This window comes from Paenibacillus sp. DP01, from assembly GCF_044784315.1.
Lineage (GTDB): Bacteria > Bacillota > Bacilli > Paenibacillales > Paenibacillaceae > Paenibacillus > Paenibacillus polymyxa.
This window is the reverse complement of record NZ_CP173059.1, coordinates 115,001-172,671: the sequence shown is the minus strand read 5'-3', so window position 1 is coordinate 172,671 and position 57,671 is coordinate 115,001. Positions and strand designations below refer to the sequence as shown.

At 46.9% G+C, this 57,671-nt stretch carries 50 protein-coding genes, 1 tRNA gene, 2 rRNA genes and 1 riboswitch (2 of these 54 running past the window's edge); of the genes, 16 read left to right on the top strand and 37 right to left on the bottom strand.

All coding sequences use genetic code 11. The features are described from left to right. The 7 genes from ACH59B_RS00690 to rpoE form a co-directional block, all read right to left on the bottom strand. Positions 1 to 316: the beginning of a radical SAM protein gene (locus ACH59B_RS00690; protein WP_019685780.1), read on the bottom strand. It extends 956 nt beyond the left edge of the window; the window shows 316 of its 1,272 coding nt (coding positions 1-316); it begins with the start codon at positions 314 to 316; the stop codon falls past the left edge of the window. 93 nt (positions 317 to 409) lie between these two features. Continuing rightward, the gene (rho, locus tag ACH59B_RS00685; RefSeq protein WP_019685779.1) at positions 410 to 1,747 is read right to left on the bottom strand and encodes a transcription termination factor Rho; all 1,338 of its coding nucleotides are present in this window, start codon (positions 1,745 to 1,747) and stop codon (positions 410 to 412) included. Positions 1,748 to 2,006: 259 nt separating this feature from the next. After that, the gene (locus ACH59B_RS00680) at positions 2,007 to 3,260 is read right to left on the bottom strand and encodes a UDP-N-acetylglucosamine 1-carboxyvinyltransferase (protein ID WP_016818575.1); all 1,254 of its coding nucleotides are present in this window, start codon (positions 3,258 to 3,260) and stop codon (positions 2,007 to 2,009) included. Positions 3,261 to 3,485: 225 nt separating this feature from the next. Continuing rightward, positions 3,486 to 4,340, bottom strand: coding sequence for a class II fructose-1,6-bisphosphate aldolase (gene fba, locus ACH59B_RS00675; protein ID WP_123796625.1), 855 nt, complete (start codon positions 4,338 to 4,340; stop codon positions 3,486 to 3,488). A gap of 248 nt (positions 4,341 to 4,588) precedes the next feature. Next, a complete protein-coding gene (locus ACH59B_RS00670) occupies positions 4,589 to 4,957 on the bottom strand; it encodes a response regulator (RefSeq protein ID WP_014599366.1) in 369 nt (122 codons plus the stop codon). A gap of 213 nt (positions 4,958 to 5,170) precedes the next feature. Continuing rightward, entirely contained in the window at positions 5,171 to 6,772 is a 1,602-nt protein-coding gene (locus ACH59B_RS00665) for a CTP synthase (protein WP_016818572.1), read from the bottom strand. A gap of 401 nt (positions 6,773 to 7,173) precedes the next feature. Beyond that, on the bottom strand, positions 7,174 to 7,725 hold the full coding sequence (gene rpoE, locus ACH59B_RS00660) for a DNA-directed RNA polymerase subunit delta (RefSeq protein WP_013368770.1): 552 nt from the start codon (positions 7,723 to 7,725) through the stop codon (positions 7,174 to 7,176). A 405-nt stretch (positions 7,726 to 8,130) separates the two neighbouring features. Here rpoE and ACH59B_RS00655 point away from each other — a divergent pair, with 405 nt between their 5' ends. Beyond that, on the top strand, positions 8,131 to 9,291 hold the full coding sequence (locus ACH59B_RS00655) for a S8 family peptidase (RefSeq protein WP_019685778.1): 1,161 nt from the start codon (positions 8,131 to 8,133) through the stop codon (positions 9,289 to 9,291). 18 nt (positions 9,292 to 9,309) lie between these two features. On the opposite strand, the gene ACH59B_RS00650 is transcribed toward ACH59B_RS00655, so the two are convergent. From ACH59B_RS00650 to ACH59B_RS00635, 4 genes are read right to left on the bottom strand one after another with little or no spacing between them, the layout of a single operon-like run. Further along, on the bottom strand, positions 9,310 to 10,695 hold the full coding sequence (locus ACH59B_RS00650; RefSeq protein ID WP_019685777.1) for an MBL fold metallo-hydrolase: 1,386 nt from the start codon (positions 10,693 to 10,695) through the stop codon (positions 9,310 to 9,312). Beyond that, the gene (locus ACH59B_RS00645; RefSeq protein ID WP_123796623.1) at positions 10,692 to 12,362 is read right to left on the bottom strand and encodes an iron ABC transporter permease; all 1,671 of its coding nucleotides are present in this window, start codon (positions 12,360 to 12,362) and stop codon (positions 10,692 to 10,694) included. Before ACH59B_RS00645 ends, ACH59B_RS00650 begins: the two co-directional genes overlap by 4 nt. A gap of 4 nt (positions 12,363 to 12,366) precedes the next feature. Beyond that, entirely contained in the window at positions 12,367 to 13,440 is a 1,074-nt protein-coding gene (locus ACH59B_RS00640) for an ABC transporter substrate-binding protein (RefSeq protein ID WP_016818567.1), read from the bottom strand. A gap of 19 nt (positions 13,441 to 13,459) precedes the next feature. Continuing rightward, positions 13,460 to 14,458 (bottom strand): ABC transporter ATP-binding protein, encoded by a 999-nt coding sequence (locus ACH59B_RS00635; protein WP_404303089.1) that lies wholly within the window; start codon positions 14,456 to 14,458, stop codon positions 13,460 to 13,462. Positions 14,459 to 14,659: 201 nt separating this feature from the next. On the opposite strand from ACH59B_RS00635, the gene ACH59B_RS00630 reads away from it, so the two are divergent. Beyond that, positions 14,660 to 15,538: a LysR family transcriptional regulator gene (locus ACH59B_RS00630; protein WP_019685773.1), complete on the top strand. Its 879-nt coding sequence runs from the start codon at positions 14,660 to 14,662 to the stop codon at positions 15,536 to 15,538. A 141-nt stretch (positions 15,539 to 15,679) separates the two neighbouring features. Next, positions 15,680 to 16,540: a hypothetical protein gene (locus tag ACH59B_RS00625; protein WP_019685772.1), complete on the top strand. Its 861-nt coding sequence runs from the start codon at positions 15,680 to 15,682 to the stop codon at positions 16,538 to 16,540. 127 nt (positions 16,541 to 16,667) lie between these two features. On the opposite strand, the gene argS is transcribed toward ACH59B_RS00625, so the two are convergent. The 3 genes from argS to ACH59B_RS00610 form a co-directional block, all read right to left on the bottom strand. Beyond that, the gene (gene argS / locus ACH59B_RS00620) at positions 16,668 to 18,347 is read right to left on the bottom strand and encodes an arginine--tRNA ligase (RefSeq protein ID WP_016818563.1); all 1,680 of its coding nucleotides are present in this window, start codon (positions 18,345 to 18,347) and stop codon (positions 16,668 to 16,670) included. After that, a complete protein-coding gene (locus tag ACH59B_RS00615) occupies positions 18,344 to 18,784 on the bottom strand; it encodes a DUF1934 domain-containing protein (RefSeq protein WP_016818562.1) in 441 nt (146 codons plus the stop codon). Before ACH59B_RS00615 ends, argS begins: the two co-directional genes overlap by 4 nt. A gap of 94 nt (positions 18,785 to 18,878) precedes the next feature. Continuing rightward, on the bottom strand, positions 18,879 to 19,769 hold the full coding sequence (locus tag ACH59B_RS00610) for a LysR family transcriptional regulator (RefSeq protein ID WP_016818561.1): 891 nt from the start codon (positions 19,767 to 19,769) through the stop codon (positions 18,879 to 18,881). Positions 19,770 to 19,919: 150 nt separating this feature from the next. Here ACH59B_RS00610 and ACH59B_RS00605 point away from each other — a divergent pair, with 150 nt between their 5' ends. Both ACH59B_RS00605 and ACH59B_RS00600 read left to right on the top strand, forming a co-directional pair. After that, entirely contained in the window at positions 19,920 to 21,671 is a 1,752-nt protein-coding gene (locus ACH59B_RS00605; protein ID WP_019685770.1) for an ABC transporter ATP-binding protein, read from the top strand. Beyond that, a complete protein-coding gene (locus ACH59B_RS00600) occupies positions 21,668 to 23,407 on the top strand; it encodes an ABC transporter ATP-binding protein (RefSeq protein ID WP_017427233.1) in 1,740 nt (579 codons plus the stop codon). The genes ACH59B_RS00605 and ACH59B_RS00600 overlap by 4 nt, the downstream gene beginning before the upstream one ends. 119 nt (positions 23,408 to 23,526) lie before the next feature. Here ACH59B_RS00600 and ACH59B_RS00595 read toward each other — a convergent pair whose 3' ends face one another. After that, the gene (locus ACH59B_RS00595; protein ID WP_016818558.1) at positions 23,527 to 24,819 is read right to left on the bottom strand and encodes an MFS transporter; all 1,293 of its coding nucleotides are present in this window, start codon (positions 24,817 to 24,819) and stop codon (positions 23,527 to 23,529) included. Positions 24,820 to 25,083: 264 nt separating this feature from the next. Continuing rightward, positions 25,084 to 25,911 carry a polyamine aminopropyltransferase gene (gene speE / locus ACH59B_RS00590; RefSeq protein ID WP_017427232.1) on the bottom strand — a complete coding sequence of 276 codons (828 nt, stop codon included), beginning with the start codon at positions 25,909 to 25,911 and terminating at the stop codon, positions 25,084 to 25,086. Between the two features lie 283 nt (positions 25,912 to 26,194). On the opposite strand from speE, the gene ACH59B_RS00585 reads away from it, so the two are divergent. Further along, positions 26,195 to 28,252 carry a transglycosylase domain-containing protein gene (locus ACH59B_RS00585; protein ID WP_102999266.1) on the top strand — a complete coding sequence of 686 codons (2,058 nt, stop codon included), beginning with the start codon at positions 26,195 to 26,197 and terminating at the stop codon, positions 28,250 to 28,252. Positions 28,253 to 28,400: 148 nt separating this feature from the next. On the opposite strand, the gene ACH59B_RS00580 is transcribed toward ACH59B_RS00585, so the two are convergent. Together ACH59B_RS00580 and ACH59B_RS00575 are read right to left on the bottom strand one after the other, a co-directional pair. Next, on the bottom strand, positions 28,401 to 28,865 hold the full coding sequence (locus ACH59B_RS00580; RefSeq protein WP_174821185.1) for a transporter: 465 nt from the start codon (positions 28,863 to 28,865) through the stop codon (positions 28,401 to 28,403). Between the two features lie 135 nt (positions 28,866 to 29,000). Next, entirely contained in the window at positions 29,001 to 30,050 is a 1,050-nt protein-coding gene (locus ACH59B_RS00575; protein ID WP_102999265.1) for a hypothetical protein, read from the bottom strand. Between the two features lie 122 nt (positions 30,051 to 30,172). Here ACH59B_RS00575 and ACH59B_RS00570 point away from each other — a divergent pair, with 122 nt between their 5' ends. Together ACH59B_RS00570 and ACH59B_RS00565 are read left to right on the top strand one after the other, a co-directional pair. After that, positions 30,173 to 30,565 carry a VOC family protein gene (locus tag ACH59B_RS00570; protein ID WP_016818553.1) on the top strand — a complete coding sequence of 131 codons (393 nt, stop codon included), beginning with the start codon at positions 30,173 to 30,175 and terminating at the stop codon, positions 30,563 to 30,565. Positions 30,566 to 30,654: 89 nt separating this feature from the next. Further along, complete coding sequence (locus ACH59B_RS00565; protein ID WP_016818552.1) at positions 30,655 to 31,467, top strand: pentapeptide repeat-containing protein; 813 nt, start codon at positions 30,655 to 30,657, stop codon at positions 31,465 to 31,467. A 367-nt stretch (positions 31,468 to 31,834) separates the two neighbouring features. Here the strand turns inward: ACH59B_RS00565 and ACH59B_RS00560 are convergent, their stop codons facing one another. The 3 genes from ACH59B_RS00560 to ACH59B_RS00550 form a co-directional block, all read right to left on the bottom strand. After that, positions 31,835 to 32,185: a hypothetical protein gene (locus ACH59B_RS00560; RefSeq protein ID WP_016818551.1), complete on the bottom strand. Its 351-nt coding sequence runs from the start codon at positions 32,183 to 32,185 to the stop codon at positions 31,835 to 31,837. Positions 32,186 to 32,350: 165 nt separating this feature from the next. Further along, positions 32,351 to 32,857, bottom strand: a complete 507-nt coding sequence (locus tag ACH59B_RS00555) for a PTS glucose transporter subunit IIA (RefSeq protein WP_016818550.1) — start codon at positions 32,855 to 32,857, stop codon at positions 32,351 to 32,353. Positions 32,858 to 33,205: 348 nt separating this feature from the next. Next, positions 33,206 to 33,712 carry a YwhD family protein gene (locus ACH59B_RS00550; protein ID WP_016818549.1) on the bottom strand — a complete coding sequence of 169 codons (507 nt, stop codon included), beginning with the start codon at positions 33,710 to 33,712 and terminating at the stop codon, positions 33,206 to 33,208. A 124-nt stretch (positions 33,713 to 33,836) separates the two neighbouring features. On the opposite strand from ACH59B_RS00550, the gene ACH59B_RS00545 reads away from it, so the two are divergent. The 4 genes from ACH59B_RS00545 to ACH59B_RS00530 all read left to right on the top strand — a co-directional run bounded on the left by ACH59B_RS00545 (position 33,837) and on the right by ACH59B_RS00530 (position 38,418). Next, positions 33,837 to 35,849: a M1 family metallopeptidase gene (locus tag ACH59B_RS00545; protein ID WP_025363672.1), complete on the top strand. Its 2,013-nt coding sequence runs from the start codon at positions 33,837 to 33,839 to the stop codon at positions 35,847 to 35,849. Positions 35,850 to 35,860: 11 nt separating this feature from the next. Then, positions 35,861 to 36,688 carry a hypothetical protein gene (locus ACH59B_RS00540; protein WP_017427227.1) on the top strand — a complete coding sequence of 276 codons (828 nt, stop codon included), beginning with the start codon at positions 35,861 to 35,863 and terminating at the stop codon, positions 36,686 to 36,688. Positions 36,689 to 36,964: 276 nt separating this feature from the next. After that, positions 36,965 to 37,102: riboswitch (cyclic di-AMP (ydaO/yuaA leader) on the top strand. A gap of 5 nt (positions 37,103 to 37,107) precedes the next feature. Continuing rightward, complete coding sequence (locus tag ACH59B_RS00535) at positions 37,108 to 37,608, top strand: C40 family peptidase (protein WP_016818546.1); 501 nt, start codon at positions 37,108 to 37,110, stop codon at positions 37,606 to 37,608. Between the two features lie 303 nt (positions 37,609 to 37,911). Beyond that, on the top strand, positions 37,912 to 38,418 hold the full coding sequence (locus tag ACH59B_RS00530) for a GNAT family N-acetyltransferase (RefSeq protein ID WP_016818545.1): 507 nt from the start codon (positions 37,912 to 37,914) through the stop codon (positions 38,416 to 38,418). Positions 38,419 to 38,496: 78 nt separating this feature from the next. Here the strand turns inward: ACH59B_RS00530 and ACH59B_RS00525 are convergent, their stop codons facing one another. Together ACH59B_RS00525 and ACH59B_RS00520 are read right to left on the bottom strand one after the other, a co-directional pair. After that, a complete protein-coding gene (locus tag ACH59B_RS00525; protein ID WP_007428083.1) occupies positions 38,497 to 38,796 on the bottom strand; it encodes a 4a-hydroxytetrahydrobiopterin dehydratase in 300 nt (99 codons plus the stop codon). Between the two features lie 117 nt (positions 38,797 to 38,913). Beyond that, complete coding sequence (locus ACH59B_RS00520) at positions 38,914 to 39,207, bottom strand: hypothetical protein (RefSeq protein ID WP_016818544.1); 294 nt, start codon at positions 39,205 to 39,207, stop codon at positions 38,914 to 38,916. Between the two features lie 187 nt (positions 39,208 to 39,394). Here ACH59B_RS00520 and motA point away from each other — a divergent pair, with 187 nt between their 5' ends. Beyond that, positions 39,395 to 40,189 carry a flagellar motor stator protein MotA gene (gene motA / locus ACH59B_RS00515; protein WP_013368736.1) on the top strand — a complete coding sequence of 265 codons (795 nt, stop codon included), beginning with the start codon at positions 39,395 to 39,397 and terminating at the stop codon, positions 40,187 to 40,189. After that, the gene (gene motB, locus ACH59B_RS00510) at positions 40,182 to 41,009 is read left to right on the top strand and encodes a flagellar motor protein MotB (RefSeq protein ID WP_016818543.1); all 828 of its coding nucleotides are present in this window, start codon (positions 40,182 to 40,184) and stop codon (positions 41,007 to 41,009) included. Before motA ends, motB begins: the two co-directional genes overlap by 8 nt. Positions 41,010 to 41,145: 136 nt before the next feature. Here the strand turns inward: motB and rluF are convergent, their stop codons facing one another. Then, positions 41,146 to 41,847, bottom strand: a complete 702-nt coding sequence (gene rluF, locus ACH59B_RS00505) for a 23S rRNA pseudouridine(2604) synthase RluF (protein WP_044788225.1) — start codon at positions 41,845 to 41,847, stop codon at positions 41,146 to 41,148. Between the two features lie 50 nt (positions 41,848 to 41,897). Beyond that, positions 41,898 to 44,174 (bottom strand): PAS domain S-box protein, encoded by a 2,277-nt coding sequence (locus ACH59B_RS00500; protein ID WP_025363668.1) that lies wholly within the window; start codon positions 44,172 to 44,174, stop codon positions 41,898 to 41,900. Between the two features lie 328 nt (positions 44,175 to 44,502). Between ACH59B_RS00500 and tadA the strand changes: the two genes are divergently transcribed. Both tadA and ACH59B_RS00490 read left to right on the top strand, forming a co-directional pair. Beyond that, complete coding sequence (gene tadA, locus ACH59B_RS00495) at positions 44,503 to 45,003, top strand: tRNA adenosine(34) deaminase TadA (protein ID WP_017427224.1); 501 nt, start codon at positions 44,503 to 44,505, stop codon at positions 45,001 to 45,003. Between the two features lie 59 nt (positions 45,004 to 45,062). Next, positions 45,063 to 45,620: a GNAT family N-acetyltransferase gene (locus ACH59B_RS00490; protein ID WP_017427223.1), complete on the top strand. Its 558-nt coding sequence runs from the start codon at positions 45,063 to 45,065 to the stop codon at positions 45,618 to 45,620. 123 nt (positions 45,621 to 45,743) lie between these two features. Here the strand turns inward: ACH59B_RS00490 and ACH59B_RS00485 are convergent, their stop codons facing one another. From ACH59B_RS00485 to ACH59B_RS00430, 12 genes are all read right to left on the bottom strand, one after another. Beyond that, positions 45,744 to 46,820: a hypothetical protein gene (locus ACH59B_RS00485; protein ID WP_031462570.1), complete on the bottom strand. Its 1,077-nt coding sequence runs from the start codon at positions 46,818 to 46,820 to the stop codon at positions 45,744 to 45,746. Between the two features lie 197 nt (positions 46,821 to 47,017). Then, positions 47,018 to 47,173, bottom strand: coding sequence for a small acid-soluble spore protein P (locus ACH59B_RS00480; protein ID WP_102999264.1), 156 nt, complete (start codon positions 47,171 to 47,173; stop codon positions 47,018 to 47,020). Between the two features lie 72 nt (positions 47,174 to 47,245). After that, positions 47,246 to 47,416 (bottom strand): hypothetical protein, encoded by a 171-nt coding sequence (locus ACH59B_RS00475; RefSeq protein WP_017427220.1) that lies wholly within the window; start codon positions 47,414 to 47,416, stop codon positions 47,246 to 47,248. Positions 47,417 to 47,443: 27 nt separating this feature from the next. After that, positions 47,444 to 47,785, bottom strand: a complete 342-nt coding sequence (locus ACH59B_RS00470; protein WP_017427219.1) for a hypothetical protein — start codon at positions 47,783 to 47,785, stop codon at positions 47,444 to 47,446. A gap of 145 nt (positions 47,786 to 47,930) precedes the next feature. Beyond that, positions 47,931 to 48,019, bottom strand: a tRNA-Ser gene (locus ACH59B_RS00465). Positions 48,020 to 48,109: 90 nt separating this feature from the next. Continuing rightward, complete coding sequence (serS, locus tag ACH59B_RS00460; protein ID WP_013368725.1) at positions 48,110 to 49,393, bottom strand: serine--tRNA ligase; 1,284 nt, start codon at positions 49,391 to 49,393, stop codon at positions 48,110 to 48,112. Between the two features lie 36 nt (positions 49,394 to 49,429). Continuing rightward, positions 49,430 to 49,996, bottom strand: a complete 567-nt coding sequence (gene pdxT / locus ACH59B_RS00455; protein WP_017427217.1) for a pyridoxal 5'-phosphate synthase glutaminase subunit PdxT — start codon at positions 49,994 to 49,996, stop codon at positions 49,430 to 49,432. Positions 49,997 to 50,012: 16 nt separating this feature from the next. Further along, the gene (gene pdxS / locus ACH59B_RS00450; protein ID WP_013368723.1) at positions 50,013 to 50,894 is read right to left on the bottom strand and encodes a pyridoxal 5'-phosphate synthase lyase subunit PdxS; all 882 of its coding nucleotides are present in this window, start codon (positions 50,892 to 50,894) and stop codon (positions 50,013 to 50,015) included. 132 nt (positions 50,895 to 51,026) lie between these two features. Continuing rightward, entirely contained in the window at positions 51,027 to 52,415 is a 1,389-nt protein-coding gene (locus ACH59B_RS00445; RefSeq protein WP_016818537.1) for a D-alanyl-D-alanine carboxypeptidase family protein, read from the bottom strand. Positions 52,416 to 52,746: 331 nt separating this feature from the next. Further along, a complete protein-coding gene (gene guaB, locus ACH59B_RS00440; RefSeq protein WP_017427215.1) occupies positions 52,747 to 54,204 on the bottom strand; it encodes an IMP dehydrogenase in 1,458 nt (485 codons plus the stop codon). Positions 54,205 to 54,547: 343 nt separating this feature from the next. Beyond that, positions 54,548 to 54,664, bottom strand: a 5S ribosomal RNA gene (gene rrf / locus ACH59B_RS00435). A 151-nt stretch (positions 54,665 to 54,815) separates the two neighbouring features. Next, positions 54,816 to 57,671: ribosomal RNA gene (locus ACH59B_RS00430) — 23S ribosomal RNA — on the bottom strand; it runs 70 nt beyond the window's last position.

Below are 57,671 nucleotides of genomic sequence, written 5' to 3'. Positions count from 1 at the left end.
CGGCTGAATAACCGAACAAGGGGAGTTTATACTCCTTGTCCGTCTTCACATATCCCGGCAGACACAGGCGTGTAAAGCCTTGCGGTAACAAAGCCCCTACTGCCTGCATATTTCCCGGAAGAGAGACCATTTCCCCTGTTTCAGGGTTCATACCGACCGGGCGGGTGCTGGGCAGGCTTACCAGTGTGGCTCCTTCCGGCAACGGAATAAGCTCATCCTCCATGATTTCAACAATCATGTCTGCACTACGGGCAAGCCCATACAAAGAAGCATGATCATATACATTGCCTTTTTCGTCGGCATACACCAAATACATTATGGAGCTCCTTTCGTTCCATTAAACGCGCCATTAACAAATGAATAGTAATGGCTGTCTACTTACGGAACAGATAAAATACATGGTTTGGGTTTAATTGGTTGTGGCGGGAACCGACGCTGTGGTAGAACGCGTAGTTCTTCGTTGTTGGCCACCAGAGCTACCTTGCGAGCCGCTGGAAGAAGGTGCTGTCAAATCAAACGAGGCTAAAAACTCAGCGTTAGTTTTGCTGTTACGCAGTTTTTTGAGGAAGCCTTCCACAAAGTCATGGCTTTCCGTCATATTTTTACGAATAGCCCAGATCGTATCTAATTCTTCCTTGTTCAACAGCACTTCCTCACGACGTGTACCGGAACGACGAATATCAATCGCAGGAAAGATACGACGTTCTGCCAGTTTGCGGTCCAAATGCAGCTCCATGTTGCCTGTACCTTTGAACTCTTCGTAAATAATATCGTCCATACGAGATCCTGTATCAATCAGCGCTGTGGCAAGAATCGTCAAGCTACCGCCTTCCTCCACATTCCGAGCTGCGCCAAAAAAGCGTTTTGGACGGTGAAATGCTGCCGGATCAATACCCCCACTCAAAGTACGACCAGAAGGAGGGATGACGAGATTGTACGCACGAGCCAACCGTGTAATGCTATCCAACAGGATGACAACATCCTTTTTATGTTCTACGAGACGCAGTGCACGCTCCAACACCAGTTCTGCCACTTTGATGTGATTTTCAGGAAGTTCATCAAATGTAGAGGCCACAACTTCACCTTTGACAGAACGCTGCATGTCAGTCACTTCTTCAGGGCGTTCATCAATCAACAAGACAAATAGCTCAATCTCGGGATTGTTGGTAGAAATGCTATTGGCAATTTCTTTGAGGAGAAGCGTCTTCCCAGCTTTGGGAGGTGCCACAATAAGTCCGCGCTGTCCAAGTCCGACAGGGGCCAGTACATCCATAATTCTCGTAGACAAATGGTTGGGGGAAGTTTCAAGGACTAATTTGGTTTGCGGATACAGTGGAGTCAGTGCAGGAAAATGTAGCCGCTCAGCAGCTTGCTCAGGACTTCTTCCATTGACGGCGTTAACTTGAAGCAATCCAAAATACCGTTCATTTTCTTTCGGCGTTCGGCATTTACCGGAAACGAGATCGCCCGTTCTCAGGTCAAACTTGCGGATTTGTGAAGCAGAGATGTAAATATCTTCGGTACTCGGGAGATAGTTGATCGGCCTCAGAAAGCCGTAACCTTCAGGAAGTATTTCCAGAACACCCTGCATAAACATTAATCCACTCTTCTCAGCTTGTGCGCGCAGGATGGCGAAAATTAATTCTTTCTTCTTGAGCGTTCCGTAGTACGGGATCTGGTATTGCTTGGCCAGCTTGTACAGGTCGGTCAGCTTCATTTCTTCCAGATCGGAAATTTGCAGATCCATATAATAACCACCTATTCAATTATTAAGTCCATTCATACAATTAAATGATAGACAATGATATCATAAACACCATCAACATAATTTTAACCAAAACAAATAAAGTTATGCAGCCAGCTGCCTGAATTATACCGAATTATTCCGGTTTTTTGATAAAAGATTGTTAGGTATGGACCAAATCTTATACCAAGCAGCGGCTGCATAGGCGTTACCCGTTATTCCGCTTTGGTTACAGTAAATTCAAACAAAGTACATGGCTTAATTACTCAGTCTGCCGCCACACATCTGCGCCTAAAAGACGCAGGTTCGAAACGAGATGATCATAACCACGGTCAATATACTCGACACCTGCCACCTCGGTTACCCCTTCGCTTACTGTAAGTCCAGCAATGACAAGGGCCGCTCCGGCGCGCAGATCTGCAGCCTTCACTTTAGCCGCATTCAGTTGACCACCTTCAATAATGGCAGACCGACCCTCTACGCGAATTTTAGCCCCCATTCGCACCAGTTCAGGGACGTGCTTAAAACGATTGCTGTACACAAAATCGCTCAATACACTGACACCCTGAGCTTGGGTTAGCAAGCTGGTCATGGGAGATTGTAAATCTGTGGGGAAGCCGGGGTATACCAAGGCTTTAACATCGACATGCCCATAGGAAGGTGCACCCAGTACGCGAATACTTTCATCATATTCCTCGATGCCGATGCCCATTTCCTGCATTTTGGCAGTGAGAGCCTCCATATGTTTGGGGATTACATTGTCAATCAATACATTTCCACGGGTTGCCGCAGCAGCAATCATATAAGTGCCTGCTTGTATACGGTCAGGTATGATGGAATGACGGCAACCATGCAGCTCCGACACACCTTCAATACGAATTGTCTCCGTACCAGCGCCTTTAATAATCGCCCCCATGGAGTTTAACAGAGTTGCTACATCTATAATCTCAGGCTCTTTAGCCGCATTTTCGATAGTTGTGGCGCCTTTGGCACGTGCGGCCGCCAGCATAATATTAATGGTTGCTCCTACGCTGCTGACATCCAAATAAATCTTGGTGCCGCGCAGTTCTTTGGCGTGCAAATGAATAGCGCCGTGCTCGTTCGTAACCGTGGCACCCAGCGCTTCAAAACCTTTGATATGCTGATCAATGGGCCGGGGTTCAAAATTACATCCTCCTGGCAAACCGATGATCGCTTCCTTGAATCTGCCCAGCATGGCCCCCATCATATAATAAGAGGCTCGTAATTTCTTAACAGGTCCATTCGGCATAGGAATGGATTTAATGGAGGAAGGGTCTATCTTCATCTGGCTACCTTCCCAGGTAACCTTTGCGCCAAGCTCCTCCAATATTTCGGAATACACCGCCACATCACTGAGCAGCGGCAAATTATCCAAAATGACTTCCGACTCTGCCAGAATGGCTGCGGGAATCAAGGCGATGGCACTGTTTTTGGCACCGCTGATGGAAACTGTACCCTGAAGCGGCCGTCCACCGGTGATCATCAATTTTTCCATAAGCTTGAGGGTCCCCCTACGTGTTTTGCAGTCGGTCAAACAATGAACTGAAACCATAAACTTTCAACTTTTTAAGTGGTTAAAATGGAAAGACACCGGCTAAGCGGTGTGCTTTCCATACCACACTATTCAACTGTACAGATTTAAATATTTTGTGCAGCATAATTACAGCTACAACGAAGAAATGCATCCAGTCTATGCAGAGGCATGACTAGTTGGAAATTATTACGCTTTGTTGTTGGAGCCGAACTCACGGATTTTACCGATAACTGTTTGTTTGATTGCTTCACGACCTGGTTGGATGAATGTACGTGGATCGTAAGCATCTGGTTTTGCAGCAAGCACTTCACGAACCACTTTCGCAAATGCGATTTGGTTTTCAGTGTTTACGTTGATTTTGGAAGTACCCAGGGAAATGGATTTTTGGATGTCATGTGTAGGGATACCTGTTCCGCCATGAAGAACGAGTGGCAGTTTCACAGCATCGCGAATTTCTTCCATTTCTTTAAAGCCCAGGTTTGGTTCACCTTTGTATGGTCCATGAACAGAACCCAGTGCAGGAGCCAGTGTATCGATGCCTGTTTCTTTAACGATACGTACACAATCATCCAGCTTAGCGTACATTACGTCACCTACAACATCATCTTCTTGACCGCCAACCATTCCAACTTCAGCTTCAACGGAAACGCCTTTGGAATGTGCATATTCAACAACTTTCTTCGTTGTTTCGATATTTTTCTCGATTGGGCTGTGGGAATCGTCAATCATAACAGATGTGAAACCAGCGTCGATTGCTTCTTTACATTTGTCAAAGCTAGAACCGTGGTCCAAGTGAATTGCAACTGGAACCGTAATTTTCATGTCATGAATAAGACCTTCTACCATTTTAACAACAGTGTAGAATCCGCCCATGTGACGTGCTGCGCCTTCAGAAACACCCAAGATTACTGGGGATTTTTCTTCTTCAGCAGCGCCCAAGATAGCTTGAGTCCACTCCAGGTTATTAATATTGAATTGACCTACTGCATATTTTCCTTCGAGTGCTTTGTTCAACATGTCTTTCATAGATACCAATGGCATGGTTACAGTCCTCCTAAAGGTGTTTGGGTTTGTCTATATTTTTAGCCGACATCACATACGGGCTTATTATACCACAACCCATGTTAAATACTAAACAAGCTTTTGCATATCAACACATACAAAAATCACGCTCAGGACGCCGTTTTTCCATAGAATTGTATAAGGAGAGGATTTACTTTCAGTATTTCCCATAATCACAAACAAAAAACCCTGTTTTGTTAACAGAGTTCTCAACCAAAATGACTTCCCTAGTCACCTCTGAGTTGTTTGTTCACGGCGATCCGCATTTCATCAATATCAAAGGGCTTGGTAAAATGCATAAGTGCACCTAGCTCCGTCGCCTCTTTAATCATGTCCAGTTCTCCATACGCTGTCATCATAATAACCTTGATGTCGGGATTCATGCTTTTTAGGTGCTTCAGAATTTCAAGTCCGTCCATACCTGGAATTTTCATATCGAGCAGAACCAGATCAGGTGGTTCCTTCTCAACAATCTCAAGAGCAATTTTCCCGTTCGCTGCCTGAAAGGTCTCATAACCCTCACTTCCGAACACTTCCATCAGTAAAATCCGTATTCCATTCTGGTCATCGACGATTAATACTTTTTTCTTTTCCAATGTTTTAACCTCCTAAGATCTTAAAACGAGGATCATGCAGCTATTGCCATAACAGCGTCCGATGACGTACAATATCCGTCCCATACCTAAAACTATATTCGCTCCTGCAAAAAGAAAATCCTGCTCTTATACATAATTGTGGAATATTCTTTCATAATCAGGAAGCATGGGATAAAAAAAGACCTCCCAAAGGAGGTCTTTCAAGCTGCAGCATTAACCTTGAAGCTGCAATGCCGCTTTTACAAATTCACGGAACAAAGGCTGTGGACGATTCGGACGGGAAGTAAATTCTGGATGGAATTGTACCGCCAGGAACCATGGATGCTCAGGAAGCTCGACAATTTCCACCAAACGTCCATCCGGTGAAGTACCAGAAATACGAAGACCTGCTTTTTCAATAACTTCACGATATTCGTTATTGAATTCGTACCGATGACGATGTCTCTCGTACACCAGCTCGTCGTTGTAGCAAGCCTCTGCCAGGGAACCTTCCACCAGTTTACATGGATACAGGCCAAGACGCATGGTACCGCCCAAATCTTCGATGTCTTTTTGGTCAGGAAGCAAGTCAATGACAGGATAATCGGTAGCCGGGTTAATTTCCGAGCTGTTGGCTCCTTCGAGACCAGCCAGGGAACGAGCAACCTCAATAACAGATACCTGCATACCTAGGCAAATACCGAAGAACGGAATTTTTTGCTCCCGTGCATAACGAATGGTGCTGATTTTGCCTTCAATTCCGCGATCGCCGAAGCCACCTGGTACGAGAATACCGCCAATGCCGCCCAGCATGTCAGCTACGTTCTCGTCCGTTACTTCTTCAGCGTTCACCCAGCGGATTTTTACGTCTGCATTCGCATCAAATCCAGCGTGAGAAAGTGACTCAACAACACTTAAGTATGCATCATGTAGCGCAACATATTTACCAACAATAGCAATTTCAACCGTTTTGTCCAACTTGCTGATTCGATCAACTAACCCTTCCCATTCGGTCATATCCGGTGCAGGTGTTGTCAGCTTCAGGTGGTTAACTACGATTTCGTCCAAACCTTCTTCACGTAGGTTCAACGGAACCTCGTAGAGAGTCGAAGCATCGCGGCATTCTACCACTGCATTCGCATCAATATCGCAGAACAATGCAATTTTAGCCTTCATATCGGAGGACAATTCATGCTCTGTACGGCAAACAATGACATTCGGTTGAATGCCGATGCTGCGCAGTTCTTTCACACTGTGCTGAGTTGGTTTGGTTTTAACCTCACCAGCAGCTTTAATATAAGGAATGAGCGTTACGTGAATGTACATCACATTTTCGCGCCCAACTTCACTTTTAAGCTGACGAATGGCTTCCAAAAATGGCAAGCTTTCAATATCGCCTACAGTACCGCCGATTTCCGTAATAATGACATCCGAACCCGCTTCACGGCCTGCACGGTACACGCGCTCCTTGATTTCGTTCGTAATATGAGGGATAACCTGTACGGTACCGCCCAAATATTCTCCGCGACGCTCTTTGCTGATCACGCTGGAATATACCTTGCCTGTTGTGACATTGCTGTTCTTGGACAGATTAATATCAATAAAGCGCTCATAGTGTCCCAAGTCGAGATCCGTTTCCGCACCATCATCCGTTACAAACACTTCACCGTGCTGGTAAGGGCTCATGGTACCTGGATCGACATTCAGGTAAGGATCAAATTTTTGAATCGTTACCTTCAGTCCCCTGTTCTTCAAAAGCCTCCCCAGTGAAGCTGCCGTAATCCCTTTGCCCAAGGAAGACACAACCCCGCCTGTCACAAAAATATACTTCGTCACTGTTCAAAACCCTCCTAGATAAGATGCAAAAATTCAGGCGACATTATGATGTTATCGTAACCCGTTTGCACGGATTATCATCCATGAAGAAGGCAGCGGTTATATTTTCCAATCCGCCGCCCTTAGCCCTCTTTCATGAGTGAAAACACCCCTATAAAAAACAAAAAAGCACTCCCGTAGTACGGGGCACTTTTATACAAAAAGCAAACATATAAGTGAATCAATCATAAGCCCAAGCAATAGTTTACCCCGTGTCCAATCCGCTGTCAAGGAAGTTATCTGTGTTAATTTGTCCTTTGAACCTGATTGGAATAAATCTATCTGAAAGCTATAAATCAGCAGGGGTTTCAAGAAAACGGTCATGAAAAAGGGGAGAGCGTATCTCCCCTTGCAACCTGTTCCTAACGAAGTGAATCGTCGTCGTCTTCGATCGACTCATCGTCATTTTCATCATCTGTATCTTCCTCATCACTGAGGTCTTCATCGTCAATAACTACGTCATCGTCACTATCATCGTCATCTTCTCCGTCGAACAGCTCGTCTTCGCCATCCTCGTCTTCGCTATCTGCATCGAAGTCGTCATCGGAGTTGTATGTTTCTTCTTCCTCATGATAGTCATCTTCGTCGTCATCGTCTTCATCGTTAATGATACGAGGACGCTTGGCGCCTGTCAGGGCATCTTCGGATTTATCTACCGGATACCAACGTTTCAAGCCCCACAGATTCGTACCGACACAGGCAAAACGCCCGTCAATGTTGATTTCAGTATATAGCTGAGCAATAACGTCATTAATTTCTTCGTCGGACAAGCCGCGCAATTTGGCGACTTCATTCATCAGGTCACGGTAATAATATGGAGTATTGGCTGCTTTCAATACCATAAATGCCAAATCCACCATTGGAGTCTCGTGGACTTTCTCCGGGTCAATCTTCAAGTTGAGTGGTGTACTCACCTAGGGACACTTCCTCTCACACGTAATTCACAAGAACATGTTTCAGAGCATACACGATACATGCAATACTAACATATCCATTATCAAAACTAAGTAAAACCTATTTGGAAGCAAATTGCAAGTTAAACATGGGTATCGTCATAATTTCCAAGAATATCCCTCTGCACAAGACGGCACACGTAAAAAGACGGGGTTCCCCCCGCCTCCGACTGTACCCGCTCCGGGAGAGGCCTCCCAAAGTTGTTGCACAAGAGCTTATGCCCTCCATGTATCGTATGTGTCCATAGCTACTTTGACACGACAAGCAGGCCTATTTCCATAAAAAAGGGGCAAGTTTCCCATGCCGTAGCTGACGCTTGCTCATACAATACCTCAGCATGGCTCATCGGAGGGGGACCGTCTCAAATGGACTATCCGGATTTTTTGCAGCGTTTGCATGAGGGTATTTCGGAGCCGTCCGGCAGTGGACGGAACAAACAGATTATCACGTTCGATAAGCCTCACCAATACCGGGAATGCCTGTCCTATCTCAGGAAGCTGAAACCTGAGCTTGCGGGATTACGGCAAGTACAACCGGCTAGGCTAATCCGTGCTCTCATCGCTCCGCTTTCAGGGGGAGACAGGCTGGGCAAATATCACCACGGTGTTACCGTTGAAGAAGATACCCGCATAAAGGTTCACGCAGAAACGGCTTATATACCGAAAGCAGAGAAAAGCATTTCTATGCCATGGGGAGTCAAACAGGTACGTGCATACAAGGCTTGGCCTTCCTCGACAGGGAATCGGGTCAGAATCGGTGTGATCGACACAGGAGCGGATTTTCATCATCCTGATCTTCGCCATTCCCTTGCCAGAGGTATCAATTTGTTGAACCGGACCATGCTACCCTATGACGACAACGGCCATGGCACTCATATTGCAGGAACCATCGCGGCATCCAACTATGACGAAGGTATGGTTGGCGTAGCACCACGGGCTTTAATTCATCCTGTAAAAGCATTTGATCATAATGGAGCCGCCTATGTCTCTGACATCATTCTTGGTATCGACTGGTGTGTATTAAATCGTGTCGATATTATTAATATGAGCTTTGGTATGAAGTCGCGTAGCAAGGCACTGCTTGATATGGTGAATAAAGCATATCATAACGGCATTGTAATCGTAGCTTCCTCGGGAAATGAGGGTAAGCGTCGAAGTATTGACTATCCGGCCCGCTATTCCCAGACGATTTCAGTCGGAGCTACCGACAAATACAGACGTATCGCTCCTTTTAGCAATCGGGGGCAATTCGTAGACGTGTACGCACCTGGTGAGAAGATCAGATCCTCCTGGATTCATGGAAAGCATCATGAAATGAGCGGCACCTCTATGGCTACTTCCCATGTGACCGGGAGCATCGCACTTCTCCTTTCACTGAGACCGGAACTGGAGCCCGGAGAAATTAAAGCGCTGCTTAAGCGCACTGCCACACCGCTACGCCTTCGTAAAAGTGCTGGACGCACTTCCATCTCCACCAAGCTTGGAGAAGTGGATGCCTTCCGATTGATGCAAGAGGGCACAAAGTGAACCACGATCTGATGAATACTAAACCTCTATCGTTGCACCTGGCTCCAAAGAGTGAACTTCTCTGGCAGGACCTCCATGTTCATTATTTCCTTCTCTTATTAACTCATCTCGTACAAGGTCGGTCTGCAATTTGGGTGCATGAACGAGTACAACCTGTTTGCTAGGCATCTCCTTCAGCATTTGCCGTACATCCGATAATCCCTGGTGCACCTTGTAAATCAAATGCCGAGCTATACAGATGTCATTGGCGTCTGCACGTTCCAACAGATGTTTACCAAAAGAACCATTGGAAGCATGCCCGGTCAATATCACACTGTTCCTAATATCCTCCCCGCTATCCACATCGATCAGCATACTGCGGTGATCCGACAGATATTGATAATACCAACGCGCCTGCGGGGAATCCATCATGCCGTCTCTTGTTACGATAATAGTGGCCGTGTTCCGTTCCAGCAGACTTATCCGTCCCGCAGTATCACGAGGCACAAACACCCTGTCACTGTTCAACACATGTTTTATTCGCGTGGAAGCTCCCGGACGTAGCCACTCTTTCCATCGATTTAACTGTTTCAATCCGTGCCACAGGTCAGGCTCTATAATTATTGCTTGTTCAGGAAATTGCTCGCTGGCCCATACGATCAATTCCTGTCCTCTGCCAAAGGCAGGCACTGGCAACAACACATGGCCGCCAGACAATAATACCTGCTCCATCTCGACCCTCAGCCGCTCCAGCTTAACAGGCTGCGGGTCTATATCCATACCATAAGCATTGTCCATGATTGATATGTCCACTAGATTAGACTTTGGCTTGCATCCAGGAAGGTCATCTACCCCCTCTCCCATACACAAGTCCGGTGCATCGGCAGCAAGAAGCTCAGATTCACGGCTATAGTCTCCAGAAAAGAACAGCCGCTTCCCTTCCATTTCTACGATATACCACACTGCACCAGCCAAATGTCCACTGCGTCCCCACATCATTCTCACACCCGGACAAGCTTCATGCCACACTCCTGACGGCGTTTCGTCTTCTAGATAGCGATAGGTAATAGATTGGATATCTTGTTCACTGTAGGGCAATTCGCCGTCTCTCGATTCAACATAAGTTTGCCAGGAGCGAAAATAGGATCCCAGCTGCTCAGCGGTAGCCTTGGTCGTCCAGACCTCTCCCCGATATCCATACTTGTACAGTAAGGGGAGCGCCATGGAATGATCCTCATGTGCATGAGACAGCAAAACAGTAGTTAGCTCCTTCACCTTCTGTGGCGGAAAAACCGGATATTGCCCGGTTCCTTCCTTTTTTACGCCACAATCCAGCATGATACGATGCTGCTTTCCTTCAAAAACATAACAGGAGCGGCCATGTTCGCCCGCTCCACCCCAAATCCTAAGCTTGGTCATCATCATTTCCACTTTCTCCGCGAGTTTAAGCTTTCCATTAAGATCAGTAGCAATGTGGTCAAACCAACCGATATAACAGCCATCGCCATGCCAAGCGACACCTGTCCCTGCTCAAACTGGGCAAATATATAGGTTGCAGACGTCTGGACGGATGGCGGTAAAATCAGCAACGATCCTACCAGCTCCCGTGAAGCAATGGTAAAGGTCATCATCCAACCAGCGAGCATCCCCGGTCCAATCAGCGGCAGTACAATCCGGCGGAATATGTAAGACGGACGCCCGCCGAATACCTGTCCCGCCTGAAAAAGACCAGTGTCCACCTGTGTAAAGGCGCTTTTGACATACTGCACCGTATAAGGAACAAACAAAATAACATACGTCAGAATGACCATGCCATATGTGTTATACAATGGAATGGGCATCCACGGCGAATTCCACCACAAAATCAGACCCACCACCATAACAATTCCCGGCACTGTATTCGGAAGTAAACTGAATGCATCAACTGTCCGTTGGATTTTCGTGCGTGATCCACCGATAACAAGCGCAAACCAGGTGCCCAGCACCACAGCAAGCGTCGATGCACCCAAAGAGAGAAATACACTGTTCAGTAGCGCTTCCATGCTTTCTGAACCCCACGACAGCAGTTCCTTGTAATAGTCGAGTGTAAGGTTGTTCCATGCCAATCCGATTCCCCGCAGCTTCATGGAGGAGGCCGCAATAATTGAAAAGTAAGGGATGCCAATAGCTGCGATGAGCAGCAATAGGATGAACATGACACTCAGTGCTGTAGTCCAGCTGGATACACGAAGACGGGAAGGACGGGAACCTTTACCCCCTACCAGTCTGTATGTGAACTTTCGGTTGATCACCGATTGCACATACCACATAAGCAGGCAGGCCGTTAACAGCACCGAGGCCATGGACGTCGCTTTGCCAAAATCGATGGGCCAGCTGGAAATATATTTGTGAATTTCAGAAGTCATAACCTCATACCCGATACGTCTCCCAAAGGTAGCGGGTGTGCCAAACTCGGCAATCGTTTTAACGAAAATGAGCAGCGCACCCATTCCGTATGCCGATAGCAGCAGCGGTAAAATGATTTGACGGAACCTGTACAGAAAGCCTCCGCCCATGACAGCACCCGCCTCTTCCAGACTGCCGCCAATCCTCACCAGCGCCCCGCGTAACAGCAGGTACAGGAATGGAAACAGATGCAGGCTCATGATCATCACCATGCCGCCAAGGCTGAAGAAGGAAGCCGTTAAGAAATGCATATCCGGGAGCAACTGCTCCATATACCCGTTTTTTTGCATAAACAGGATCCATCCCATGGAACCGATATAGGGCGGAGTCATAAACGGAATCAGCAGCACGACATCCAACCAGCGCCAGTGTGCGAGTCGGGTGTTGGACATGATCCAGGCTAGCGGAAGTGCAAGGACGGTCGTTCCTGCGATCACACAGATGCCTAGCCAGATCGAGTTGAATAGCACTCCTGCAAATTGAGAAGCAGCTAACGTTCGAAAAGGCGCAGCCCATTGAAATGTCCCATCAACATACACACTTTGAATGAAGATTTGCAGCAACGGCAGTACAATTAGGATAAAAAGCGCGATCAGAGCAAGTGTCAGGGACCATCCCCTGATGTGTTTAACAGACAAACCTCCCATCGGCTTATTTGAACATTTGCGTGAACTTTTCCGTCACGTCTGATCCGTGTTCACCCATCCATTCCCAGTTGGTTTTCAGCAATGGGATTTCGTCGAGGTTTGCACGCTTGTCAGCTTTGATATCCGTGCGTCCAGGGAGTAGGGAAGCATCTGCTACTAGTTTCTGTGCTTCGTCTGACAACAGATAGTCAATGAACGCTTTAGCATTTTGCTCATGCTGTGTGGACTTGAGGATTGCGGCAGGACGCGGGCTAATGACCGTTCCCTCTGTCGGATAGACGATGTCTATCGGCTCGCCTTTGGCTTTAGCCTTGTAGGTCATGTAATCGACCGCAGCGACGACTACACCTTTAGCCCCCGTAATCACTGGATCCAGCGCTTCCTGATTGGCACCGGCCATGGCCACACCGTTAGCCTTGTACCGCTCAAACAACGTCCAGCCTCCATCGCCCTTGGCGCTCAGATAGCCTGTCATAAAATCCAACGCTGAGCCAGACAGCGATGGATCGGGAATGTTAACCTGATCCTTGTACTCAGGCTTCGCCAAATCGGCCCATGAAGTAGGTGGCGTTTTCACTAACTTCGTGTTAAATGCAATACCCAAAGCAGAAGCACTTGTGCTGAAATAGTGACCCTCCTTATCAGACCAATCCGGGTTTAGCTTGTCCGCATTTTTAGCGTCCGGATAGGGGAGTGTGAGTCCTTCCTTTTTCAAGCCTTGTACAGACGGAAGCGATGCCAGCACAACCACGTCTGCTACCGGATTCGTTTTCTCCGCTTCCATGCGGGCTAAAATCTTACCTGTCGTTCCCTGGAATAACTCTACCTTAACTCCACTCTGCGCCTCATACCCCGCTACCAGCTTTTTCGCCAGTCCATCCGGGCCTGCGCTGTAAACAACCAGCTTCTGATCGGTGGACGCCGCTGCGCCCGCTGGTTTTGCTGATCCATCGGCTTGTGCCCCATCCTTCGATGTCGTAGCCGTTCCGCAGCCTGCCACAGCCAGTCCAAAAGTCAATGTTAAAGCAAGCATAGCCCCTTTTTTCCATCCTGTACGAAAAACACGCCTATTCATCATCTTATATAACCCCTTTTCCCTATGTTTCAAGTTGGTGGATGTATTGCGGTGATACCCAAATATGCATTTGTTCGCCTATGGGCAAGCGGGTGGAGTGATAGGCAGTCCATTGCTCGCCGTTTTCGGCTACTAGACGGATTTCATAGCGATCGCCAACATAGCTGACATGCAGGATCTCTACTGTAAAAGTGTGCTGATCCGCTTGCTCCTGGTCCCATCGGACATGTTCAGGTCGAAATAGTGTCCGTTCCAACTCGATCCAGTTGGATTTGCCGATAAAGCTTGCCACCTCTGGATGAGACGGACAACCATAGATCACCTCTGGTGTTCCGGTCTGCAAAATATGTCCACTTTTCATAACCACTACTTCATCAGACATGGACATGGCCTCGATCTGATCATGAGTGACATATAAGGCGGTCAGCCCCAGATCGCGCACAAGTGATATCATCTCAATGCGCATCTCCTCCCGAAGTACGGCATCCAGTGCACTGAGTGGCTCGTCGAACAAAACCAGTCGAGGCCGGATAGCAACTGCTCTTGCAAAAGCAACCCGCTGCTGCTGACCACCGGACAGCTGATGGGGATAGCGATCCTCCATCCCTGACAACCTCACCTTATCGAGCGCCTCCAGCACCACTGCCCGCAGTTCCTTGCCTTGAGCGCTAACAGCCCCTTTTCCCCGCTTGCTCGCTCGCAAGCCGAAGGCCACATTTTCAAACACCGTCATATGCGGCCACAGCGCAAAATCCTGAAAGACCATACCAAAGTGGCGGAGATGTGCGGGAACATCCTTTTTGCGTTCAGCTGAAAAGAGAATTTCCTCTCCCATCGTGATTGTGCCGGTATCTGGTGTCTCCAGACCAGCAATCAAGCGCAAGAGCGTCGTCTTCCCACAACCGGACGGTCCAAGCAGTGTGGTGAACTTGCCCTGTCGTACGACCAGATTCGTCTCATGCAACGCGGTGGTATGGCCGAAGGTTTTACTTAATCCGCGAATATATAGATCCTGATTCATCGCATTACCTGCCTGTTCTTGTGACTGACCCCAGTGTAAAACTTGAATTCGCAACCTGTGTTATTGGGAAGTTAAAACAAAATTAATTATTTCAATGAATTGTGTTAACACTCATAGATTTAATCTATATAGAGGCGGTTGATGCTGTTGCCCAGAGAATAAGCATGATTGTTTGACTTAACTGAAAGCGAGGCATTCTAAGTGAACTTAAGTCTTCTAAAGTTACATATTGTAGAGCTGCTGAACAAGCACCATAAAATTACCACCGTAGCCGAGGTTCTCGGCCTAAAGCAACCCACTGTTACTTTTCATATGAAAAATCTGGAGCGTGAGTTTGGAGTAAAGCTATTTGATACACGTATGGGCAAAATCATCCTGACGGATGCCGGAAATGCGCTGCTGCACTATGCTACCAAGATTAATGCACTTGCGGCTGAGGCTGAGCGGGTTGTCCGTGAGTTCGATACGCTCCAACGAGGGAGTATACGGATTGGCGCAAGCTATGTACCTGCCACCTATCTGCTTCCTGCCGTGCTGCATCGGTTTGCCCGCGAGCATCCGGGCATTCACATTGCCTTGTCCGTGAAAACAGCGCCCGTGATCAAGGACATGCTCGCTCGCCACGAAATTGACCTCGGCATTATTTCGGCAGAGCCGTTTCAATCCCCAACGCTGCTCTCAGAATCCTTGGGAGAAGATGAACTGGTGCTCATCTGCTCACCCACTCATCCGCTCGCTAACGAAACCGATTTAACACCCGAGCGCATCGCTTCTTCCTCTTTTGTGTTGCATGGGAAGGATTCCAGCACACGCCACGTGACTGACAAATGGCTGGAGCGCGGAAGGCGCCGACTTCCATCCTATCTGGAATTGGATTCACTGGAAGCTATCAAACAGGCGGTTATGCTGGGAGAACACATCTCCTTTGTCTCTCGCCTTGCTGTTCAATCAGAGGTTGAGCGGGGTTTACTGATCATAAGACCTATTCCGGGACAGCCTGTTGAGCGGCATATTTATATGGTCAGCAACAAAGATCGTCATCGCTCCGCGCTGATTCACAGATTCACTAAATATTTATGATGGAACCAAGATTAAATCTTAGCTGTCATATAAAAATTATGGTATTTTTTAACCAGAATACCATCTTAGCTTGACATACGACTGACAAATCACCCGTAAAGTGAAGCGTGTAACCTATTCGGACGAACAGGAGAGGATGAAATGAAAACAAGCCTGCGTATCACTAAATTCATGTCAGTAGTAACTCTGAGTGCAGTGCTGCTCGCAACAGGATGGAAAGGTGCAGAGCCCGTACAAGCCGCTGCCAATGCCACACCAAGCTATGAGGTAAAGCTGCTGCTGGATACAGCTCAGGTCCTCAATGCGGATGGCTCTTTAAAAAGCGGTATTGTAAATGAGTTCGGAATCAGTGAAGATGCGCAACGATTAAGCGTCGAGTATTTTGATACAGACTCCTTGCAATTGAATGACGAGGGCTGGAACGTTAGATTTCGCAAAAAAGAGGACAAAAAAAATTATGAGTTAACCTACAAAAAGCGATATACGATCACAAACGGGAATATCGACGCAGCACTTACCCAAGCGAATAAAGAAGGCTTCAGTGCCTCTGATGATAATTATGAGGCTGAGGTGGATTGGGGATACAGCAAGCAGACATTAAGCTTTTCCAATGACAAGAAAACGAACGCCTCCAAAGGATTAGCTCTGCCTTCCCCGGATCAGGCATTAAAACAATTGCAGGACAATCTTCCGGGCAAGCTGCAAAACTGGAAAAGCAGCAACTGGGGCAAACATACCTTGGCAAACTCCAGAGTACGCGGTCCTGTACAGGTCAACAAATATAAGGGCAGCTTTCAGGGCTTGGATACTGACGTTGAAGTATGGCCTATTCGCAGCGCCAACGGATCGGGTACCGACAATATCATCGAAATCTCCTTCAAAACTTCGGATTACAATACTGCCGCAAGCAACCGCACCAAGCTGATGAATCTGCTACAATCCAAAGGATGGCTGATTCCTGCCGATTCCCTGAAAACGAATCTGGTACTGGAACGCTATTAAGCTACTCAAACTTATTGTATTCAAACCAAAAAAAGGAACCGAACGAGCCTCCCTAGAGGGCAGCACGAACGGTTCCTTTAACCATTATACATATGACTACAAAATCATTATGTTGCAGTTGTTTACTTTACATACGTTCCGGTGCAGACACGCCCACCAGCTTCAGTACGTTGGCAATGGTCGTGCGGACCGCGCCAAACAACGCCAAGCGAGCTTGCGTTTGAGCGGCATCCTCCGTGATGACACGCTCTGCTTTATAGTAGCTGTGGAACATGGATGCCAGCTCGTAGACATAGCGAATCATACGATGCGGCGCAAAGTTTGCAGCTGCCACCGATACTTCCTCTGGCAACTCGCCAATTTTGCGCAACAAATCGTATTCATGCTCAGCCGTCAGCTTCGACAAGTCAACTTCTGCCAATGGCAGTACAGCAATACCCTGCTCTTCGGCTTGACGATATACGCTGCATGCACGTGCATGTGCATATTGCACGTAGAATACCGGATTCTCATTGGAGGTAGAAATCGCCAAATCCATATCAAAATCCAGATGCGAATCCATACTACGCATGGTGAAGAAGTAACGAATCGCGTCTACGCCCACTTCTTCCATCAGATCCTCCATCGTTACGGCCTTGCCAGTACGCTTGGACATTTTTACTTTTTCACCGTTTTGGAACAAGCTGACCATTTGGGCAATCAGTACTTTAAGCTTATCTGGGTCATTGCCCAGTGCTTCCATTGCGGCCTTCATCCGTGGAATATAGCCGTGGTGATCCGCTCCCCAGATGTTGATGATCGTGTCATACCCACGAGCATATTTGTCGCGGTGATAGGCGATATCCGGAGTCAGGTACGTATAAGTGCCGTCATTTTTGATCAATACGCGGTCTTTATCGTCACCATACTTAGTCGTGTTCAGCCAAGTAGCTCCGTCCTTATCATAAATTTCCTCACGGTCACGCAGCTCATTCAGTGCTTTAAGCACTTCACCGTTATCATACAGTGATGTTTCACTAAACCAGGAATCAAAAGGTACACGGAACCGCTCCAGATCACGCTTGATCTTATTCAGTTCCTTTTCCAGACCGTATTCACGGAAATAAGCGGCACGATCTCCTGGTTCCATAGACAACAAAGAATCGCCCTTCTCAGCCACCAGTTCCTTCGCAAACCCGATGATATCCTCACCATGGTATCCGTCCTCCGGCATCTCCGCAGGCTGTCCTAGCTCCTGCAAATAACGCGCTTCGATGGAACGGCTCATATTGTAAATCTGGTTCCCCGCATCATTAATGTAATATTCACGAGTGACTTGATATCCGGCAAAATCAAGCACATTACAGAGCGCATCCCCTACGGCTGCACCACGTGCATGGCCCAAGTGAAGACTCCCAGTCGGATTGGCGCTGACAAATTCGATCTGTACCTTTTTGCCCTCACCTACCTGTACACGACCGTAATCTGCTCCTTGCTCCTGTACTTGTCCGATCACTGCATAGAGGTAGCTCTTGTTCAGGCGAAAGTTAATAAAGCCTGGTCCCGCGATTTCCGCACTTTCAATAGAAGCGGAAGCTAAGTCCATATTCGCAATCAGATCTTCAGCGATTTGACGCGGATTCTTCTTCGCAATGCGAGTGAGCTGCATGGCTACGTTGGTAGCTAAGTCACCGTGTGACTTGTCCTTAGGTACCTCCAGCGTAATGGTCGGCAGCTCTTCGCGACCCACGATTCCAGCAGCCAGCACCGCTGCCTCGATTGCTGAGGTCACCTTTTGATTAATAAGTTCCAGTGGATTGCTTGTCATGATTGTTGCTCCTCCTGTATATGCAAACTGATGGCAAAATGCCCCGAGAAATCCTCAAATACGTATAGATCATAAGTCCAGCTCACTTGTCCGGTGAATCCATCCATCCGAATATCGAGCTTCTGCGTATGCGCAGACATGTTCAGGTTTAAATAAGGCGAGCGGTAAAATCCAGGCAACCTGCGTCCCAGCGCGAACGACTGCTCTGATTGTACCTCACCGTGACGAATCAGCTTTAGCTCATCCGGTCCGATCTTGACTGTGTTCCGTGTCGTACCGCCCTCAGGACTCTCTTGCGGCTCCTCGTACCTTATATATAGATGCTTCCCGCGAACGATTGCTTCTCCAGGAAGCTCCTGTACCACATCTTCTCCGTCATGATGACTATGAAGACGGATTCGAACCTTTGCATTGTGTGGCATGTGTTCAAACTCCATTCTATCGCTATCCTACTGTACTACTATATCCAGTTCCCGATTGCAATTCAAATGAGTTTTTACAAAAAGATGCTTTCGCCCTTAAAAAATTCAACTACTGTAGGTCAGCTACACTGGATGCCTGACTAAAACTTTCAATGAACCGGGAAGCCAAAGAAGACATGTATTTATCCTTCAACCAGACGGCAGCCACACGAGTGTGCAAATCTTCACACATAATTTCCTTAACAATTAAATGATTATTGCTGCCCAAAGACAATGCGGAGCTCGAAATCATGCCAATACCCAGCCCTTCGTTGGCCCAAAGAAGCGTGGTGCGGGCATCGTCATTTTTGCAAAAGTAGTTTGGCTCAAAGCCATGCTTCATACAGGTGTCGTGGATCAATTGCTCAAAACGACGATATACGATGAGTGGTCTGTTCTTCAGCTCAGCCAATGATATGCTCTTCTGTTCGGGACTCCAATCATGTTCTTCCGTCATCACTGCTACCATCGGCTCAGTGGACGCATATCTACACCCTAAATCAGTGGTATTAAAAGGAGTTCTGACGATACCGACCTCTACAATTCCTTTGTTCAGAAGATCGAGAATCCGGAAGGTATTTCCCTCATGTATTTCAAATTTTACACCCGCATAGGTTTTATGAAATTCGGAAAGCCTGTCTTTCATCAGGGTTGCCCCAGAGGAAGAAACCGTTCCAATGGTGAGCGTCCCCTTCATCCCCATGGCGAAATCGTTTATTTCCCTTGTCGTAGCATCCGTCAGCTCCAAAATCTGCTTGGCCCTGTTCCGTAAAATGATTCCCGCCTCTGTCAATTGAATGCTTCGTGAGCCTCGATGCACAAGCTTTACACCCAGCTCTTCCTCCAGCTGCATAAGCTGTTGACTTAAGGGAGGCTGTGCGATTTGCAGTTTTTTGGCTGCCGCTGTAATCTGTCCAGCGTCTGCAATCGCTAAAAAATACTTGAGATGTCTCAATTCCATCATGAACCTCCGGTCCTGATATATGTAAAACCTATATCTCTAATATATATTAAATATTATTCATATGGTTGGGGATATGCCATAATCATATTCAGATATGCAATTACAATAGAAAACTTTATACAATATTCAGGTTAGGTGATGGTTGATTTGCTGAAATTTGCTGTTTTTTTGAAACCCTATAAAAAGGAAACGATTCTTGGGCCTCTGTTTAAACTAATTGAGGCTATTCTGGAATTGTTGTTGCCTACTATGGTGGCTTTAATGATTAATCATGGCGTTGGTAAGGGAGACACCCATTATGTTTGGCAAATGGGTCTTTTAATGTTGCTCATGACTATACTGGGCTTTGGCAGTTCTCTAGTGTGCCAGTTTTACGCAGCCCGTGCTTCCCAAGGATTCGGAACCACACTGCGCAATACGATGTTTAAGCATATTTCATCGTTTTCTTATGCAGATCTCGATAAATTTGGTACGCCCTCTCTCATCAACCGAATTACGAATGATGTCAATCAGCTGCAAACAGCTGTAGCGATGTTGATTCGTCTGGTTATTCGTGCTCCTTTTATTTGTATCGGGGCGATCATCATGTCCATGATACTGGACTTCCGCCTTGCTTTGGTGCTGTTGGCGGCTACACCCGTTCTGGCTTTGATTCTGTATGTAGTCATTACGAAGGCTTCTCCGCTGTACCAGCTATACCAGAAAAAGCTCGATAAAATCGCTCTGGTGCTAAGCGAAAATCTCACAGGTGTAAGGGTTATCCGTGCATTTGCCAAAAGAGGAGCTGAACGAGTAAAGTTCAATACTGCCTCAGATGACCTGACCCAGACCGCTATTCGTGTCGGCCGTATTTCTGCTCTACTTAGCCCAGCCACCTTACTGGTGGTCAACGGAGCTATTATTGCCATTCTGTGGATCGGCGGTATCCATATCCAATATGGATCTCTTACACAAGGAGAGATTATTGCGTTTATTAATTACATTACGCAGATTTTACTGGCCCTGATTGTGGTGACGAATCTCATTATTCTGTTCACCAAGGCGGCCACTTCAGCCGCGAGAATTCAGGAGGTCCTAGACACGGAAGCTTCGATTTCCGATACTGCCAATTCTGCATCATTCGATCAGGGAAGAACGGGTAAAATCAGCCCAGTACCAGCCATCTCTTTTGATCATGTCTCCTTTGGCTACAATAAGACAGGACAACTGGCACTTAGCGATGTAGTCGTAGACATCTATCCCGGTGAAACGGTTGGAATCATAGGAGGAACAGGCTCGGGAAAATCCACCTTCGTGAATCTGATTCCCCGCTTCTATGATGCAGTAGAAGGTTGTGTACGTGTCGATGGCATCGACGTACGGCATTACAAGCTGGAGCAATTGCGGCAGAAAATCGGGATTGTTCCACAAAAGGCACTGCTGTTCACAGGGTCTATAGCGGATAATATCCGTTGGGGACATGAACATGCCACCGATGAGGAAGTCGCCCGGGCCGCCGCTATCGCGCAAGCGGATGAATTTATTTCTAACTTACCGGAAAAATTCGACGCCCCGATCATGCGAGGTGGACTTAATCTGTCAGGCGGCCAAAAGCAGCGACTTACCATTGCCAGAGCTATTGTAGGCAATCCGGAAATACTGATTTTGGATGATTCCTCAAGCGCACTTGATTTTGCAACTGATGCCGCCCTTCGGAAATCGCTTCGGGAAAATAGCACCCGCATGACTGTCCTGCTGGTCTCACAACGAGTAAGCAGTGTACAGCATGCCGATAAAATCATTGTATTTGATGAAGGCCGGATTGTCGGGATCGGCACACATGATCAGTTGATGAGCAGCTCGGAGGTATATCAGGAAATTAATCGCTCCCAGCTCTCAACGCAGGAGGTAGACCAATGAGTGGCAAGGAAACCTGGAGAAGATTGTTAACCTATGTGGGACAATATAAATCAACAACGTTTTGGGTCATCGTCAGTGCGATTCTCAGCGTGCTCGCCAGTCTGGTCGGACCCTATATGATTGGTCGGGCTATCGACCATATGGTGAATAAGGGAACGGTAGACTTTAGAGGTATTGCACAGATTTTAGCTGGACTAGGCGTTGTATATGTTGTAGGCAGTCTATTTAGTTGGCTGCTCACATATTTGACGAACCGCATTGCTTTTCAGACTGTAAATGATATGCGACGGGAGTTATTCGATCATTTTAATATCCTTCCGTTAAGCTTTCATGACAATCATCCGCAAGGAGATAGTATTAGCCGTTTTGTGAACGATATGGATGCCGTGTCGGATGGCTTGTTGCAGGGCTTTTCCACCTTGATCACCGGATTGATTACTATTGTTGGTTCGATTGTACTCATGCTGTATATCAGTCCAGTGATGACGCTGGTGGTATTAGTGTCTGCCCCCATCACATATGGCGTTGCACGGTTCATTACTACAAGATCGCAACGTATGTTCCGCGAACAGGCCAAAATTTTAGGAAGTCTGAACGGTTATGTGGAAGAAATGATTGGCGGACAGCGGGTAGTTACTGCCTTTCATTATGAAAATCGCTCGCTTGAGGAATTTTCCGCCCGAAACGAGCAATTGTATCAAGCGGGAGTTAAATCACAGTTTTATGGATCATTGTCCAATCCTTCTACCCGTTTGGTCAACAACATGACTTTTTCAGTCACCGCTATGATTGGCTGTATTTCGATCATTTTGGGTGGGATTTCGGTAGGCGGTTTATCGAGCTTTCTCATCTACACCAATTTGTTCGCCAAACCTTTTAATGAAATCACAGGGGTGCTGACTCAGTTTCAGGCTGCTACGGCTTCTGCTCAACGCATATTTGCTATTTTGGATTCGCCGCCGGAGCAACCGGAAAAATCGAACGCCGTACAGCTGGAGCGTAGCAAAGGCACGATTCTGTTTGATCATGTGAAATTTTCCTATAATCCGGAACGGACGCTCATCACGAACTTTAGTTTGGAGGTCAAGCCAGGCACCCGCGTAGCTATTGTTGGGCAGACTGGAGCAGGCAAAACCACACTCGTTAACCTGCTCATGCGCTTTTACGATGTGGACAGCGGTTCGATCTCCATCGATGGGGTGAATATCAACGATATGAGCCGGGACAGCCTGCGGACTAACTTTGGTATGGTGCTTCAGGATACATGGCTGTTCAGCGGAACGATTCGGGACAATATCGCTTACGGGAAGCCAGAGGCCACAGACGAAGAAGTTATCGCGGCTGCGACAGCTGCCAATGCGCATAGCTTTATCAAGCGCCTGCCTCATGGTTACGATACGGTCATCAGCGGGTCAGGCGACAGCCTGTCGCAAGGGCAAAAGCAGCTGCTCACCATCGCGAGAGTGATTCTCGTCGATCCACCTATGCTCATTCTGGATGAAGCAACCAGCAGCATAGACACCCTTACAGAAGCCCGTATCCAAAAGGCTTTTATGAAAATGATCGATGGACGCACCAGCTTCGTCATCGCCCACAGACTATCAACCATCCGCGAAGCGGATCTGATTTTATACATGAAAAACGGTGATGTCGTCGAAAGCGGTACCCATGAAGGACTGCTCGCAAGCGGCGGCCATTATGCCTCGCTTTATAACAGCCAGTTCACTACGGCCTAACATCGCAGTTATGGTAACAGGACGTTACGTTCGTAAAAAACGTTCTCCTTAAAAGTCGGTTGCTCTTATGCAACCGACTTTTTTGTTGTGGCACAGAAAGGAGCTATTGCTTATGTAATTCATATCCCTGCTCCCGTAGCGGTCGGATGATCAATCGGTTCGTCTTCCTGAAAATCACGCCGATACCACCAGCCGATCAGAACAGCAATGGTAGTCATAGCCGCAGCCAGCAAATACACCTGCACCATGCCGAATCGGTCAGCATACCAGCCCATGAATAATAAAGCCAGGCCAAAAGCGAGATTGGTAATTACATCAATCCCTGCCATCACTTTGGGTAGTTGGGCTGCCGGTGCACTGCTTTGTAGCAAGGTGCGGCGAATAATGCCCGCCATTTGAACAGGTAAGCCTGATACAGCAAAAAGAACAAGCGCAGCCACGGGAATGGTATTTAGCGCAAATACAATGGTAATCAGTACATACACCAGCAAAGCTCCGAGCATGTACAAAAAGCTGTTCTTTTGCAACCGTTTAACCAAGCCAACAACAATTAACCCACCCAAAATCGTGCCGGAGAAAAAGGACGCATTCATAAAGCCCCACCAGCTCTCATCACGATGCAACACTTGGCTGACGTACGCCAAAATAAATACACCGAGCCAGGAGACTCCCCCAATACTGTCCACGCTATCGACGATCATCAGAGAACGAATACGGCGGTTGTGCCAAATGATTTTCCAGCCTTCCCCAAGCTCTTTCCAATGGGAGCCTCTTTCCTTTTCCTTTGCGGGTTCTTCCGCATTTGTTGGGGAATTCGAAGCTTCAAGACCTAGGTGCTTCTGATCCAGCGGATCACGAATGAAGGACGTGACAGTTACAGCCACGAGATAACAACAGGAGGCAATTGCAAGCGTATTCAGGGAACCCAGCCAAGCCACAATAATTCCGCTTAATGCCCAGCCTGCACACCTTACCACCTGATCACTGACCGCTACCATGCCGTTGGCACGCATCAGTCCTTCACCCGTAGCCAAACGGGGTACAAGCGCATTACGCGCAGGATTGGTCCAGCCATCTAGGAAAGACATACCGAACACCATTACAAAAATAAACAGAAACGACCTCTGCTCAGGTACGATCCACAAATAAAGCAGCAGCAACGTAAAAATGACGAACTGCCCAAACTGGGAAAATAGAAGAACCTGCGTCAGCCGAAATCGACCGAGCACGATCGGTGCAACAAGCCCACTAAGCACTTGAGCTGACAACCGGAACAACGGGATTAAAATAGTCGTCATTAAGGAATTACTTGAACTGAACACCAACACCACCACACTCAACATATAGATGATATCTGCTGCGTTGGAGATCGTCTGAGACCCCAACAGGTAATAAAAAGAGCGTCTGATCAAAAAAGTTTCCCCCTCTTTGGTACATCGCCAATTTATGTATTTCCATAACCAAACCTCCCCTGTCGATTACAAATCTGTTAAATGTCTGGTTTTTTGTATGTTCTACACGCACCCTTAAATTTCCTTCTTTTATCTTAAAAGGAAATTCAGTGTCCACTATATTCTCATCCCTACTACGTTCTGATTTAACACAAAAAAAGCGTCTATAGCGCTCTTTTCGCTCTATACTGGCGATAAAGATCCCTACGACGCTTCTTAAAATGTTTACTTTGTTAAATCTTCCACAAATTTAGGCAGTACAAACGCTGCTTTGTGCAGACGCGGACTGTAATATCGAGTGTCCATCTCTGGAATTTGGTTCTCGTCCACTTCGAGCGGATCATATTTCTTGCTGCCCAATGTAAATGTCCATAGACCGCTTGGATAGGTTGGAATGTTTGCACCATACACACGCACAATCGGGAAAATCTCTTTTACATCTTTGTTGACCTTCTGAATCAGGTCAGCCTTGAACCAAGGATTATCCGTCTGCGCCACGAAAATGCCGTCTTCCTTCAGCGCCTCAAAAATACCTTGGTAAAACCCACGTTCGAACAGCGGCGCTGCCGGACCCACTGGCTCCGTCGAATCGACCATAATCACATCGTATTCATTTTTGTGTTCGATAATATGCATGTAACCATCATTGACCAGCACTTCCACATTAGGCTCGTCCAACTTCCCGGCAATTTCAGGTAAATATTTTTTAGAATATTCAATGACTTTACCGTCGATCTCAACCAATACAGCCTTTTCCACTTCAGGATGCTTGATGACCTCACGGATAACGCCGCCATCGCCGCCACCCACAACCAAAACCTTTTTCGGATTCGGATGTGTATTTAAGGCCGGATGCGCTACCATTTCGTGATATACAAACTCATCCTTAACCGTTGTCATCACCATGCCGTCCAGAACAAGCATATTGCCGAATTCCTCCGTCTCGATCATTGCCAGATCCTGAAAATCTGTTTTCTCAGAGACGTAGGTTTGTTTGATTTTTGCTGTAATGCCGAAAGAGGGAGTCTGCTTCTCCGTAAACCACAAGTCCATCATTCCAACCTTCTTTCTGATCAAAGTATGTGTCCGGCAATCCGGTAGCATAAACATGGACTTTCCCTTATAACTGCAACACGCAAACGCCGAGTTTGCTATATTTATTGTACCAAACACACTTGAATTTCACACTTTTTGCATTATAAGCGATACCTGAATGGACTGCAAAAGCATTTTTAGGGCTTAATCTTGTTTAAAATAGATACGTATGCGCATCTGATGAATAGACGCTTTCGGATTGACTATACTGAGAACATCAACTATGGAAGGAGGTGGCATGATGACCGATACTACCGGGCGGTCCTCCAAGCGTAAACCGCTTTGGCTTCGATGCTTTCAAGGGCTGATGTCTCTCACGATTCTGACGGTCATCGCCGCCTGCATTCTGCTCGCTTATTTGTACACAACCAGTCTTCCACTCGCCGATACAGATCGGAATTCACGTCTGCTCGATAGTCAGGGGCAAGTCATTGCTACCTTCTCTGCCGGAGGCAAGGAATCTATTCCTGTCCAGCTTGATCATATTTCGCCCGATTTAATAGCAGCTACACTGGCTGTGGAAGACCGGAAGTTTTACGATCATTTTGGCTTTGATTTCAAAGGCCTGGGCCGGGCAGTAATCGTTAATTTGACCCGCTGGGATATGTCACAGGGGGCCAGCACGCTGACTCAGCAGCTTGCGCGCAATCTGTACTTATCTCACGAGAAAACCTGGACGCGCAAGGCCAAAGAGGCCATCTATACTGCACAGCTTGAAATGAAGTATTCCAAGGATGAGCTGCTGCAAATGTATTTGAATGAAATTTACTATGGCCATGGGGCCTATGGCATTGAGGCGGCCTCGCAAATGTATTTCGGTAAATCCGCAAAGGATCTGGATTTGGCCGAAAGCGCCCTATTGGCAGGTATTCCGAAAGGACCGACCTACTATTCACCCTATAATCATATGAAAAACGCAAAGGATCGGCAGAAAATTGTACTGGACTCTATGGCACTCATCGGTAAAATTACACCAGCTGAAGCCAGCAAGGCCTATGAGGAAATACTGCCCTTGCGGCCCGAGAGCCAGCGTCGGACAGTGGAAGCCGCCCCCTGGTTTCGCGATTACGTTCGCCAACTAGCGACTCATCAACTTGGGATTGGCGAAGCGGTGCTTGAGCATGGCGGGCTAAGCATTTATACGACGCTGGACATGCACATGCAACAGGCAGCCGAGGCGGCTGTCAATGAGGGCATGAAGAACAGCAACGGACTGGAAACTGCATTAATCTCTATGGACCCGCGTAACGGACATGTCAAGGCTATGGTCGGCGGAACGAACTATGTAGGGAATCAATATAACCATGCGCTAGCCACAACCCGGCAGCCAGGCTCCTCTTTCAAGCCGATCATGTATCTCAGCGCGCTCGATTCCGGTGAATTGACAAGTACGTCTAAGTTCGAAAGCCGACCAACGTTGTTCCACTACGACAACAACCGTAAAACTTATAAGCCCAAAAATTTTGGAGACAAATATTGGGGCGAAATAGATCTACGGCGCGCCATTGCGGCGTCTGATAATATTTATGCCGTCAGCACCATTTTGCAGGTGGGAGCGGATAAGGTCATGGACCTCGCCAGCAAAATGGGCATTACGAGCGAGCTCAAGCCCGTGCCTTCGCTGGCATTAGGCGTGTCGCCCGTCAGCCCGTTCGAGATGGCCTCGGCCTTCTCGGTCATCAGCAGCGGCGGGCAAAAGGTGGCTCCGGTAGCGGTGCTGCGCATCACCGATGCGGCCGGACGATCGCTGTACGAAGCACCGCAGGCCGCACCTGTGCAGGTCGTGAAGCCCGCCTCCGCCTATGTCCTCACACGCCTCATGGAAGGCGTGTTTGAAGAAGGCGGCACCGGCAACCGGGTCGCGAAGCTGATCAAACGCCCGGTTGCCGGCAAGAGCGGCACGACCAACACGGACGCATGGATGGTCGGCTTCACCCCCGAGCTATCCACCGCTGTTTGGGTTGGATATGACAAAGGCAAGGCCATCAGCACGCAGGATGCCCGGCGGGCGGCACCGATTTTCGCACAATATACAGAAAAAGCGCTGGAGAATGTGCCGCCCAAAATCTTCCCGATCCCTGACGGCGTAGTCAGCGCCTATATTGATCCGGCCAGCGGCAAGCTGGCTGCGCCGGACAGTCCCGACAAGCGGCTGGAGGTATTCATTAGCGGTACCGAGCCAAAAGAGACCCTATCGGGTCAGAATAACCCACAGGCATCGGCACCTGCTGACCAAGCGGAACGGCAGGCCGAAAAAAAATCCTGGTGGGGCAATTTTAAGCGATGGTGGATGGAGTAATAGCAAAAAAAGACTGGGAAACGCCATGATGCGCTCTCCCAGTCTTTTTTATCTTTACTTCACTTATTTCATTCGCCCATTATAGCTCTCTTGCCAGTGCCATCAGCCATTCCCCAGTTAAGCCCCGTTCTTCCCTAAAGCTGCGCTATTACCAAAAACAACTAAACGACTCAATACGGTTGGTGTCTACACCATAGTAAAACCAGAAACGTCCACTCCACCGAAAACCCGCTACCGATGTTCTGCCTACAAAGACAGGGTACATCCAGAAACGCTCTCCGTTCGTCAGCCATACAAACGTATTGCGGTACAAACAACCGAAAATGGCTCCAGGGTCAACCGCAAATGTTGAAACTAGCGGCTTTGGTGGCGTAAATGGTGGTGGGGGGGAAGTTGGTGCTTGAGCTTGTTGCCCACCTTGCGGACCGAACGGCCCTTGCGGCGGCGGTGAGAAAGGCTGGGGCGAAAAGGGGCCTGGCCCTGGTGGCGGACCTACCGGAGACGGAAACGAATCCTGTATATCAGGAAATTGTGGAATCGAAGGACCTGACGGTGTGAATGGACCCGGAGTACCCGGTTGCGTTCCGAAAGGAACTTGTGGCAGTAAAGACATGTGTTTCACTCCTTGTGTTCTAGGCTGATGTATCCTATGCGGGACATCAGCCCGTGGACTGGGCGAATCCCTATATCACCGCCAAACTCCGTCATTTCGTCCTTTTATGCCAAAATTTCTTATATCTCAACCCGATTAACTCCCCGTCTGGACATGCTCCAGCTCAATTTCATGCACCATTTTGATCTCGATTCGTTTCCTAATCTCATCATACTGTTCCAGAAGCCGGTGCTCATACCCCAAATGTTCGTTCATCCAACCTATCATAGAGTCATCCTTATGCTCCATCGACCAGCTAAACAAATCGCTATAGATTTGAGCAAATGATTCCTCGTTACAGCGAGCGAACCGGATTGGCCGAGCTCTATAGCTGAGCTTTAGTTCCAACATTTCATATAACACATCCAAGCGGTACTCCAATGCCTGTACACCTGCTTTGAATACATCGTAGCTTTTTATATCCTGAATAAGCTCTCTAAAGGTCAACCCTACATGCTGCATAGCAATATAAGACCACACACAACTTCCCGTAGCCGTTCCATGAGCCTCCCAAAGCGGATTCCACAAAATAGATCGGATCGTATCCTTCTGCTTTTCTCCAAACAATGCAATTCCAGCAATAATTCCCGCATTACAGTCTACAGAAGCATGCCGCTCTCCCCAATGCACCAATCGCGGAACCATATCCTCAGTAGTACATTTAAAGCTCAGTAGAGGTAAGAATTCATTAAACAGATTTTGATTCACTGCTTTTTCCAATTCAGTTGCCAATCGTTCACGAAACGATTCGCATGGAAGATGTACGAGCCCCAAACAAGCATCCACGGATGCTGCCCCATAGGGCCCGTTCAACCATGCGACGAGATCAGCCGCAGCTTCCACATAACCCAAATAACCTAACACATGCAGCACACCATCAGGTATATGTTCCTGGGATGTCTGATTTCGAACGTAACGCTCGTACATATCCTGCGCCAGAGCAACATCTCCGCATCTCATGATCGGCCCAAGTAACAAACCCCTAACATAGTGATCAGGATCTTCTACAAAAAGCCAATATAACTCCCAAGCATCCTCCGCGGTTCCGTATTGGGCAACTACATCCGTATAGGCCGAAATAATGCTGGCGTCCAGTTTCCTGCCTGAACCCACCATCTCAATAAGCTTTGCTGTCGCATCTATCATCTGGTTTCCCCTTCCCAGTTATGCCTATCTTTCTTTATGAAGTACTTCTCTAATCATGAATATTTCTATTACTAAAGAGAAAAAATGTTATCATCTATAATCCACTCAAGGGAGCTGATCTGATGCAGGATTCTAGTCCAAAAATCACAACGTTTTTCATGTTCCCCGGTCAAGCAGAGGAAGCCATGCAATATTATACCTCTGTATTTAAGCCGTCTGGTATCATGAGCATTTTTCATCAGGAAGATGGGACCGTGTTACATGCCGTATTCAACCTCAAAGGGCAAACCTTTATGGCCATAGATTATAACCATCAGGACAAACACTCTTTTACTCCAGCTTTATCGCTATTCGTCACTTGTGATTCGGAAGAAGAAATTCATCGTGTGTTTGGTCAGCTATCTCAGGAAGGCCGAGTTTTGATGCCCCTTGAAGCCTCGCCCGTAAGCCAACAGTTTGGCTGGGTCGAAGATAAATACGGTGTTTCATGGCAATTGAATTTGGCAAAAGGGTAATCGACCTATTTTACTTAGCAATACACCATCCTGCATCTTTTTTTGGTATTATTACATGTAGTAGGTGCTAATAAAAGGATGTGTATTTATTGTATACTGCCGATTGTGAAAAATGTTTTGGTTTATGCTGTGTCGCCTTGCCTTATGCCAAATCTGCTGATTTTGCCTTTAACAAGGATGGAGGAACTCCCTGTCAACATCTAAATGCGGATTATCGCTGTGACATTCATAAGAACCTGAGGAATAAAGGCTTGCGAGGCTGTACAGTATATGATTGCTTTGGGGCAGGTCAAAGAATTTCCCAAGTTACATACAACGGAAAAAGCTGGCGAGACGACCCGGCAATAGCTGATGAAATGTTCAATCTATTTCCCATCATGCAGCAGCTTTATGAAATGCTCTATTACCTAAATGAAGCCCTCAGCTTACAAGAAACTCACTCCATCTATACCGAGTTACAAGAAGCAATGGCGAAAACCGAGCAGCTTACGGATCAAGATCCAAAATCCCTCATAGATCTTCATGTACCCACCCATAGGGCGCTAGTCAATGATTTACTTGTACAAACAAGTGAGTTAGTGCGAGAAAAATGTAAGAAAAACATGGAGAACCATAAACTGAGTAAAAAAATCAAAAGTAGAGACCTGATCGGTGCCAATTTAAGAGGCGCTAATCTGAGAGGTGCCAACCTGAGAGGCGTTCTACTGATTGCTGCTGACCTGCGAGAAGCTGATTTGAGCATGACTGACCTCATCGGGGCAGACTTTAGAGATGCTGATTTAAGTGGGGCTAATCTGGAGGGAAGTATCTTTCTTACACAAGCGCAATTAAATTCGGCTAAAGGCAATTGTAAGACCAGGCTGCCCTCGTCTCTAAGCGTTCCCAGCCATTGGCTGCATTAGTTTTATTCGTAAGCAACAATACTTACCTAAACGAAAAAGAAGTAGACCGCCCTCGACAAGGTACCGATCTACTTCTGATATTTTAATGTTCACCCCGTAACTTCACTCGTCCGGTGCATATGGCTCTGTGGTGCTTTCCTGATAAAACAGACTTGTTCCTTACATCCATAACGAATAGTAGATCCAGTATCCTCATAATAGCCCATATCTTCGAAATTCGCTGGCTTTGTGGCTTCAATAAGATTTAGCAAATCCTGCGCGACTTCTGCTATAGAGTCTTTCTCAGTATCTCCCCCTATAGCTGGACCACCCGGCCCCTCGTATGCAGTTAATATCCAGCTTTGCCCAGTCGAATTTGTTGCTTTAATTATGTACCCATATACGATTCCCCTAGTCTCCGGCTTAAAGCTGCATACTGCTCTGCGTTGGTGTCTGAAAATGCTTCTTCCCGGTTGGATTGTACATGCTGATACTGTGGAAGGCTTGAAAATTGTGACTCCGTAAAATCTATAATATCCTCACCGATTCGGTTGTAATAATGCCAGCCGCTGTCCAGCCATGTCTTCAAAATATCACCACCAAGCCTGTCCTGAACGACAAGCGCTGTGACACCACATTGTCCGGCGGCAGGATTCTTGGCTGTCCATTTAGAGCTAGACTCCAAAGACCAAGCCTGAAACAACGCCTTTTCTAATTTTAAAATACGGTTTGCATTCAATATACATTTCCCCTTTCACAACCATTCTACATTATCCTAAACTGGACTTACTTATTAAAAGAAAAGACCAACCAAGATCTCCTGGTTAGTCTTCTTCTACATATTTTACCTTTACATTCAAAGAATTTTTTCTATGAGCATGATAGTAGAAAACAAAAATGCTAACTATGCTTTCAAGTGAACTCTTAATACAGGTACATCTGGAGAAGCAGATGGATTATCCAGTATTTCGACATGGCTGATCATATCTTGCCCGTCTGGAACGATTACTGGAGTAATTACAGGTAATCCACCCTGTTGAATTGCATCTAGATCAAATTCCATCAATAATTGCCCTGCTTTAATGCTATCTCCTACTTGAACTTTAGGATTAAATCCCTGTCCTTTGAGGGAAACGGTATTAATGCCGACATGTATCAAAACTTGTACGCCAGATTCATGTTCAATAATGAGAGCGTGTTTGCTTTTCTCCATAACATGAGCAACTTTTCCCGCGAAAGGAGCGGTGACCCTACCCTCAGACGGATGAATAGCGATGCCATCCCCCATAGCTTTTGTCGAGAATGCAGGATCTGGAACCTCTTCCAGAGAAACCACTTTTCCTTTAACCGGCGCTACCATGTCGAATTGTTCAATACGGGGAGCCGCCTTCTTTTTCAACCATTTAAACATAACGATGCCACCTTATTTAGAGATTACATTCATAAACAGCGATAGGAAAAAACTTCATCTTTTTAGGAACCGGTTCCACGAATTAAATAAAAACTGGATTGAAACCGATTTCTATTTGAATTATAGTGAATGCCTTTCCATGATGTCAAGGCGATGATGTTCATAACTTACATGAAAAGGAAGTAGACTACTATTTTATTGTCCGGTACATATTTTATGAGGTCAGAAAACTAACAATTGAAGGCATCATAGAGCTTATATAGAGATTCCAATTCGGTTCTTCTTATAGGAAAAAGCAGCCTACAGTGGCTGCTTTTCTACAATACTGTTACTTCGTTAACGCTAGGCTTACCCTTCCAGCGCCTGCTTCAATTCCTCAGGCGAAGCGTCCCACCATTCCTGATTATGCGAAATCAGCAGGCTTCTGAGCGCTGCTTTATCTTCGCTGCCGAGATCATCCAGCATAAAACGGCGCTTGAGTGCATAATCCATACGATTAACATGATCGGCAAGAATTTTCCAGCCGCGTTTGGCTTCGTCGTCAATCAGCATCTCGCAGGCCGTCGCGCCACCATACATACGTCCTTCGGGCGTACGGTCCACAGCTACCCATACCAGCCATACCTGGCGTCCGTTCGGTACGTCCTCTTTATTCGTAGAGAACTTGATTCCACGTTCTACTTTACTTTTGGCATGCATGGCACCGACATCAATTTTCGCCTCTCCGCGGTCAATGATGACCGGGGACATGCTGTTCAGGTCGATTGAGCCTGCGCCGAAGCCCTTATGTTTACTCTTGCCACTGACAATATTCAGTGCAATCTGCTTTTTGCCGTCCGGTTGATTTTCACTCATGCGTCACTAGACCTCCAATTTCCGTCTTCACACTCATTCTACACTATAAATATTTTAACTAATAATCTCCCGAAAGCAAACATATACATGCTGTAGATGCTTGTCAACGGGAGGTATCCATTGTATGACCCCAGCACGCACCAAAATCGTTTTATTGTCCACACTAGCCCTCGGACTCCTCGCAGGGACGTTATGGTTTGCCTGGCAACCCCAATCGCAATCCGTCTCTCAGTCCGCAGGCAAACCACTATACGGCTCCGAGTCTGAGTCTGCGCTTGCGCCAAATATGGGCAAGCCTCTAGGGGCCAACATCATGCCCGATCTGCCCAAGAACCCTCCACAGCCCGCTTCGGAAATTCTCAGCAAACGGGTGGTGGAATATCACATTGATGTATCTCTGGAAAAAGGACGGGTTTTGCGAGGCACTGAGACACTGACCTGGAGGCATCCGGGTAAGAAAACTGTGAATGATCTGTATCTTCATCTATACCCGAATGCCTTCTCTTCCATGGAAACCACCTTTATGAAGGAATCCGGCGGAAAGCTGCGCGGAGACACCATGCCTAAGGACGGCTTTGGCTCCATGACGCTGACCGAACTAAAAACAGAAGACGGTTTATCTCTCATGCACCGCACTCAATATGTACAACCAGATGACGGTAACGCAAGCGACCGTTCGCTCATAAAGGTGCGTCTACCCAAACCGGTACGGGGTGGCGAAGAAATCACACTATATATGAAGTTTGAAGTCAAACTGCCTGGCATTTTTGCTCGTATGGGTGCGACAGATGATTTTGTAATGGCTGGACAGTGGTTTCCAAAGCTCAGCGTCTATGAGACTGCAGGACAACGTGGACGCGCCGAAGAGGGCTGGAACCTCCATCAGTACCATGGCAACTCCGAGTTCTATGCCGACTTTGGAATTTACAGTATACGGATTCGGGTGCCTGAAACACACATCGTAGCAGCGACCGGTTTTCCCACCCGTGGTGCAGTACGACAGAACGGCCAGAAAATATATCAATTTTATGCCGATGATGTACACGATTTTGCCTGGTCTGCTTCACCCAACTTTGTAGCCGTAGAAGAACCCTTCTCTTCTACTGAGGTTCCTGGTGTCAAAATCAAGCTCTATCTGGACCCGTCCCATAAGGAACTCAAAGGACGTTACATGAGCGCAGCCAAGGCTGCCCTTTCGTACTACAGCAAATGGTACGGGCCTTATCCATATTCCACTCTATCCATCGTCGTTCCACCCAAAACAGGCAGTGGAGCCGGCGGCATGGAATATCCGACACTCATCACGGCCGCAGCTGCGGACCAACTGAATCCTGGCTATAATCTGGAACGGACGCTGGTTCATGAAATTGGGCATCAATATTTCTACGGAATGGTAGCCAACAATGAATTTGAGGAGCCTTGGCTGGATGAAGGCTTCACCTCCTATGCAGAGGAACGGCTCATGGAACAAGAGTATGGGCTTACCCCCAACTTGCCATTACAATCGGGACAGGTAGCTTCCCCACAGCCGCTAAACCGTGAGTCCTGGAAGTATGGATCGGCAGCTGAGTATGCGCAAAATGCCTATTCACGAGGTAAATTAGTACTACGAGGTATTGAGCGTCAGGTGGGTATGAAAAAAATGGACCGGATTATGCGGACCTACGTCCAGACTTATCGATTCAAGCATCCGACCTCACAGGATTTTCAACATGTCGTGGAGAGAGTGACCGGACGATCATGGAGCCACTATTTTGAACAATATGTATATGACGGCCAGATGGCGGACTTTTCAGTCGATCGCATCATGAACCACAAGCTGGAGAATGGATACGAAGCAGTCGTGACGCTCAGCAAAAAAGGAGCAGATTATCCCAAAATACCTGTTCAATTTACCTTCAAGGATGGCTCAACGATATTCAAGGCATGGGATGGTGCGGGCAAAAGTACAACTTTCCGACTCAAAAGCGCTTCCCCCGTGTCCTATGTGACTGTAGATCCTCTATACACTATTGCACTGGAGAACAAGCATATTAATAATAGCCTGAAGGCTGAATTGGATGAAAAACAACAAACCCGTTGGAGTGTAAGTGTAACCAAGCTGTTGGAGACACTGCTTGGAAGTCTGTCATGGTGAGGTGTCTATAGATGCGGACTGTTATAAAAGAAGGCTGGGCGCTGGTACGCATACGCTTTTATATCGTTATCATTTTATTTCTGTATCGTCTGCTGTGGGGAGTATTTCTCTATAGGCTGGTACAGTCTGCCGTTATCCCGCTGCTGCTACGTTATCCTGATCAGAGCCAAAACGAACTGGGAAAGACCTTGTTTTGGATGGAGGGCCAGATCGCCTTGATGGACAGCCGGGAAGTACATGTGTACTTGTGGATATTACTAGGGGCGACCGTACTGCGCATACTAATCACTCCCTTCATTAGAGCTGGCATATATCAAAGCCTGCATACCGATGCGTCTGAACCGCAAAGCCTGTCCTTCTTCAAGGGGATGAAACGCCACGGTATGTCATCGCTATTGTATTACATCATCGAGTTGGGTTTGCTGCTGCTTCCCGCCTTTTGGGTGGTACCGAGACTCTATCCTATTGTAGTAGGAACGTTGCAATCTTCCTCTTACCTGCTACATTTGTTGCCCTATGCCATGGGGTGGATAGCTTACGGTTGGGTCATTCGGCAGTGCATCCTGTATATGCAGTTGGGCACTGTCAGTGGTCACACCATACTATCCTCCCTGCTCGCCTTCTTTCGCCAGCTTCTTCCGGCTGTTGGTGTATCCCTGTTGCTCGGTACTTGTGTGTTGCTAGTTTTCGGTCTATTTGGCACCGTGGCGATGATTTGGACGGGTATGTTGGCACTGATTCTCCAGCAATCGTATCATTTTGTTACCAGTCTGGTCAGGCTGTGGCATATCAGTTCGCAGTATCGGCTATGGCACATCGATATCTCCAGCAGAGGCTAACCTCTCACAATATGCTCTCTCCTGTATTTTCAGCTGTCGAAAAAACTTTTTTCTTTCCCGTGCAAACAGCACATAACTGAATACTGTTAACAGAATCTGTTCCTGGAGCGTTAGGAACAGATTTTTTTTGTAACTTTTTGCGATGAAACATTTGCCAAAGCCTGCTGTCTTTGTTACAATAATCGCAGTGAACTGATAGTAACAACTTTGTAATCTTTATTGTAACCTTTATCTTAAAAACATCGTTGTCGTGAATACTGCTCTCCAAGGTGCACATCTTAAGTTAAGCCTAATTCCTGGCACCTAGGAAGCGGGGGAACCAGTTTGGGTGAATTGATCTCGCAACAGAGTGGTCATAGGGGAACCTTCTACCGAATCCTTAAGCTAACCTCGCAGGCATTGGAAGGGGTATATTTTTTTTGAAGAAGAAGCTAACGATCGCAGCCATGGGTCTCGCCATTGCCTTTACATCTTTTACATTCGGTGGCAGCAGTGCATTTGCAGACTCTAAGATGGACCAGGTCATCCAAGATGCCAAAGGAACGAACTACAGAAGCGGAGGCACTACACTCGAGGGATTCGATTGCTCCGGCTTCACAATGTATGTATTCAACAAACTGGGAATTAAACTGCCGCATCAATCTGGATCACAATTCAAAATGGGTTCTTCTGTATCCCGCGATGAAATGAGACCAGGCGACCTGGTGTTCTTCAACACCACAGGAAGAGGCGTTTCCCATGTAGGTATCTTCGTAGGTGAAGGGAAATTCGCCCACTCCTCGACTTCACGTGGTGTAGTAGTTAGCTCACTGAACGAAAATTATTACGCTAACCGTTATGTCGGTGCAAAAAGAATTATGAGCACAGACGCTTACCATTCTGTAGCTTCAGATATTCCTGATGACGACAACGTAGAATAACTACCGCACAGCAAGCTAACCCTATTCGCAATTTGATTCTGGCCGGAATCGAATTGCGGTTTTTTATGTCCACTACATCAGCAATGATTATCATTACTGACGAACTGACACCTCAAAAGGTTTCAATTTTAGCGAACATCGTCGGTTTTACCGTCACCGCTGGGGGAGCATATGAGCAGTAAATCCTTCTTATTGAATGTATACCCGACTTAGGTACGAAATAAACACGCTTGCCATTCTCCTACAACTTGTCTACAATCTGTGGTTAATGATTGAAGTACCTGCATAAGGAGGAATGGAAAAGTGCCGGCCTCAATATCCAACTACCGGATCGTACCGATGGACGAGCATCAAGCGGCTGAAATCTGTGAGTGGCGCTATGATCCCCCCTACAACATATACGGCTGGCTTCCCTGGGAACAAATGAAGGCACTTGAAGTCGAATTTGGAAGTCCCACGCTTCGCCAAGAGCAATATGTTGCGGTCCTGGACGAAGAGAATGAGCTGACGGGATTTGCTCAATATTTCCCTATGGTCGGTGTGACCCGGCTGGGTCTTGGAATGCATCCCGAAAGATGCGGACATGGCACAGGCTCCGATTTTGTCCGGGCCATTGCCGAGGAAGCCAGACGACGTCATCCGCAGAATGAAATTGACCTAGAGGTTCTCACTTGGAATCAGCGGGCTATCCGAGCCTACAAGGCAGCTGGATTTGAGCTGACGGATACCTATGAACGCCAGACTCCAGATGGCAGAAAACCATTCCATTGTATGGTATATCGTCCTGAACAACAGAATCGGGTTCTATAAATAAGAGCGCCTTCACTATACAACCGCGATGTTGTATAACGAAGGCGCTCTTCATATATACGACAGATCATTACAAACTCAATGACTGCTGCGCATTTTTTCGAAAGCTTCATTATATTGTTGGGCTTCCTTAATATCTACGGCCATAATACCGCCATCGTCCCAGGAGGTCAAACGCAGAGTCACGGTCTTGTAATCAATCGTAATAAATGGATGGTGATTAAATGCCTCAGATATAGCGGCAACTTCATCCACGAAGGCAATTCCTTTCATAAAACTGGAAAAATTATATTTCCGAACGATCCAACGTCCTTCCTCCAGTTCCCAGCCCTCCAGCTTCTCCAGATGTGCTTCAATCTCTTCTTGTGTAAAAGGCATGTTACGAACTCCTCCCCGTTTATACGGAAGCCTTTCAGCCGCTTAGATGCGGCCAAAACTACGATATATTGGTGTACATATTACCACGGCCCCGTTGATAAATCCATAAGACGGCCATCAAATCAATGGGACTGACGTCAGCTCCTCATCCCCGATGAGTACATAGATCCGGTGCTGCTCCGGCTCATAAATCACAACACCGCTGCCTACAGTGATTATAGGTTCTGTGCCCAGTGCATAAAATAAGTCTTCTGCCAAAGCCTCATTGACTTCCTGGCACCCCGCTGGGTCCAGCCTGTCCCAATCTTCTGCTTCCATTTCAAAAAATTCATAGCTATCTGGAATGCGTCCCACAGCCTCTGTCAAATCGTTCAAAATTTGTTCATACTCGCGCCCATGCTTTACTCCCATGCTATTTCCTCCAGTGGTTCAGCGATTCAATACATAATCACTTTATTATACCGGAAATTCGCCCTTAACAAAAAAGAGAGTTTTGTCGATAAATACTATAATCCGTCTCATAATGACGCGCTTGGGGCAAGGACGACCCATGCGGCATGAAAGGATTCAAAATCTATTCTCATGGATGAGGTGTATCATGCAAATTACAACCATTATTGGACTTGTGCTCGGGCTTTTGTCACTGGTCGTCGGGATGATCCTGAAGGGCGCGCCAGTCGTCAATCTGGTCAATAATCCCGCTGCTTACATGATTATTTTCGTCGGAACAGCAGCAAGTATATTCATGGCGTTTCCGATGGATGACATGAAACGGGTGCCAAAGCTGTTTAAAATTATTTTCACCCAGCAGAAATTGCTGGATCGCAAGGAGCTTATCGGTACATTTACCGAATGGGCATCCATTACCCGTCGTGAAGGTCTGCTCGCGCTGGAATCCAAGGTCGAAGAGATCGACGATCCCTTTATGCGCGGCGGTATGCGTATGATTATCGATGGTAATGATCAGGAGTTCGTACGCGATGTTCTGATGGAAGACATTAACGCTACCGAAGATAGACACCGCGCAGGCGCACTAATTTTCTCCCAAGCCGGTATGTACGCTCCAACACTCGGGGTACTCGGTGCGGTTGTAGGTCTGATTGCCGCTCTAGCCGACCTTAGTGACATGGAAAAACTGTCCCATGCCATTGCGGCCGCCTTTATTGCAACGTTGCTCGGTATTTTTACAGGTTATGTCCTATGGCATCCAATGTCCAACAAGCTGAAACGGCTATCCAAAAAAGAAGTGGAACTTAAGTTAATGATGGTCGAAGGTCTGCTTTCGATTCAATCCGGTATCTCGACGATTGCCATCAGCCAAAAGCTAGCAATCTTCCTAACTCCAACCGAACGGGCTTCGATGACCCAGAAGGATGGCGATTCCAGTGAGTAAAAAGAGACATGAACCGCATGAAGAGCATGCTGACGAAAGCTGGCTGTTGCCATATTCCGACTTAATGACCCTTCTGTTGGCTCTTTTCATTGTCTTATTCGGTATGAGCTCGCTCGATGCCAAAAAATTTGAAACTATGGCTCAATCCTTGAGTTCAGCTTTTAGTGGTGGTACTGGCGTGCTGGATCACTCGGCCGCGAATCCGTCGTCACAATCTATGGATATGGGCAAAAATAAAGAAGAGGTATCGCAACCTTTAAAATCGAAAGCCACTTCTACCTCTGATCTGCAGAAGCAACTCGCCCAGCGGGAAGAAGAAGATTTAAAGAAGCTTAAAAAACAAATGGATCAGTATATTCAAAATAACGGCCTGTCCACTCTACTGAACACCAAGCTGAACCAATCCCAGCTGATGATCACCATTAGTGATAATGCCCTGTTTTCATCCGGGCAGGCCGAAGTAAAGCCAGAAGCGAGAAAGCTAGCCAAATCCATTTCCAGCATGCTCCAGCAGTTTCCTGGTTATGATGTTATCGTATCCGGTCATACCGACAATGTACCTATTTCCAATAGTCAGTTCCCGTCCAACTTTGATTTGAGTGCCAAGCGCTCGCTCAATTTCTTGCGTATTTTGCTGCTCAATCCGCAGCTCGATCCTACCAAGTTTGTATCCATCGGATATGGCGAGTATCGACCATTGGCAAGCAATCAGACTGGAGAAGGACGCGCCAAAAACCGTCGTGTCGAAATTTCCGTTCTTCGCAAATATCAGAACGGTACACAAGTTATTAGTCCTACCTCAAGCTCGAATGAAGGTTGATCATGAATATGTTATATGAACAAAGGCACCGCCGCATTTTTTATGCAGCTGGTGCCTTTTGATTTAGTGATTCCTGTTGTCTAGCCCTGCCATATAGGAGAACCCAGCGCTGAAGGCTATAAGAAGGCCTCTGGCCTTAGCTAAGCGTATAATCAAGCATCTGGCCCAGTTCCAGCTTTTCAGCCTCTGTTAAATCGCGCCAGGCGCCTTTCTGAAGGGACCCCAATCGAATATTCATGATTCGCAGGCGCTGCAGTTTTTTAACTTCATAACCGAAGGCAGCACACATACGTCGGATCTGACGATTTTTCCCTTCTGTCAGAATAATACGGAATACATACTCAGATACACGTGTTACCTCACAGGGCAGCGTCCGATGACCGAGTATCTTCACACCGCTGGACATCCCCTGCACAAAGGATGGCGTGACCGGACGATCCACTGTTACGATATATTCTTTCTCATGCTTGCCTTCTGCCCGTAAAATCTTATTCACAATGTCCCCATCATTGGTCAATAAAATGAGACCTTCCGAATCCTTATCCAAGCGTCCAATTGGAAATATCCGTTGCGGGTGCCCCACAAAATCGACAATATTGCCTCTAATGTGACTCTCTGTCGTGCTAGTAATGCCGACTGGCTTGTTCAATGCAATATAGACGTGATCGGACTTATCGCGCAGTGGCCTGCCGTTCACACGGACATCATCGCCTTCTTCCGCTTGACTGCCCAGCACGGCCACTTCGCCGTTAATCGTCACGCGGCCGCTCTCTACCAGCTTGTCCGCCTCCCGGCGCGAGCAAAAGCCAGTTTCGCTGATAAATTTGTTAATGCGCAACCTGTGTACCCTCCATTTCTACGAACACACTTCCTCCTGCCCCCAGCCCGTTACTCGGGCTTGGCAATCGGAAGCTGCACGAGGGCGGTTGTTCCCTCTCCCTCTATGCTTTCAATATCCAGTGTGCCTTTATGGCTCTGTATAATACGCTGGCTGACCATAAGCCCTAGTCCTGTACCTGTTTCTTTATTTGTGAAAAAAGGTTCTCCCAGCTTGGATAGCATTTCTGCGGGAATACCCGTTCCCTGGTCCCGTATGAAGATTTTAACGCTTTCTCCCTCTAAGAACAAATGAATTGTGATGATGCCGCCTTTACTCATAGCCTCCATGCTATTTTTAAGTAAATTAATGAATACCTGTTTTAACTGATTTTCTTCAGCATATACCAAGGCAGGCTCGTCCGTAACCTGAAGGTTGAATACAATACCCAACAGATGCGCCTGGCTATCTAGCAAAGAAATAACATCACTCACAATATAACGAACATCTTTTTTCTGAAAATGTACTGCCTGTGGCTTTGCCAATATTAAAAACTCGCTAACGATCAAATTGATGCGATCCAGCTCAGACATCATAATATCGTTGTGTTTCATATTCAACACTTGATTTTGCTGCTGTAGTTGTAGGAAGCCACGTAGCGTGGTTAATGGATTACGAATCTCATGCGCTACGCCTGCCGCCAGTTGTCCTACGGTTGTCAGCTTCTCTGATCTACGTAGCAGTTCCTCCATCCGGTTACGCCCTGTGATATCACGCGAGACACAGATAAAGCCTAAGATTTCGCCTTGTTCATCCAGAATAGGTGAAGTACTCATACTAATCTCTACTGTACTTCCATCCTTACGCATTCGTAGGGTCTCGCTTGATACGATGCTTTCTCCCTGAAGCAGGCTCTCCTTCTGAAATTCATACTCCTCCTGTTGCTGCGGAGGCACAAACTCCAGCTTACGGCCAACCAATTCTTTCTTGGTCCACCCGTACAAAGCTTCGAAGGCATGGTTGACCCGAACAACACGATCCTCCTGATCGGTTACATGAATTGCATCTGCCGTCTGATTAATAACCGATTCTAGATGCTCCTTTACAGAACGGTTTTCTTCATACATTTGTTCAAGTCTTCTCGTATACATCCCCAGGTTGTAGGCCATCGCATTGATGCGCTCACCCAGCTGTGCAAGCTCATGGCCGCCCTTAATTTCTAGCCGTGTATCAAAATGGCCGTCAGCCATCTCGTTCACTTTTCCCAATATCGACTGAATCGGACGGACAAATAGGCTGGCGAGCACATAGCTTCCAATGATCACAACCTCCAATAGAACAATGGAAATAGCAACTAAACTGATTAATTGCTTGGATATAACAGAAGCGATTGTATCATAATTCATGACAATACGAATGACATAGGAATCACGGTTTGTCGGATAAAAAGGTATGTAACTGACAAGCACCCGTTCGCCTTTAATATAACAATCTTGTACGATACTCTCTCCCGAAAGGATCGCCCTGGACACAGCCAAACGATCCTCAGGCACTCTCGTTAGTTGATACGTGCCGAATTGGATCGGTTCGTTGTACATGTAGTAGTGTTTTCGATCGTTACCGTTCTTGTCCATCGTAGCGCCACCAAAGGTTGCAGGGTTGATTCCTGTTATCTCCAAAATGCGATAATCCACTTGCTGAGTCTGCTTCACAATCTCAGCTGGGCTCAGGATAGGTATAAAATCCTGGACTGAAGTATCCTGGAAGGATATTCGAATTAAGTAGTTACGTTTTTGGTCATAATAAAATCCCCATTTATTAATATGTGAGGAACCTGAATCTGTGTAATCAAAAGAACTGGTCCAAAAATGATCCAGGTTCTGACCATGCGCCATGGCCACCTGTCCATGTTTATATAATTGGTCAACTGCATTTTTCCAATACCCCATTAATGGATCGGATGACTTTAGCTCTTTAGGATTCGAAGATTTAACAACCTTATATCCCTGTCCATCTCGGATCATCAAAGAGATATTAATATCCCTGTGGAGTGTAGCTATCTGTTGTAGCTGTTCCTGCTGGATATTACGAATATCGGGATCGAGCTGATTGGCAGCCAACGTAGCAGAAAGCCACAGATTATATCCGAGCTGCTTGTCAACGGCCTCCCAGCTATGTCGGGTTTGTTCGATAGCTCCTCCGATGATTTTAGCCGTCAGAACCATTTTGGTTTCACTGTCACTTCTTAGATTTTCGTGGGTCGTGTAGTAATTGAGTGCGATGTTTAACAATAGGATAAACAGGACCGACCCCGACAAAATGATCGTTATTCTGATTTTTATCGACACACTGATTTCTCACCTCTTGCCGTATGCTGGCGATTACTGGCAATTGCTAACTCAATGATACCGTAATAGTGCCTGGGATACCAGCATTTACATTTACCGGATATACATAAATACACATCCTGTGAACAATGTTGTCAATAGGCGAGCATTTACCTACAATGTATTAAGATAATCATCCACATATAGTCCACAAATACACAGATGTTATTATAAACTGTGGATAAATCTGTGGACAAGTATGGTGTTATCCACAATTTTATTCACATCATGTTAACAACGGAATACTTGTTCGTTGGATAATTCCGCGTTTGAAAGGAGCATTTTCCCAGTGACCATTATGGATCACGCCTATTGGATGAGAGAAGCCATTCAGGAAGCGTACAAGGCAGAAGCGTTGGGTGAAGTCCCCATCGGAGCTGTCATTGTAAAAGATAATGAAATCATCGGTCGCGGCTACAATTTGCGCGAGACCGACACCGACCCAACTGCACATGCAGAGATGGTTGCCATCCGGCAGGCCAGTGAGCATTTGGGCGCTTGGCGCCTGCTGGATTGCAGGCTGTATGTCACTTTGGAGCCGTGTCCGATGTGCGCTGGAGCCATTGTGCAATCACGCGTCCCCCATCTAATATACGGCACCACAGATCCCAAGGCGGGTTGTGCAGGCACGCTAATGAATTTATTGCAGGAGCCTCGGTTCAATCATTGTACAGAAGTAACCCGCGGTGTACTTCAGGAGGAATGTGCCTCCATGCTAACAAACTTTTTTCGGCAGCTCCGGCAAAAAAGAGCGGCTGCCAAATTGTCTCCTCCTTCATCTCCATCCTGAGGAGGAAAAGTCCAAAGCTCTTCATCTCACTGCTAATTCCGCGTGAAAGGAGATCCCTTATGCCTATGAGCTTGTATAATACGCCTCAAGGTATCTTTTTACGTCCCCTAAGCTTGGAGGATGGCGAAGCCCTTCTCGCCCTTAGACTTCGAAATAGGGACTCTCATGCGCCCTATGAGCCACTGTATGAGGCTTCATTTTTCACTTTAAAGAAACAACAGGATTACATCCGTGAGAGATTGCGTCAAGCGGAAGAAGATCGAGGGTACTTGTTTGGTATCTTTCTCTTAAAACAAGAACGGCTGATAGGTTACATCTCCATTTCCAATCTGGTGCGTGGAGTTGGACAATTCGCCGACGTCGGCTATATGATGGATCAACATGAGCAGGGTAAGGGACATATGACGGCCGCTTTAAAGTTGATCATACAGTATGCCTTCCGTGCCTTATCTCTACATCGTCTCCAAGCAGGTACCCTTCTGCATAATGATCGCTCACAACGTGTATTACAGAAGTGTGGCTTTCAACCGGAAGGTATTGCTCGCAAGCTGGTACAGATTCAGGGCGAATGGCAGGATCATCAGATGTTCGGGATTCTAGCTGAAGATGACGTGTGACGAATCTGAACAACTGCACAGAGGACAACTTAATCATGAACAAAAAAACCGCCCGGCCTATGCCGAGCGGTTTTCTTACATCACATTCGAAGAAATGATGTTTGTAATCCTGTCATCCTCTGTTTAAGGAGATACAGTTTGCATTTTTTGTTGTAGTTGTTCGATAGTGAGGACTTGGTCCGCTGTTGGAATCCCCACTTTAAATGATGCTTTTTCATTGATTTTGCTGTATTGCGAATAGCCTGTTACAGACAACTTCACATTATCTTTCGTAGAAGGATCATTCACTTCCACGTTCGCATTCAGATCTTGATACACAGGAACGTTATCCTTGTTCAAAGCAGTGTTAATGTCAAACTGTTTCACTGTCAAATAGTTCTTCAACTCATCCAGCTTTTTGCTAACTTCGCTGGTGTTGGATTGCAGTTCTTTTTTCGCTTCAGCCAGTTCTTCCTTCTTCACTTGAAGCATGCCAGCATATTCGTCTTTAGACATTATATCCAGGACCTTAGGAAGCGCCTTAGTGATAAATGTATTGGTCGCTTGCTTCACGTTATCGTTCGTGATTTTAAACTGAACCACTTGTTTAGCTTCAACGCCTTGTGGCAATTTAGCATCTTTAGGATCAATATCAAAGAAATACGTAGCTTGATCATACTCGCCCATGATCGCAGCAATCACTTCGTTCGCAAATTTCTGCGATTTTTCCTGATCCATGGTTGCAGGGTTAAATTCTTGTCCCGTTTGTTTAGCCAGTTCTTGTGGATCAATGAGCAGGAATTTACCTACAACATCCTGTGGAAGCGGGTAAAATGGAATATTAGGAATTTTAACGTACAATTTATCTTTAGTCATTACCATTGGAATCGTAAAGCTAGTAGAAAGATCACCCTTCAAATGAATGCCAAGCGTCATTTCAGATTGGAAAGGCTCCTTTTGGTATACGCCATCCAGTGTAATATCAGCATTTTTCAGCATGCTAGTTACCATTGCACTTTGCTCAGCTGGCACAGAAGCGGAGGTAATTGTCAGTTCCTTAACGGTAAATTGACTTTTGGATTCATAGGAATTCAACTTCATCGCATTTGCTGTACCAGTCGTAACAGCTTCCTTCGGTTCTAACTTCTTGCTACAACCTACCAGCGCTACCGTCATTAGCAACACCATAGTGAGGACCAAGACGGATAATTTTTTACTCATTGTGTAGATTCTCTCCTCTCATAGTTAACCCCTTTTTTTATGCTAACAAAAAAATACACACCCTCTATTTTAACTCATATTCATAAACGGCGAAACACTTATTGGAAAATTTTCTTGCAATAAGCACAAAGACACCCTGGCTCTCTAACCAGGGTGTACTATACTTCGTAATATTTTTAGGAGAAAAGTCTGACTGCTTATGAACCTTGTCTGTTATGGTGATCCACGTGATTGCGCTGTTTCACCTTCTTGGAACCGGATAACGGCTCTTGTTGTTGACTACGCTCACGCTTTTCGTTACTTCCACCAGATTCCTGTGCCTCAGGAACAGGAACAGCTCTAGGCTTGCCCATTTATGCATCCTCCATTCTCAGTCTAAATTATTGGCACATCAACGAATCCGTTTATTACCATTTAAAATAGGACTATAGATGGTTCAGATCTTCCGTTTTATCGTGATTCAGTGAATCCTGATGACGACGATCATTACGATCCTGCTGCACTTGCTGTGCCTGATGACTATTGACTGGACGTTGTTCCAAATCATCGACAATGTTGGACAGGTTTTTATCCAATCCGTTTTTGGCCTTGGTCATGTAACCTTCCTCCTCATTCCTTCATGACTACGAGTGCGTTAATGACTGTAATGTTTGGGCGCATTGGTGAATGTGCCGCGTATAATCGGACACCAGCTGTTGAATGATATCTGTTCGTTCATCCACAGACCGTCCGTCACGCTCTACATCGACTAAGCTAACCTGTACCTCCCGAGAATCTACATACGTACATGCAAAGTTAAAGGAGTACATTTGTCGGCCTTCTACCTCGATATGGATTCGTATAGCCCGGTTATCAGCTTCATCTGCCTGTACCTGTGATTTATCCCCTGAATTCAAAAGAATCGGCAGTTGTTCCTGCCAGGCCTCTACCAGCTTTTGCTGATCTACTGTCATTTCTCGATTCATGCCAGCACCTCCACATCTGATAACGTGTGAAAAAAACAGGTTTTTTATACAACAAAAAAGCCATTCTTCACGATTCCTGATCATTAGCATATAGAGCCTAATGTACCAGCTATCAGATTCGAATGGCTTGGTTTTATTTAGAATATGGCGGAGAGGATGGGATTCGAACCCATGTGAGCTTGCACTCTAACGGTTTTCAAGACCGCCCCGTTATGACCGCTTCGGTACCTCTCCAGGTGGTAAATGGATAAAGCTGCTTCCCTCTATTAAACAACTCAGGCGCAACAAAATTATTTTACCACAGATTTTTTAAGAATGCAAGGCTTACTGTTTAGGAGTTATAACTTCAATGCCTCGCATGTATGAACGTAGCACTTCGGGAATCACAATGCTTCCGTCCTCTTGCTGATAGTTCTCCAAAATAGCAGCTACAGTCCGTCCTACAGCCAATCCTGAACCGTTCAGTGTATGTACAAATTCAGGCTTTGCCTTCGCATCTGGACGAAACCGGATGTTTGCACGACGCGCTTGGAAGTCTTCAGTGTTGGAACAGGAAGAAATCTCACGGTACATGCCGCTCTCCGGCAACCATACTTCCAGATCGTACGTTTTGGCAGACGTAAAACCCATATCTCCTGTGCAAAGTGCCAGCACCCGATATGGAAGTCCGAGCAGCTGCAAAACACGCTCAGCGTTATTCGTCATTTTCTCTAATTCTTCATAAGAGGTATCTGGGTGAACCAGCTTGAGCATTTCCACCTTATTGAATTGATGCTGACGAATCAAGCCACGTGTATCACGCCCTGCTGATCCTGCCTCTGAGCGAAAGCAAGAGCTGTATGCCACATAATATTTAGGAAGCTGATCTGCATTCATAATCTCTTCACGGTGGTAGTTCGTTACCGGAACTTCGGCCGTAGGAATAAGATAATACTCGGTATCACGCAGTTTAAACAAATCCTCTTCAAACTTCGGAAGCTGACCTGTTCCGTACAGACTGTCTCGATTTACAATGTATGGAGGTAGCATTTCTTCATAACCATGCTCACTGCTGTGCAGATCCATCATAAAGTTAATTAGCGCACGTTCCAATCGCGCTCCCAGTCCCTTATAGAACGTAAAACGAGAACCCGTCACCTTAGCTGCAGCCTCAAAATCAAGAATATCTAGATCCTGAGCCAACTCCCAATGCGCTTTGGGTGTAAAAGAAAACTCGCGCGGCTCCGACCAGCGGCGAATTTCCACATTATCCTCTTCCGAAGCGCCTACAGGCACAGTCTCATTAGGAATATTAGGAATCGACATCACCAATTCGTCGATCTGAACCTCCAGTTCACGCACTTGCTCATCCAATTCTTTAATACGATCGGAGACCTGGCGCATTTCAGCAATAAGATCATCCGCATTTTCCTTATTCTTCTTCAACTTGGCTACTTCACCAGATACGACATTCCGACGATTTTTGAGTCCTTCACTTTCCTGAAGCAACTCACGACGGCTTACATCCAGATCTGTAAAACCATTAATCAGATCCAGAGATTTACCTCTGTTCTGTAAAGCTTTCTCAACCCGACCAAGCTCATTACGCAAAATCTTTATATCTAACACAGGTGATCCCTCCTACACTACAAACCTGACTTTCCGCTATCCGCGGACCATATCCACAAAATACTGATGTAACCGGTAATCGTCTGTTAATTCCGGATGGAAGGATGAAGCCAGCAGATGACCCTGACGGGCTGCTACAATCTCGCCGTTATACTCAGACAGCACATCTACTCCCATTCCGACAGATTGTATTAAAGGCGCGCGTATAAACACCGCACGAACCGGCTCCTCAATCCCTTTAATGTTCAAGTCAGTTTCAAAGCTTTCTCGTTGGCGACCAAAGGCATTACGCGATACTGTAATATCCATGAGTCCCAAATGTGCTTCTTCCTGTCCTTGAATCGTCTTGGCCAGTACAATCAATCCCGCGCAAGTGCCAAATACAGGCTTCCCTTGATTGGAAAATTGGCGTATAGCCTCTATAAAATCATACTTGCGCATTAGCTTACCGATAGTGGTGCTTTCACCACCGGGAATGATAAGACCGGACAGCTCATCGAGCTGTTCGATCTTCTTCACTGCTATACCCTCAGCACCCGCACGTTCAACACTTCGTATATGCTCAGCTACAGCGCCTTGCAGCGACAATACACCTATTTTCATGCCGGTCCCTTCTTTCTTACCAACCACGATCTTGCATGCGCTCATGCGATGCCAGTTTGGAAATTTCAATGCCTTTCATAGGAGTCCCCAAATTCTTGGACACTTCTGCAATCAGCTTGTAATCCGTATAATGAGTGGTCGCTTCCACAATGGCCCGCGCAAATTTCTCAGGACTATCCGACTTGAAGATACCAGAACCTACAAATACACCATCAGCGCCTAAATGCATCATCAACGCAGCATCTGCAGGTGTTGCTACACCGCCCGCTGCGAAGTTAACCACTGGAAGCTTACCAAGCTCATGCACTTCCAACAGCAGCTCATAAGCAACTCCGAGGTTTTTCGCTTCTGCATACAGCTCGTCCTTTGACAGGTTTTGCACCTTGCGAATTTGACCATTGATAAAACGCATGTGACGAACAGCCTCAACAATATTTCCAGTTCCCGGTTCACCCTTTGTACGGATCATAGATGCGCCTTCACCGATACGACGCAATGCTTCCCCTAGATCCTTGGCTCCACAAACAAATGGAACGGTGAACTCCCGTTTATCGATATGGAATACCTCATCCGCAGGTGTCAATACTTCGCTCTCATCGAGGTAGTCAACACCTAGAGATTCCAGTACCTTTGCCTCAACAAAGTGACCAATACGAGCCTTAGCCATAACAGGAATAGAAACAACCTTCATTACCTCTTCCACAATCGTAGGGTCAGCCATGCGAGCAACCCCACCCGCTGCACGGATATCCGAAGGCACTCGTTCAAGAGCCATTACGGCCGTAGCGCCTGCTGCCTCAGCAATTTTAGCCTGTTCAGCGTTCATGACATCCATGATTACGCCGCCTTTTTGCATCTCTGCCATACCTCTTTTTACACGTGAAGTTCCCGTTTCCATGTCGTTGCCTCCTGTAAGGGTTACGTTTAGATTTCTAACTTAAGATTTTACCGTACGAACGCCAAATACACAATCATTTCAAGTTGCAAAATAAGTAATGCAGAACAGGTTAGACCGGTTAGCGTTTCATCTTTAGAAGAGATTTTTAATTCCCTGGAACAAATCGCCGAAGAAATCACCAATTGCCCGGAAAAGCATTCGGAACCAACCACCCTCTTCTACTGCTGTAGTTGTAACCAAATCAACAGTTTTCGTCTGGCCTTTATCCACGCCATCCGTTTTGTATGTGTACGTAATCGTTCCGACTTTTGCCCCTTGCTTCAAAGGTGCCACGAGAGAGCTTGCTGGTGTTATATTCGTTGTAAAGGTTACCTTAGGATTGCTCGCACCCTTGGGCACGATAAAACTTACTGCATCTTTTGTGACGATCGGCACTTCTGTTTCTGTACCTTTGGTCACAGGCACATTCTCAACGCCCTTAACCACTGTCTTTGGAGCCACAACCTGCTTCACTTCAAAGTTATCAAAGCCATAATTCAACACTTTAGCCGTCTCTGTAAAACGGTGTGCATCAGAGTCAGCGCCCATAACTACACTGATGAGACGCATTCCATTACGTTCAGCCGTACCTGTAAAACAGTTTCCAGCATTAGCCGTATGACCTGTTTTCATTCCGTCTAAGCCTGGATAAGCAAACTTTCTAAAGTTAGTAATATTTTTGTTCGCTTCTAGCATCCAGTTATAGTTAATAATCGGTGCTTTATCCGTTGGACGGAATTTGTACGATTGAATTGTGGTAAACCGTGTATAATCTGGATGGTCCTTAATGATGTAACCTGCTAGAGTAGCTGCGTCTCTCGCAGTCATCACAGTTTCCCGGTCTGTGTCCGGTTGAAACCCTGCAGGCATATCCTTGCGATCCAAGCCAGTCGAGTTGATAAAATACGTATTTTTCATACCCATTTTCTGAGCTGTTTCATTCATTAGTTTCACAAAATCCTGCTCGGTTCCAGATACGCGTTCAGCAAGAGCTACTGTTGCATCATTGGCAGAACCTACTGCCATGGCAATATAAAGCTCTTCTACCGTATGTTGATCCCCTTGAGCCAAAAAAATACGTGATCCGATACTCTTAGAAGCATTCTCGTTTACTGTAACCTTATCCGTCCACTTAAGTTTGCCTTGCTTAACCTGCTCCGCTACGATGTACTCTGTCATCATTTTGGTCATACTGGCTGGCGGGAGCGGCTCATCTGGATTCATAGAGAGCAAAACCTGCCCAGTGGAAGGCTCAATCAAAATAGCTGAACGAAGTGCCAGACTAGGGGGGTTAATAGAACCTGTCCCCGTGATATTCGTTGCCTCTGTTGCCGCTCCAGCAGCAAAAGTAGCCACGCTTGAATCGAAATTGCCTACAACAGGTAAGGCCGACATATACATCATATTAAGCACCATGACTGCGGTCACGCTCTTTTTAATCATGCTGCGTTTATTATTTTTCTTAAAATTGTTCGCTTTCAAATGAATACAAGCTCCTCTCGTACCTCAACCCGAACCGCTATGCTATGTGTAACGAGACGGTGGTTACAGCCTTTACTTGGCCAAAGAATTAATGTTTTAGTGTTATACAATTTAATGTCATTTCGTTTCCTAAGATATAGCTTGTCATGAGCATTCTGTGCTCGAATCTTCTTAACTGGTAGGAATCGTCCAAAATACCTAAGCGTCCTAATTCATCAATAACCTCATGAGAAGGCGGACACTTGTCTATTCTATCACAGGGGTATCTCTAAAAAAAGACAGGCAGAGCGAAATACACTCTGCCTGTCGTCAAGTCAAATACAGCTGAATTCTATAGAGAGTAGTTTGGTGCTTCTTTCGTAATCTGCACATCATGCGGATGGCTTTCGCGCAGACCTGCACCCGTAATACGGATAAAGCTTGTATCGTTACGAAGCTCCTCAATATTAGCAGTACCACAATATCCCATACCAGAACGAAGACCGCCCAACAGCTGGTGCACAGTGTCGGAAAGTGGTCCTTTATAAGCAACGCGTCCCTCAATACCTTCCGGCACCAATTTCTTGTCGTCATCTTGGAAATAACGATCTTTACTACCTTGCTTCATCGCAGCCATAGAGCCCATACCACGATATACTTTGAAGCGACGTCCTTGATAAATTTCCGACTCGCCTGGGCTTTCTTCCGTACCTGCAAAAAGACTTCCCAGCATTACTGCAGAGGCCCCTGCCGCAATGGCCTTTGTAATTTCACCAGAGTATTTAATACCGCCATCTGCAATAATCGGAATATTATATTCACGTGCTACTGTTGCACAATCATAAATAGCTGTTATTTGTGGAACACCAATCCCTGCGATTACGCGTGTTGTACAGATAGAACCTGGACCGATACCCACCTTAACGACCGATGCCCCTGCTTCAATCAATTCGCGCGTTCCGTCACCTGTAGCTACATTACCTGCTACAATCGTCAGGTCAGGATAAGTTTTACGCAACTCGCGGACTGCTTCAATAATGTTAATATGATGGCCATGAGCGGAATCCACAACAATCAAATCCACACCAGCTTTTACAAGTGCTTCAGTCCGTTCAAACGTATCCTTGGAAATGCCGACAGCCGCACCGACCAGAAGACGCCCTTGTGCATCCTTCGCTGCGTTCGGAAATTGAATAGCTTTCTCAATATCTTTGATGGTGATCAAACCTTTGAGGTAGTTCCCTTCATCGACCAGTGGAAGCTTTTCAATTTTATGCTTTTGCAAAATGACTTCCGCTTCCTGTAAAGTCGTGCCTACTGGTGCAGTTACCAGTTCTTCCTTCGTCATGACTTCACTAATTTTAAGATCAAAGTCGTGAATAAAGCGAAGATCACGGTTAGTAATAATACCCACCAGTTTGTTCTCTTCGTTTACAACAGGCACGCCGGAAATACGATATTTACCCATCACTGCCTCAGCATCGGACACCAAATGATCTGGAGTCAATGAGAATGGATTGGTGATAACACCGCTCTCTGAGCGCTTAACCCGATCTACCTCTACCGCTTGCTGCTCAATCGACATATTTTTATGAATAACACCAATACCGCCCTCACGAGCCATCGCAATTGCTAGCACTGCCTCAGTAACAGTATCCATACCAGCACTCATTAAAGGAATGTTCAGCTTCACGTTATCACTCAAACGAGTCGCTACGCTTACTTCTTTGGGCAGTACCACCGACTTACGAGGTACCAACAAAACATCGTCAAAGGTAAGGCCTTCCTTACCGAATTTATCTTCCCACACCAAGATGATCCTCCTTCAAAATGTTTAGTCTGTATTGGTCTTGTTGTCTGTCCGACATGGACAAATCAAGGCTCTCTGAAAATATATTATTGCAATCTTAGCAAAGCGGTATAGGGGTGTCAAGCCTTCATCAACAGCCCTAACCCGTAGTATTCCCCTGTACAAACAACTGTACTCCTACGAAGGACAACTATTATAAACAAACGGCTTTAAAGGTACCTCTCTACTTACAAAAGCATATTTCACTTTGAGTAAGCAACAAAGGAGTAAGAATATAAATAAATTCACTTATATACAAAAAAGGATCATGATCTCAAAAAGATCATGATCCTTTTTACTTGTTGCTTGGCAACGTCCTACTCTCCCAGGACCCTGCGGTCCAAGTACCATCGGCGCTGGAGGGCTTAACGGTCGTGTTCGGGATGGGTACGTGTGGAACCCCTCCGCTATCGCCACCAAACATGAATTTGCTCCGCAAATTCTTCCGTAAGGTTATTCGGTTCATCACAGATTGTGTGAATGAATAGCTATACGCTTGTTGTATGTACTTCTACATACCTTCAAGGTTACACCCTGAAAACTGGATCCGAAACTTCATTGCGCCTTATCTTTAGGATAAGCCCTCGACCGATTAGTATTGGTCAGCTCCATGCATTACTGCACTTCCACCCCCAACCTATCTACCTCGTCGTCTTCAAGGGGTCTTACATACTGGGAAATCTCATCTTGAGGGGGGCTTCACGCTTAGATGCTTTCAGCGCTTATCCCTTCCGTACATAGCTACCCAGCGGTGCTCCTGGCGGAACAACTGGTACACCAGCGGTACGTCCATCCCGGTCCTCTCGTACTAAGGACAGCTCCTCTCAAATTTCCTACGCCCACGACAGATAGGGACCGAACTGTCTCACGACGTTCTGAACCCAGCTCGCGTACCGCTTTAATGGGCGAACAGCCCAACCCTTGGGACCTACTTCAGCCCCAGGATGCGATGAGCCGACATCGAGGTGCCAAACCTCCCCGTCGATGTGGACTCTTGGGGGAGATAAGCCTGTTATCCCCAGGGTAGCTTTTATCCGTTGAGCGATGGCCCTTCCATGCGGTACCACCGGATCACTAAGCCCGACTTTCGTCCCTGCTCGACTTGTAGGTCTCGCAGTCAAGCTCCCTTCTGCCTTTGCACTCTTCGAATGATTTCCAACCATTCTGAGGGAACCTTGGGGCGCCTCCGTTACTCTTTAGGAGGCGACCGCCCCAGTCAAACTGCCCACCTGACACTGTCCTCGTACCGGATCACGGTACCAAGTTAGAACCTAGATACGATCAGGGTGGTATCCCAAGGATGCCTCCTCTCAAGCTGGCGCTCAAGATTCAACGGCTCCCACCTATCCTGTACAGATCGTACCCAAATTCAATATCAAGCTGCAGTAAAGCTCCATGGGGTCTTTCCGTCTTGTCGCGGGTAACCTGCATCTTCACAGGTATTAAAATTTCACCGGATCTCTCGTTGAGACAGCGCCCAAGTCGTTACGCCATTCGTGCGGGTCAGAATTTACCTGACAAGGAATTTCGCTACCTTAGGACCGTTATAGTTACGGCCGCCGTTTACTGGGGCTTCGGTTCATAGCTTCGCCCGAAGGCTTACCACTCCCCTTAACCTTCCAGCACCGGGCAGGCGTCAGCCCGTATACTTCGCCTTGCGGCTTCGCACAGACCTGTGTTTTTGCTAAACAGTCGCTTGGGCCTTTTCACTGCGGCCCCCTCGGGCTATTCACCCTACCGAGGCACCCCTTCTCCCGAAGTTACGGGGTCATTTTGCCGAGTTCCTTAACGAGAGTTCTTCCGCGCGCCTTAGAATTCTCTTCTCGCCTACCTGTGTCGGTTTGCGGTACGGGCACCTTCTCCTGGCTAGAGGCTTTTCTTGGCAGTCTGAGATCATGACCTTCGCTACTGTAATTTTCGCTCCCCATCACAGCCCAGCCTTACGATGTGCGGATTTGCCTACACATCAGCCTCACTGCTTAGACGGACATCCATCAGTCCGCGTCACTACCCTACTGCGTCACCCCATCGCTCATAGCGGATTACGGTGGTACAGGAATTTCGACCTGTTGTCCTTCGACTACGCCTATCGGCCTCGCCTTAGGTCCCGACTTACCCTGAGCGGACGAACCTTCCTCAGGAACCCTTAGGCTTTCGGCGGATCTGATTCTCACAGATCTTTTCGTTACTCATACCGGCATTCTCACTTGAATGCAGTCCAGCGCTCCTTCCGGTACACCTTCAACCCGCATTCAACGCTCCCCTACCCCTGATGCAAAGCATCAAGCCATAGCTTCGGTGGTGTGTTTAGCCCCGTTACATTTTCGGCGCAGAGTCACTCGACCAGTGAGCTATTACGCACTCTTTCAATGGTGGCTGCTTCTAAGCCAACATCCTGGTTGTCTGTGCAACTCCACATCCTTTCCCACTTAACACACACTTGGGGACCTTAGCTGATGGTCTGGGCTGTTTCCCTTTCGACAATGGATCTTAGCACTCACTGTCTGACTCCCGGAACTAAATCTATGGCATTCGGAGTTTGACTGAGCTTGGTAACCCTTGCGGGCCCCGCACCCAATCAGTGCTCTACCTCCACGATTCTTCTTTCCGAGGCTAGCCCTAAAGCTATTTCGGGGAGAACCAGCTATCTCCGGGTTCGATTGGAATTTCTCCGCTACCCCCACCTCATCCCCGCATTTTTCAACATGCGTGGGTTCGGGCCTCCAGTGCGTGTTACCGCACCTTCACCCTGGACAGGGGTAGATCACCCGGTTTCGGGTCTACGTCCACGTACTCATTCGCCCTATTCAGACTCGCTTTCGCTGCGGCTTCAGCTCTTCACCTTAACCTTGCACGGGAACGTAACTCGCCGGTTCATTCTACAAAAGGCACGCCATCACCCATAGATCGGGCTCTGACTTCTTGTAAGCACACGGTTTCAGGATCTATTTCACTCCCCTTCCGGGGTGCTTTTCACCTTTCCCTCACGGTACTGCTTCACTATCGGTCGCCAGGGAGTATTTAGCCTTGGCAGATGGTCCTGCCGGATTCATACGGGGTTTCACGTGCCCCGCACTACTCGGGATCCGTCTCGGAGGGAACAGGTTTTGAACTACAGGGCTTTTACCTTCTCTGGCGGGCCTTTCCAGACCTCTTCATCTAACCGGTTCCTTTGTAACTCCATGTGAGACGTCCCACAACCCCAAGGAGCAAGCTCCTTGGTTTGGGCTAATCCGCGTTCGCTCGCCGCTACTGACGGAATCACTATTGTTTTCTCTTCCTCAGGGTACTTAGATGTTTCAGTTCCCCTGGTCTGCCTCTCACTCACCTATGAATTCAGTGAGTAGTGACTGTCGATGAAGACAGCCGGGTTTCCCCATTCGGACATCCCCGGATCAAAGCTTGCTTACAGCTCCCCGAGGCCTTAT

What these genes read in the sequence shown, in the direction of transcription:
- rho (WP_019685779.1), bottom strand. Translation starts at nt 1,747, where the DNA reads ATGGATCTGCAAATTTCCGATCTGGAAGAAATGAAGCTGACCGACCTG.
- ACH59B_RS00680 (WP_016818575.1), bottom strand. Translation starts at nt 3,260, where the DNA reads ATGGAAAAATTGATGATCACCGGTGGACGGCCGCTTCAGGGTACAGTT.
- fba (WP_123796625.1), bottom strand. Translation starts at nt 4,340, where the DNA reads ATGCCATTGGTATCTATGAAAGACATGTTGAACAAAGCACTCGAAGGA.
- ACH59B_RS00655 (WP_019685778.1), top strand. Translation starts at nt 8,131, where the DNA reads ATGGACTATCCGGATTTTTTGCAGCGTTTGCATGAGGGTATTTCGGAG.
- ACH59B_RS00650 (WP_019685777.1), bottom strand. Translation starts at nt 10,695, where the DNA reads ATGATGATGACCAAGCTTAGGATTTGGGGTGGAGCGGGCGAACATGGC.
- ACH59B_RS00645 (WP_123796623.1), bottom strand. Translation starts at nt 12,362, where the DNA reads ATGGGAGGTTTGTCTGTTAAACACATCAGGGGATGGTCCCTGACACTT.
- ACH59B_RS00640 (WP_016818567.1), bottom strand. Translation starts at nt 13,440, where the DNA reads ATGATGAATAGGCGTGTTTTTCGTACAGGATGGAAAAAAGGGGCTATG.
- ACH59B_RS00635 (WP_404303089.1), bottom strand. Translation starts at nt 14,458, where the DNA reads ATGAATCAGGATCTATATATTCGCGGATTAAGTAAAACCTTCGGCCAT.
- ACH59B_RS00625 (WP_019685772.1), top strand. Translation starts at nt 15,680, where the DNA reads ATGAAAACAAGCCTGCGTATCACTAAATTCATGTCAGTAGTAACTCTG.
- argS (WP_016818563.1), bottom strand. Translation starts at nt 18,347, where the DNA reads ATGACAAGCAATCCACTGGAACTTATTAATCAAAAGGTGACCTCAGCA.
- ACH59B_RS00615 (WP_016818562.1), bottom strand. Translation starts at nt 18,784, where the DNA reads ATGGAGTTTGAACACATGCCACACAATGCAAAGGTTCGAATCCGTCTT.
- ACH59B_RS00610 (WP_016818561.1), bottom strand. Translation starts at nt 19,769, where the DNA reads ATGGAATTGAGACATCTCAAGTATTTTTTAGCGATTGCAGACGCTGGA.
- ACH59B_RS00600 (WP_017427233.1), top strand. Translation starts at nt 21,668, where the DNA reads ATGAGTGGCAAGGAAACCTGGAGAAGATTGTTAACCTATGTGGGACAA.
- speE (WP_017427232.1), bottom strand. Translation starts at nt 25,911, where the DNA reads ATGGACTTGTGGTTTACGGAGAAGCAGACTCCCTCTTTCGGCATTACA.
- ACH59B_RS00585 (WP_102999266.1), top strand. Translation starts at nt 26,195, where the DNA reads ATGACCGATACTACCGGGCGGTCCTCCAAGCGTAAACCGCTTTGGCTT.
- ACH59B_RS00580 (WP_174821185.1), bottom strand. Translation starts at nt 28,865, where the DNA reads ATGTCTTTACTGCCACAAGTTCCTTTCGGAACGCAACCGGGTACTCCG.
- ACH59B_RS00575 (WP_102999265.1), bottom strand. Translation starts at nt 30,050, where the DNA reads ATGATAGATGCGACAGCAAAGCTTATTGAGATGGTGGGTTCAGGCAGG.
- ACH59B_RS00570 (WP_016818553.1), top strand. Translation starts at nt 30,173, where the DNA reads ATGCAGGATTCTAGTCCAAAAATCACAACGTTTTTCATGTTCCCCGGT.
- ACH59B_RS00555 (WP_016818550.1), bottom strand. Translation starts at nt 32,857, where the DNA reads ATGTTTAAATGGTTGAAAAAGAAGGCGGCTCCCCGTATTGAACAATTC.
- ACH59B_RS00550 (WP_016818549.1), bottom strand. Translation starts at nt 33,712, where the DNA reads ATGAGTGAAAATCAACCGGACGGCAAAAAGCAGATTGCACTGAATATT.
- ACH59B_RS00545 (WP_025363672.1), top strand. Translation starts at nt 33,837, where the DNA reads ATGACCCCAGCACGCACCAAAATCGTTTTATTGTCCACACTAGCCCTC.
- ACH59B_RS00540 (WP_017427227.1), top strand. Translation starts at nt 35,861, where the DNA reads ATGCGGACTGTTATAAAAGAAGGCTGGGCGCTGGTACGCATACGCTTT.
- ACH59B_RS00525 (WP_007428083.1), bottom strand. Translation starts at nt 38,796, where the DNA reads ATGCCTTTTACACAAGAAGAGATTGAAGCACATCTGGAGAAGCTGGAG.
- ACH59B_RS00520 (WP_016818544.1), bottom strand. Translation starts at nt 39,207, where the DNA reads ATGGGAGTAAAGCATGGGCGCGAGTATGAACAAATTTTGAACGATTTG.
- motA (WP_013368736.1), top strand. Translation starts at nt 39,395, where the DNA reads ATGCAAATTACAACCATTATTGGACTTGTGCTCGGGCTTTTGTCACTG.
- ACH59B_RS00490 (WP_017427223.1), top strand. Translation starts at nt 45,063, where the DNA reads ATGCCTATGAGCTTGTATAATACGCCTCAAGGTATCTTTTTACGTCCC.
- ACH59B_RS00485 (WP_031462570.1), bottom strand. Translation starts at nt 46,820, where the DNA reads ATGAGTAAAAAATTATCCGTCTTGGTCCTCACTATGGTGTTGCTAATG.
- ACH59B_RS00480 (WP_102999264.1), bottom strand. Translation starts at nt 47,173, where the DNA reads ATGGGCAAGCCTAGAGCTGTTCCTGTTCCTGAGGCACAGGAATCTGGT.
- ACH59B_RS00475 (WP_017427220.1), bottom strand. Translation starts at nt 47,416, where the DNA reads ATGACCAAGGCCAAAAACGGATTGGATAAAAACCTGTCCAACATTGTC.
- ACH59B_RS00470 (WP_017427219.1), bottom strand. Translation starts at nt 47,785, where the DNA reads ATGAATCGAGAAATGACAGTAGATCAGCAAAAGCTGGTAGAGGCCTGG.
- pdxT (WP_017427217.1), bottom strand. Translation starts at nt 49,996, where the DNA reads ATGAAAATAGGTGTATTGTCGCTGCAAGGCGCTGTAGCTGAGCATATA.
- pdxS (WP_013368723.1), bottom strand. Translation starts at nt 50,894, where the DNA reads ATGGAAACGGGAACTTCACGTGTAAAAAGAGGTATGGCAGAGATGCAA.